Origin of the sequence: Emticicia sp. BO119 (genome assembly GCF_013912375.1) — a bacterium.
Lineage (GTDB): Bacteria > Bacteroidota > Bacteroidia > Cytophagales > Spirosomataceae > Emticicia.
This window is the reverse complement of record NZ_JACETV010000014.1, coordinates 1-57,671: the sequence shown is the minus strand read 5'-3', so window position 1 is coordinate 57,671 and position 57,671 is coordinate 1. Positions and strand designations below refer to the sequence as shown.

Below are 57,671 nucleotides of genomic sequence, written 5' to 3'. Positions count from 1 at the left end.
TATCAGAATAGGAATACTCCTGAACTTCGGATTCTCCTTTATTTCTTTCAATGCCTCTCTCCCGTCTTTTTTTGGCATATTCAAATCCAAAAGAATGATACTCGGCAACTTTTTTGCTTTCTGCAAAAAATCTAACAACTCTTGCCCATTATCTACAAAAGACAATGGCGCATTTATCCCGCTCTCTTCAAAAGCCGATTTTAACAAAAATTTGTCATCTTCATCGTCGTCAGCGATGAGGATTGAAAATACACTCATTCTTAAGATTTATTATTTTGTAGGGAAATATAATATAAATCTGGCACCTTCGCCCAACTGACTTTCAGCAAAAATAAAACCGTTATGATTACTCATAATCCTGCGGCAAATTGCTAACCCGACTCCGGTACCATCGTAATGACCTCGTCCGTGAAGCCGCTGGAAAATAACAAATATTTTTTCAGCATATTCTTCTTCAAAGCCGATACCGTTATCGCTAATCACTATTTTATGGTAATCAAGCTCGTTCCTGATTTTCTCAATATCTTTTATTTCGACACCTTTTACTAAACTATAGTTAATGTCTATAACAGGTGTTCTTTCTTCAGCCGTAAATTTTAACGCATTACTGATTAAATTCAGAAATAACTGGTTTAACTGAAAAGAAATGCCCCAAATATACGGCAATTTTTCAACATTTATCTGTGCTTTTTTTTCTTCAATTTTTACTGATAAGTCATTAATTACCCTTCCGGCAATTTCTTGTAGGTTCACTTCCTGAAAACCAATTTCTTTTCTGTTTACCAATCTCGAAAAATCAAGCAGGTCATTAATCAGCGTCTGCATTCGTTCGGCCGAATAAGTAATCTTCTCAAGTGTTTCTTTGCCATCTTCATTTAGCGAATCATTATGTTTTCTTGCTAACCTATCACTAAATGCCCTTATCTTCCTTAAAGGTTCCTGAAGGTCATGGGAAGAAACATAGGCAAATTGTTCCAGATCTGCATTCGACCGATTCAGCTCATCAATCTTATTTTCTAATTCATGCTGAAACTTTAGCCTTCTCTGAAGCTCAAGAAATATCAGTAAAAAGCTTACAATCAATAAAGCAAAAGAAAAAAACGACAATAATAACAAAACATTGGTTGTTTGTTTATCGGTTTTGCTTTTCAGGTCTCTTCTTTGGGCTAACAATTGTCTTTCAGTTGCCTGAAACCGATTCACAACTCCTCGTATTTCATCCATTTCTTTTTTACCCAACAGTAAAGATTCTTTATCTAAATCTTCATTCTGTTTAGCTTCTCTTATATTCAGCCTTAATAAACGAATCTTAGTCCGGATAGCAATTCTCAGAGTGTCTAATCTTTTTATCTGCAATGGATTATCTCTGGCCTGAAACCGCAATGTCCTGTACACATTATTTATCTGGTTTTCAGCCTTATAATAAGGTTCTAAAAAAACTCTTTCTCTGGTCAGCATAAAACCTCTTTGGCCTGTTTCAAAGTCTTTCAGAATAGAAATAAGCTCCTCGCTTTTTCTCATTATTTCGTGTGTATGCTCAACAGATATAGCATAGTTAGTGGAGTCTTTAATTTTCTGGTAGGAAGTCCAGCTTAATATGGCTAATAACACAACACATATGGCAAACGAAGAAAAAATAAACTGTAGACTTTTTTTCATAGTATAGTGCTATTGCGCTTAGAAAAGTGGTTAAATTAAAAAAAATGTGGATTTTTGTCCACACATTGTAGAGTTTTTTACATTATTTGTGAATGTAAAAATTTTAAAGTTAAAAAGTGAAAAAAAATGTTTCGTTTGTAAGGTATTGATAATCAAAATATTACAATTAGTTTTTTTGTTTTTTTCTGACTTATCCAGATGTGGGCTATAAATTGATATATATAGGCTTATATAAAACATTATGCCATGCTAAATCTCAGCCAGACCCAGAAACAAACTTTAAGAATTTCTCCGTCTCAGATACAGTTGCTTAATTTTTTGCAACTCTCAACTTTGGAGCTTGAAGAGCACATAAAAACAGAATTAGAAGAAAATCCATTGTTAGAAGAAGCACCTGCTAATGATGATATTGCAGAGGCAGACGATTTTGACCGAGACGAAAAAGACTTAATGCAAGGTAGTAATTCTGATTACCTTGATTGGGACGAGTATGATGATGATACTCCCAACTACAAAACACAACTCAATAATTATAGTTCTGACGATGATTTTTACTCAGCTCCTATTGTGCAGCAAATCTCATGGCGCGAAGATCTGAAAGAACAACTACATGTTTTAGCTTTAAACGAACGTCAGCTTTTATTAGGAGATTTCATTATTGACTCCTTAGACGAACATGGTTTTCTGAAATATGATGCAGAAGCTATTGCTGACGATGTTTCTTTTACTAACAATATTTTTGTTGATGTGCCGGATGTAGAAGAAATGATAAAAGTTATCCGCCAGTTAGACCCCATCGGTATAGGTGCATCAAATTTACAGGAGTGTCTCTTACTACAATTAGACTATAAACGCGAACAAGGCTACGATGTAGACCTGGCTTATGAGATTGTCTTGAATAATCTGGACGACCTTGCCGTACGCAACTACGAGAAAATTATGCGTTCGCGGGAAATCTGTACTGAGAAGCTTAAAGAAGCAATGAGCCTGATTACTTCTTTGAATGCTAAACCTGTTTCAGAAGAAAACACCAGCTCTATTCTGGTTAAGGATAATATCATACCAGACTATCTTGTGTTCTTTGAAGACAATAAAATTGAAGTTTCATTGAATAGTAATCAGATTCCGCCACTAAAAGTAAATAACTCTTTTCAGGATTTATTACAGGGTAATACAGATAAAGCCGCAACGCACTATATCCATACTAAAGTTTCGGCAGCTAACTGGTTGATAGATGCGATTCAGCAAAGAGAAACCACGATGCTCAAAACCATGCGAACGTTGGTAAAACTGCAGGAAGAGTTTTTTAAGACCGGAAATGTGCAAAAACTAAAACCCATGACTCTAAAAGACGTGGCAGAGATTATAAGTATGGATATTTCGACGGTTTCAAGAGTAACCAGCGGCAAATACGCCCAAACGCCTTTTGGAACAATTCATTTAAAAGACTTATTCTCGGGTGGTATTTTCACTGATTCAGGTACTGAAGTGTCTAATCGTGAAATCCAGCAGACATTGGCAACTTTAATCTCAAATGAAGATAAAAACACCCCGTTAAATGATTTTCAGTTAGCCGATTTACTGGCACAAAAGGGGTATCCTATTGCACGCCGGACAGTTGCAAAATACCGTGACCATCTGGGTATCCAATCGGCACAATTAAGACGTGTTTTATAACAGATATAACTATTTAAACCAACCATATATTACTTATGCAACGTATCCTTGTTATTGATGATGACACTGATATTTGTCTTTTGCTTCGCCGTTTTTTAAGTAAAAACGGCTATGAAGTGGCTATTGCCCAAAGTGGACAAACTGGCCTGAGTTTATTAGAAGAATTTTCTCCTGATTTGGTCATGACCGATTTTCGTTTAGGTGATTTAGATGGAGGGCAAATTTTAAGAAAAATCAAAGAACGTTTTCCCGAAGTTCCGGTACTTATCATTACTGGTTATTCTGATATCAAAATTGCCATTGATGTAATGAAACAAGGTGCTTTCGACTATATCACTAAGCCCTTATTTCCTGACGAAATCCTGCTTACAATTAAAAAAGCATTAGGAGGAGAGAGACCAGAAGGCAGTATGCAAACAACCGGAGAGAAAGAAACTTCCGTTACTAAATCGGTCAGTAAATCTCCGAGGACAAAATCAGACTCCAGTTATATTTTTGGCAGTGGTCCTGAATCTAAAAACCTTTATCGGCAAATTGACCTTGTGGCTCCGACCAACTATAGTGTGATTATCTATGGCGAAAGTGGCTCTGGTAAAGAATCAATCGCACAGGAAATACACAAAAGAAGCAAAAGAGCAAATGGCCCGTTTGTAGCTATGGACTGCGGGGCAATCTCAAAAGAATTAGCTGCCAGTGAAATGTTCGGACACGAAAAAGGGTCTTTTACCGGGGCCTTAAATCAAAAAATCGGACACTTTGAAATGGCTAATGGAGGCACACTCTTCTTAGATGAAGTAGCCAACCTACCGTATGATGTTCAGGTAGCCTTACTACGTGTAGTACAAGAAAGAAAACTACGGCGGATAGGTGGTAATAAAGAAATATCGGTTGATGTGCGAATCCTGGTTGCTTCTAACGAGCGTCTGATGGAATCTTGCCGGAAGGGTAAATTCAGAGAAGACTTATACCATCGTTTCAATGAGTTTAGCCTTGATGTTCCACCTTTAAGAGATCGCAAGACCGATATTATGGAGTTTGCCCAGTTTTTTCTCGAAACTACTAATGCTGAATTGGGAAAAGACGTAAAAGGTTTTGACGAAGACGTAAAAGCCGCTTTTCTTAGTTATCCCTGGTATGGTAATCTTCGCGAAATGCGTAACGTAGTGAAACGCTCAACATTACTTTCAGATGGAGACTATATAGAGTCTAAATCTTTGCCATTTGAAATAATCAACTATTCAAGATTATTGTTTTCGGAGCCTACACAGCCGATTATTACTGAAGATATAGCTCCGAAACAAGAGGAGCCGGTCAAGCCTAATTTAAAATCTGCGGCACTCGATGCTGAATATGAAATGATTTTACAAGTGTTAAAACAGGTGAATTATAATAAAAGTAAAGCAGCGCAGGTACTAAGTATTGACAGAAAAACGCTTTATAATAAAATGAAAAGCTATAACCTTTAATATTTGGTAATCAAGAGAATTCGTCCACGAGTAACATGGATTTTAAACCTGAGCTCGCTAATACTAAAACATAATGATTCAAATTCAAAAAGATAAAAAAAGTATTGTGATTTTAATGGCTGATGATGACCCGGATGACAGGAGCATGACCAAAGAAGCCTTAGAAGAAAATTTTTTATTAAACGAACTGCGCTTTGTAGAAGATGGTGCTCAACTGATGGACTATCTGAAACGAAGAGGAAAATATACTGACCCAGAAAGTTCACCACGGCCGGGAGTAATACTTCTCGATCTTAACATGCCCAAAAAAGATGGCCGTGAGTGTTTAAAAGAAATTAAATCTGATGACGAATTGAAAAGTATTCCCGTAATTGTTCTTACTACCTCAAAAGCCGAAGAAGACATTTTGCGTACCTACGATTTAGGGGTAAATAGTTTTGTTACCAAGCCAGTTACATTTGTTGAGTTGGTAGAAGTAATGAAGAACCTTGGCAATTACTGGTTTGATATTGTTCAGTTACCAAAATATAACTCATGAAAGATCTTGACACAATCAGGGTGTTAATCGTAGATGATGATGAAGATGACTTTTTCCTGACAAGCGATTACCTAAATGATATAAGAGGTAAAAAATTTGCCATTGACTGGGCAAAAAACTTTGATGAAGCTGTTGGGAAAGTAACATCCTGCGAATATGACATTTGTTTCTTTGATTTCTTATTAGGCGCTAAAACAGGTCTTGACCTATTAAAAAGAGCAATTCAGGATGGCTGCCAGAGCCCCATCATTCTGCTTACTGGTAAAGGCGACCATAAAATTGATATGGAAGCTATGAGATTGGGAGCTGTGGATTATCTGATAAAAAGCGAATTAGACTCAGAAAAACTCGAACGCTGTATCAGGTATTCACTTGAGCGGGCCGATACCCTTAAAACCCTTCGGGAAAGTGAGCAGCAGTACCGTACTATCTTCAATCATGTGCGGCAGGGTATTATTGTTACCCAACCCAAAGATGGCAGTTTTATATACTATAACCCTGCCACCTTAGAGATGCTTGGCTATGAAGCAGAAGAACTTAATAATATGAGTACTGCCAAAATCTTTGAAAAGCCTGAAATATGGCATTTATTCAACGAAAAACTTGAAGAAAAAGGTAATATAGATAAATTTGAAGCAATTTTCCTTACAAAAAAAGGCGAAAGAAAGATTTGCCTGATTGATGCCCAGAAACAGAAAAACAGTGAAGGTAAAGAGTCTTTTCTCAGTATTATTCATGATGTAACTGCTCAGCGTAAAGCCGAGCGTGAAGCCATGATGTTAGAGAAAATGGCTGCAACAGGTCGTCTGGTTCGCACTTTGGCGCATGAGGTGCGAAACCCCCTCACAAATATCCATTTGTCGGTAGAGCAATTGGAAGGTGAAATGGAAGATGAAGACTCTAAACTGTTCTTGGGAATTATTAAACGGAATGGACAACGTATCAGTGATCTGATAACTGAGTTGCTTAATAACTCCAAACCCTCCGAACTGGCCTTCAGTAAAATATCAATTCATCAGGTTTTAGATGAAACCCTCGAACAGGCAATTGATCGCATCAACCTGAAAAGCATAGCTTTAGAAAAACAATATGGAGAAGATGTACTATTAAATCTTGATAGCAATAAAATAAAAATTGCCTTGCTAAATATTATTATCAATGCCGTAGAAGCGATGGAAGAAGGGAAAGGACAATTGACAATAAAAAGCTACATAACTAATAACTATTATTTTATCTCCATTAAAGACAATGGTACAGGTATCAGCCCCGAGAATATGAGTCGGTTGTTTGAACCTTATTTTACAGCCAAAAATAATGGTATTGGTTTGGGTCTTGCCGCCACACTTAATATCATTCAATCGCATAAAGCTACTGTCGACGTTAATTCAGAAGTAGGAAAGGGTACAGAGTTTATTATTACTTTTTCTTTGAGCTAATAAAAGGCCATCATTTTTATGATAGCCTTTTGCTGTTATTATTGATTTTTAAACACGGTCATGTGCTAATGGCTGTCGTTTTCTGAATGTTCCTCTGAATAACTCTATAAATACGCTTATAGCTACCATAATAATACCTGCCCAGGCACTCAGCACAATATATTCATAATAGACGCTGTCGTTTTTACGTTCGACGATAATACCACTCAGGGCCCATATAACCGCCAGACCAATATAGAAATTATTGAAGCGTAATATAGCAACAATCCCTATCAACGAACCTACCAGCACCATCATCGATGTCCATGATTCTTCGCTCATTCCAAAACCTCGCCAACCATAGCTTACCAATAGAGCCGTAATATTGGCAATAGTAGCAATACAAATCCAGCCCAAATATAAACCAAAAGGTGCTTTAACAACAAAATTCTGAGCATTAGTAAGATGTGGCTCTAACAATCTGATTTGCGTATCAATATAAATCAATCTGCTAAGCAATAGAAGCATTAATATGACACTCACCACAATGAAGTCATAATGCCAGGCCACAATCCAGCAGATATTAATGATACAGGTAAGAATAAATGCAATATTGATTCTTCTGACAACCTCACCTACATATGGGTCTATCTTTGATTTAAACAGGGAGGTCATCTGATAAATACAGAAAACAAATAATAATAAATAGATAACGCTCCAAATAGCGAACGTAAGTGGTGCCGGAACGAATAAATTGGGATATTGTGCAGATACCTCACCTGTATTTTTACCATTAATTGGTAAAAAATTAGCCAGAAAATTCACAAATACCATTGCTAAAAAAAACAAAAAGTTAAGTATTTGCAGTGTTCTGATTTTGGTTGAATTGAATTTTGTCTCCATAATTTTAATGAATTTTCGGTTCTTTTACTTCTATTTCTTTCTTTACTAATAAAACGGCATTCCTGTTTGGTTGTATAGGTGTGCCGTAATGTCGGGTATAGACTTTGGTAAATTCCGCCCCCAGGAAGAGAATAGTTGATGAGTAATATACCCAAAGCAGAATAATAACTACAGAGCCGGCGGCCCCAAAGGTACTTGTAATCTTCGATTGCCCTAAATAATACCCTATCAGAAATTTACCTACCATAAACAGCACAGCCGTTACACCTGCTCCTAAAAAAGCATCTTTCCAGGCTATTCTACCATCGGGTAATACTTTAAATATGGTAGCAAATAATAGTGTAATAACAGAGAATACTATTGTCAGATTGAGAAACATAAATAAATATACGGTCATGTTTTCAAAAAGTAGCTGCAATCGCTGACTGAAAATATCCAGGAAGGTATTTACTAATAAGGAAACAATGAGAAGGAAACCTAAAGAGAGTATCAACGAAAATGATAATAATCTGTTAAACAGATATTTTAGTATTCCCGATTTAGGTTTAGCTTTTAAAGACCAGATAAAATTAATAGAGTCTTGAATCTCGGCAAAAACCCCTGTTGCCCCAAGCATAAGTGTAACCGTACCGATAATAGCCGCTAACCCTGATTTTTGTGAGAGTCTTGCATTTTTAATTAGTTCTTCTACCTGGGCGGCGGCATCTTTACCAATCAGCCAGTCAATTTGTCCATACAGTTGACCTTGTATGGCTTCCCGGCCATAAAAAATACCTGCTACCGAAATAATAACTACAAGCATGGGAGCCAAAGAAAAAATAGTATAATAAGATAAGGAGGCACTCAACTTGGTAGCATTGTCGGTGCTGAATTCGGAGAACACTTCTTCGGCAAAAGAATAATACTCTTTCAGTTTTGCTTTTAACAATTTCATAAGTGGCTGTGGCTTAAATTTAAAATATGTTTTAATAATACAGCGTATTTAGAGTAGATAGATATAACCATAAATAATACATACCATCTGCCAATACTATGGATAAAACCACAATTGGGGTAAAAAATCCACACTTATTTTCCCAAAATGCCACATTTTCCCCAGTTTTTTTAAAAAAATTGCCTTTATGTCCCCGGAAAATATATGGTACAAAGTTTTTAAATATTAAGGCATAAGAATCGTTTCATCAAATTATTGAAATCATGACACCCATCATCTTCATAATCGGAATAATTACCATGTTCAGTATGGCGGTGGTTTTGCTAAAATTTGTGAATAACAATACGCAGAACTGGGATGGCAGAACGAGAGGTTCTCAGAATCATGAATTCAATAATTTCATGAAACGAGTGAAGCTTACTTCTTCAAAAATGAAGCAGGCATAAGATACACACAACTTTATAGTCATGAAAGCCCATATTGGTTTACCCGAGAATGATATTAAAAAAATTGCTGATTTATTACAGGTTATTTTAGCAGACGAACATGTGATATTGACAAAAACCCGTAATTATCACTGGAATATCAAAGGTCCTCGTTTTATGGAATTACATAAATTTTATGAAGACCAGTATAAAGTTCTCAGAGATATAATAGACCAGATTGCAGAGAGAATCACACAACTTGGACATCAGTCTAATGGTACAATGAAAGATTTTCTGTCAACAACCCGATTAAAAGAAGGGCCTTACGAAGACAAACAAGATGCTCAGATAAGCCATTTGTTAGCAGACCACGAAGCGTTTATAACAAATTTGCGTAAAGACATTGAAGATATAGATGAAAAACTGGGAGATGCAGTTACCACTGACTTACTCACAGGTTTCATGGGGCAGCATGAAAAAATGGCATGGATGCTCCGCGCGTTTTTAGGGTAGTGTTTAGGTTAAAAAAGGTGGTACAAAAGGGGCAATTTTTGCCCCTTTTGTATTTGTAGACGGTCTGAAATTTCGGCCTATTTGCACAAAAAAACGGGTGCTTACCGCTTAAGGTAAGCACCCGTTTTTATAATTATATCTATGTAATAATTATAAATGTATCACTTCGCCATAAGCTGCTGCTGCTGCTTCCATGATAGCCTCTGACATGGTCGGATGCGGATGAACCGATTTGATGATTTCCATACCTGTTGTTTCCAGTTTACGGGCTACAACGGCTTCGCCAATCATTTCGGTTACGTTAGCTCCAATCATGTGGCAACCTAACCACTCACCGTATTTGGCATCAAAAATTACTTTTACGAAACCTTCCGGACTACCTGCCGCTTTTGCTTTACCTGATGCCGAGAACGGGAACTTACCCACTTTAATTTCGTATCCGGCTTCTTTTGCTGCTTTTTCTGTATAACCTACCGAAGCGATTTCGGGTGTACAGTAAGTACAACCAGGAATATTTTTATAATCCATCGGTTGCGGGTGATGCCCTGCTATTTTCTCAACACAGATGATACCCTCGGCTGATGCTTTGTGTGCTAAAGCAGGGCCTGGTGTTACGTCACCAATAGCATAATAACCCGGCACGTTAGTTTCTGACCATTGATTAACGGTAATTTTACCTCTATCGGTAGCAATGCCTGTTTCTTCCAGACCAATATTTTCGATATTCGCTACAATTCCGGCTGCTGAAAGCACCATATCTGTTTCGATTTTGATTTCTCCGTTTGGTGTTTTTACCGTCGAAACACAACCGTTCCCACTTGTATCTACTTTTTCAACACTTGAATTGGTATAGATTTCAATGCCAGCTTTTTTGTAAGATTTAGCCAGTTCTTTAGAAATATCTTCATCTTCCACCGGAACGATATTTGGCATAAATTCTACAATAGTTACTTTAGTACCCATACTGGCATATACATAAGCAAATTCGACACCGATAGCACCAGAGCCTACTACTAATAGCGAATCCGGTTTTTTCTCAAGGCTCATTGCTTTGCGGTATTCAATAATTTTTTTGCCATCAATCGGAATATTAGGTAATTGACGGGCTCTTGCACCAGTAGCAATGATAATGTATTTACCTTCTACCTCAGTCTTTTTACCTTCCGCATCGGTAACTTCTACTTTCTTACCCGGTTTAACTTTTCCGGTTCCGTAGATTACATCAATTTTATTTTTCTTCATCAGAAACTGAACCCCTTTGCTCATGCCTTCAGCTACCCCACGCGAGCGTTTAATAACAGCCTCAAAATTAGCACTCGACTCACCTACTTCAATTCCGTAATCTTTTGCGTGTTTAATATATTCAAACACCTGGGCAGACTTCAACAAAGCCTTTGTTGGAATACAACCCCAGTTCAGGCAGATACCCCCAAGGTTTTCTTTCTCAACAATGGCAGTTTTCATGCCTAATTGTGAAGCACGGATTGCGGTAACATAGCCGCCCGGCCCACTCCCAAGTACTATAACATCATACTGTGCCATAATATATAATTTTCTGGTTATTATAAATTTTGATGCAAAATTAGACAAAATAGCTTATTCACAAAACCCTTTTTGATTATCTTGACAAAGCTAAAAGGTCAAAGAAACTATACATCTTTGCTAATTGAAAAGCTATTTTGTTTATATCAGAACAAACAAAAATGCGTATTAAATCCCGCTCAATTGGAAATAAATTTCAATATATAACCTTTCTTATCTTCTCCTTCCGAAGAGATGTATAAATCGCCTGATGGCGTGAAACAAATCCCTTCCGGTTGAATGAATAGTTTTTCATTTAATACTATCAGGTCTTTCTTTATCCCTTTATTGGTCAGTATCAACAACTTTTTACCTTGTGAGGCAATAATATAAATATCACTACTTAATGGATGTACAGCAATACCAGAAGGACGGAAGCCTGTTCTATCATCCGGCAGAGTTATCATCTCTTTAGTAATAGTAAATCTGATAGCCAGTTGTTTATTTGTCAAATCATAACTATAGATAACCTTTACCTCATCTTTGGCTTTTATGTGTTCCTTAGTTGCTAATAATAAACAATTAGACGGGCTATCATAACCTAACCCTTCGTACTCTACTACATCATCATTCCTGCAATCAATTTCTCTTTCACCGTTGCCATTAATGTTAAAGGCTTTAATTTTGCCATTGCTTTTCATAGCAAACACTTCATTACCTACAAACTCTACTCCTTCATAATCGCCAGACTTACCAAAGTCTGTTTTTTTAATAATATCTTCTTTCCCGAGGTCATAAATAAAAATTTTCCCCTCTTCATCATTTACACATATCAATTGATTGTCTTTATAATAAGATAAGCCGGATATTTCTTTCAGGCTTTTAGCGAGTTTTATCTTTTGTGCAGGATTTGCAAGGTCATAAGTTCTGAAGCTTTCAGCAATAGGCTTTTTTTCTTCATCAGGATGCTTCTTGGATGGGCCACACGCATTTACTATTAGTAGTATCAGAGCAAGAGTAGTACAGGCAACGAAGAATATTTTTAGCATATATGTATTTTTAAATACGAGATGAATAAGTTTTTCAGAAAATCTTCTCAAATTTAACAATCATTTTCATTCAACACTTTTAATCTATGCAAGCTCTTACTTTACCTAAAGTTTTGCTATCGGGCATTTTATTAGTTTCCGGAATTTCCCTTACTTCCTGTCAATCGAACTCTTCCGAATCTGCCCAAAGAGATATTCTTAAAGAAGTGGTGGATACTACTGTATCGCCTAAGGATGATTTTTTTAAATATGCCGTCGGTAACTGGTTGAAAAAGAACCCTATCCCTGCTTCCGAAAGTAGCTGGGGTATCGGCAGTATGGTACAGGAAGAAACCTATGGGCGTTTAAGAACCATTAATGAAGAATCAGCCAAACAATCTGGTAATATTGGCTCAAATGAGCAGAAAATTGGCGATTTCTGGTTTACAGGCATGGATAGTCTGGGTATTGAAAAACAAGGACTCAGTCCTGTCAAATCAGATTTAGACCGTATTGTCACCATCAAAGATTTACAAGGTGTGCTAAACGAAGTGGCTTTGCAACAGACCTATGGTATGGGTACGCTGTTTGGCAATTATGTGTTTCAGGATGAGAAAAATAGTGAAGAGCAAGCTTTACATCTTTATCAGGGAGGTATAGGTCTGCCAGAAAGAGATTATTATTTTAATACAGATAGCCGTAATACCAATATCCGTAAAGAATACAAGGCGCATATACAACGTATGTTTAAGTTGTTAGGTAACGATGATGCCACAGCTACCAAAAACATGGAAAGGGTATATGCATTAGAAGAAACTTTAGCCAAAAATTCCCGCAAGATAGAGGCTTTGAGAGATCCCTATAAGAACTACAATAAAATGGATCTGGCAGCATTAGATAAGTTATCACCTTCAATGAAATTCACAGATTTATTTGTCAGGATGAAAATGCCACAGGTGAAAAGTGCCATTGTTGGCCAACCTGAATTTTATACAGCCGTTGATAAATTATTGAAAACTACGCCGATAGATACCTGGAAAGCATACCTGACATGGAATTTTATCAGTAATTATGCCAGTGAATTAAGTAGCCAGTTTGCCAAAGAAGACTTTCATTTTTACAGAACTATCTTGCGCGGGGTAAAAGAAATGAAGCCTCGCTGGAAACGTGTATTAGATGCTGAGGAACGCTTGTTGGGAGATGCTTTAGGGCAGCTCTTTATAAAGAATTACTATTCTGATAAAACCAAAAAGCGATACGAAGAACTGGTGAAGAATATATTCAGTACTTATAAAGAGCGCATTGAAAAATTAGACTGGATGTCGGACAGCACCAAGAAAAAGGCTTTATTGAAACTCTCGACGGTGATGCCTAAGGTGAGCTACCCTGATAAATGGAAAGATTTTTCGTCTTTAGACATCAAAAAAGATTCGTATGTACAAAACATCATCAGAGCCAATCAATGGTGGTATTTGTATGAGACTAATAAGATTGGTAAGCCTGTTGATAAAACAGAATGGGGTATGACTCCACAGACTTATAATGCCTACTATAATCCATCAAATAATGAAATCGTATTGCCTGCGGCTATTTTCTTTGTAGCGGGTTTTACAGATGAGCAATTAGATGATGCTATTATTTATGCCTATGCCGGGGGCTCAACCATCGGGCATGAGATTACACACGGCTTTGACGACCAGGGCAGACAGTTCGACGAAAAAGGTAATCTGACTGACTGGTGGACAAAGAAAGATGGGGAAGAATACAATAAAAGAGCAAAAGGAATCATTGAGCAGTTTGATAACTATGTAGTTTTAGATTCTATGTATGTAAGAGGTGAGGCTACCCAAGGAGAAAATATTGCTGATTTGGGCGGTGTGATTTTAGGCTTGGAGGCTTTCAAGAAAACCGAGCAATATAAATCAGGTAAGAAAATCAACGGTTTTACACCCCTTCAACGCTATTTCTTAGGATGGGCTTTGGCTTGGATGGGGCATACGCGCGACGAAGCCTTAGCTAATAGAATCATGACAGACGTACACGCCCCAAACTTTCTTCGTGTGAATGGCCCGATTGTGAATATGGATGAATTTTATGAAGCTTTTAATATAAAACCAGGCGATAAAATGTATCGTGCCCCTGAGAAAAGGGTGAGAATCTGGTAAAATAGCAAGTAAGAAAACTGAAAATGATAAAACAAATTACTATAAAAGATTTCCTGCTTTTTTCCGAAGCCTGGATTTTTATTGCTATATCAAGGTTAATACTTGTTTTTGTGCCTTTTTCAAAGATTTTGCCATTATTGGGCACTCGTGTTGCAATTCATGAAAACACATACAAAAATGAAAATCATTTTAAGCATATAAGTAGGGCCATTACAAGAGCCTGCCGGTATTCTTTCTGGCGCACAGCATGCTTTGAACAGGCACTATGTGCCAAATTAATGCTTAAATTGAGAAATAAAAAAAGTACGATTTATTTTGGTGTAAGAAAAGAAGCACCAGAAAAAGAATTATTGGCACATGCCTGGCTTATCTGTAATGAAGAGATAATTACAGGGGGCAAACATACTGAGTTATATACAGTGCTGAGTAGCTTTTATAGTTAGTGCTTTTTTCAAAAATTTTAATTCTGATGCAGAGAATGAAATCTTTCTCAAAAAGCGAAATTTAGTAGACCAAAATAAAGGCTTTTCAATGAAATAAATAGCTATGACTAATCTTGAAGATTCTATTAATGTGATGAATGAAGTAGTTCAATTGTGTTAAGAGAAACCATCAAAGTCAGCTTTGCCAATCTAATTTGTTTATTTTAAGAGAGTTATCTTAAAGTAAATGTATCCGTATAATAAGAAAACAGGTTTTTTATTGCATTAAATAAAGAAAAACCGTTACTTTATTTAAAGGAAACTGTAACTGAAAAAATAACCTCTTTTTATTATGGCAAAAGAACTTACCTCCGAAGAACTAATTCTTGATCAACAAGTTAAATTAGAGTGGAACAAACCAGAAGCAGAAGTTTTCTCTGTAAAAGACAAAACATTACTCGGTCTTGGGGTTGGAGGAGACTTAATTATAATTGCAACTGCTTCTTAATTTAACTCTTCGCAGTATTCTCTCAGATTTAATATAAGATTGGGTTCTGGTCTTTGTTGTTAGAGAATGTTTAAATCATTGTTCAACAAAGCCTTCTGAGGAAGTTAATAACGCAAGTAAATCAATACTTTATTAACTTCCTCAGAAGGCTTTGTTTGTTTCTATCATAGACTCTAAAAACGGCTTCTTAAGAAAGAAGCTGCTTGTATGTTTTTAAGTAATAACTGAATCTTTTCTGGTGATTCTATATTGTCAGTATTAAAATACAGGTTTAGATTATTTTCTATTTTATTAATATTAATAAGGCTGTCTACCAGGTTGCTGTTTTTAAAATAAGATAACTCCTCGAAAAACTCTTCTTTTGATTTTTGGGCTCTAAAAAAAATGTCTGAGCTTTGTAATCCCTTTTTTCTTGCATATAGTACCTCGTCTGGGGTCTTGTTTTTCATCATCATTTTTACAAGCATTCTACCATTGTAGTCATCATCGAAAAAAACATCATTGGGTATTGCCAGAAAAAAATTCATTACATCAATATCCACAGTTGGGTCTCTTAATTCTATACCATAATAACTCCCGAATGACTTGCCAAATAATCCCCTGAGATGATACATATTAATAAACTGCTTTTTTAATTCTAAGACATTTTTATAGTATTTCAGAAGGCCATTATTATTCTTTTTAATCTCTACATTAATAGAATACTTACTAAGGACTTCAGAATTAACATAACCGTTAGCTATATAATCAATCAATGGATTAAACTTTGGGCGGGCATTGAAATATTTTGTAACAAATTGTTTAGCTATCTGCCTTTTTAAATAAGAAACAGGTTGTTTGATGAATCTTTGAAGGTTGTGTGGCAACAAATAGTCAACAGCTGAAAACGAGGTTGAACCATTGCCACCTTCTCCTGTTAGTACTACTCCATAACCTTTTTGGGCACAGGTTCTATATATATCCAGCACCCAATAAGCATTCCATGCCGCATGTATAAATCCATCCAGAACGTCCATGATTTCTATCATACCTTTTCCGGGTGAAGTACTTTCAGAATTTAAATACTTTGGATTAATGTTACCCGATGCTCTTGCAGTAGCCTCGATAAACGGAGTTTCGTCAATTAGCACTTTACTCGCAAACGGAGTGTTTAAGAGCTCTTGTTTAAATAAAGGCACATGGCTGTGGGTAGTCAGAGTTTTGCCTTGTTGCTTTAATAAATCTGCGGCTATATAAGCAACCATACTGCTGTCTAAACCACCACTTAGCGTTGCTGACACTGGTTTATAACTTCGTAGCCGTACTTTTACGGCTTTATACATCAGTTCAGACATTTGGTCAGCATAGTCCTGCTTATTTTTATAACGAACTTCTTTGATGTTTTCAGGCGGCCAATATTTGTTAATATTTATCTCTCCATTCTTTTGTTTTATTGAATGCCCCCCTTTCAGGAAGAAAATATTTTTATAGAAAGTCTCATTTCCAAAAAACTTATCATCGATTTTCCATAAGGTCAGGGCTGAAACAAAGTACTCTTCATTTAATTCTTTTTTAAAATAAGGTAAGGCGAGTATTGATTTAACGGATGTGCTGAAAGCGAAATATTTATCAGTATTATAAAAGTACAACGCAGTATATCCCATTGTGTCACGGGTAATAAACAGCTCTTTTGTATTATAATTATAAACTACCAGATTCCACTCTCCCTTAAGTTTATGCTGCACTTCTTCTCCATATTTTAAATAAGCCTGGAGCATAAAATAAGTATCTGAAACAGCCTCATTTTCTTTCAGACCTAAATCTTCAGATAGTACTTCTCTGTTGTCAAGACGTCCTAATGCAGTAAAAAGTATATTTTGTTCGCTAAGATAAACGGGTTGAGAGTCAAATATATCTTCAGGTGTACCATAATTCAGTATTTTTCCGAATGATGCTTCCTGAATACTTATTTTGTCAAATCGTACTTGAGGAAAGTTTTTTAAAGGTGTGTACATTTTCTGTAATAACCCCTCATCATTCTGATTATCGTTGTGCTTTACAATGCCAAAGATTAAACTCATATGTTTTTAGCTTTAGAAGTGTTGTTAGGAGTAAGTTTCAGGCCAGTAAGTTTTCAGCATTCAGTTTTTCAAGACAAATAAGAGTCTCTTCTTTGCGCTGAGATTCTGTTAATTTATATTTTGAAAGTAAGTAATTAATCAAATCACTTTCCTTTATGGGTTCTTTTATTTTTTCCCATATAATACTACCTAAATTATTCAGGGTTATATAATTACCGCTTTCCAGATTCATCATTACCATTTCGTTACCTAATCCGGTAATCAGGATATTCTTGTCTTTTCGTTTAAAATGGTTGCTTTGGAAAAATCAGTCATGGCTTTTAAGTCTTATCAAAGATATTAAAATATTATAGAAGGCAAACAAACTGAGCAATTTAAAGTGTTGACGGCATTTTCCGATTAAATTTTTGCTTGATATTTAAAAATCTTTTTCTTTGCATTATTAATCACCTTTAATCTTTTAGCAATTTATGGAAAACCAGAACAACTCAGAAGCAATAATTGGTAATGAGCAAATCAAATTAGAGTGGAATACTCCTGAAGTGGAGATTTTCTCTGTAAAAGATACAACCCTTGCCGGTGGGCCTGGTGCTACTGATGCGGGTATTTTATCATAAACCCCGTATTAAAACTTTGAAAGTCGGGTTATATAGCCCGGCTTTTATTGTGTGTTTCTATACCATTAAAAATTCTTCTGCAAAAAACGGGCAGCCTGCATTGTTTTTATAACAAGATGTACACTATCGGTTGTTTGCATGCTGTCATTATCAAGATACATTCTCAGGTTATTCTCCAGTTTGTCCATATCTATATAATCCATAACCAGAGATGAGTTTTTAAGGCCGGATAGTTCATTTAATAGTTCTTCTTTTGAATTTCGTACTCTGAAAATGAGATCCGAGCTCTGAAGTCCCTTTTTCCTGGCAAATAATACTTCATCGGGCATTTTATTGCGCATCATTCTTTTTACAAGCATTCTGTTATTGAAATTGTCATCAAAAAAAACATCATTGGGTATTGTCAGGAAAAAGTTCATCACATCAATATCGGTGGTTGGGTCTCTTAATTCTATCCCATAATAATTTCCAAATGAGGCTCCTAAAACACTTCTTAAATGATAATAAGTCATAAAGTTCTTTTTTGATTCCAGCACATGATGATAATATGGTAGAAAACCCTCATTTTTGTTCCGGACATCTTTCATTATCTGGTATCTATCCAGTATTCGGGCATTGGTGTATCCGGCTTTAATGCTCTTTTCGAAAGTATTAAAAACAGAAACTGTACTGAAGTATTTCAAAACCAATGGTTTGGCTACCTGCCTCCTTAAATAGTTGATGGGGTTTCTGATGAACCTCCGGATACTATGGGCTTGTCTGTAATCGATGGCTGAGAAAGAAGTAGAGCCGTTGCCACCCTCTCCGGTTAGCAAAGTGCCATAACTCTGTTGTGCACAGGTTTTATAAATGTCTGTCAACCAATAGGCATTTCCGGCTCCGTGTATAAAGCCGTCGAGCACATCAAGGCTTTCAGAAGACCCCTGTACAGGTGAAATACGCTCAGAATATAAATATTGAGAATTAATATTACCCGATGCCCTTACCGTTGCTTCAATAAACGGGGTTTCATCAAGCACTCGTTTTTGCGCCATCGGGTCGTTTAAAAGTGCTTGTTTATACAAAGGCACATGGCTGTAAGTAGTAAGGGTTTTATTATGTTTTTTTAGCAAGTCAGCAGCTATATAACTTACCATACTGCTATCCAGCCCCCCACTAAGCATAGATGCTACAGGTTTATAACTCCGCAATCGCCTGTCTACAGCTTTATAGATAAGGTCAGACATTTCGTCTGCATAGTCCTGTTTATTTTTATAATAGGTCTCCCTTATATTTTCAGGCGGCCAGTATTGCTTAATGGTAAATTCTCTATTTTTAAATTTTAGCAGACATCCGCCTTGGAGATAAAAAACATTCTTATAGAATGTTTCATTACTGGCAAATTTCTCTCTTACTTTCCACAAATTCAGGGCAGAAACAAAGTATTCTTCGTTTAATTCTTTTTTAAAAACAGGCAAAGACAGAATAGATTTAAGAGATGTGCTGAAAGAAAAGTATTTATCGGTCTTATAAAAATACAAGACTGTATAACCCTGTGTATCGCGAGCCAGAAATAACTCTTTTGTATTGTAATTATAAACCGCCAGACTCCATTCTCCCTTAAGTTTATGCTGTACCTCTTCTCCATATTTTAAATAGGCCTGTAATATGAAATAACTGTCAGAGACAGTATCATGGGCATTCATGCCTAAAACCTTCGCCAATTCATCTCTATTGTCTATGCGCCCCTGTGCCGTAAAAAGCCTATTATGTTCGCTCAGATAAACAGGTTGAGAGTCAAACATATCTTCGGGTGTTCCATAATTCAGTATTTTTCCGAATGATGCCTCATGGGTACTTATTTTGTCATATCTTACCTGAGGAAAATCTTTTAGTGGTTTGTACATGGCCTGTAAAAGACTTTCATCAATCTTGTCATCGTCGTATTTAACAAGGCCAAATATCAAACTCATATTTATCGGTTCTAAGGTTATATACTAACAGGTCTCAGTCTATTAATCCTTCTGCTTTCAATTTTTCAAGAAAAATAAAAGTCTCTTCTTTGCACTGCGATTCTGTTACTTTATATTTTGAAAGTAAGTAATTAATCAAATCACTTACCTTTATGGGTTCTTTTATTTTTTCCCATATAATACTACCTAAATTATTCAGGGTTATATAATTACCGCTTTCCAGATTCATCATTACCATTTCGTTACCCAAATTCGTAACCACTATATTTTCATCTTTTCGTTGAATAATCTGTGCTAAGGAGTTGTTCATCATGCCAAAGTTGTTTTGTTCCTTCAAAGTTATTAAAATACTTTACAAAGTCTAATAGTAGCGTTTAACTTTATCTTATAGTTATTTATAAACAAAACGAGCGGTCAGACATATCGCCAGACCGCTCGTTTTGTTTATAACTCATTCTTAACAGTTTTTCCTGTCAATTTCACAGGCATCACCGGTTACTTCAACAGGTTTCATTTCTTCTGCTACTTTTGCCAAGGCATCCAGAAATACTTCTGTAGGTTGTGCTCCGCTTAAACCATATTTATTATTCAGAATAAAAAAAGGCACACCTGAAACACCTAAATTCTGAAAATGCCTGATTTCCTGTGTTACCCAGTAACTAATCTGGTCGTCGGCTAAAATATCCTCGGTTTTTTCACGAGTCCAGCCGAAATCTTCCATAAAGGCTACTATATTTTCTTTATTTGAAAAATCAACACCATCAGTAAAATAGGCTTTGAAGAATTTTTCTTCCAGATCATTTTGCATACCTTCTTCTCTTGCCACGTGTAATATTTTATGTAACGGAATGGTATTAATAACCTTTGGCATTTTCTCAAATTCAAACTGAATCCCTGCTTTTTTGCCTACTCCCTCTACTCTTTGGTGCATTTGCTGAATGCGCTCGGCACTCCCGAATTTATTAGCAAAATACTCTTCACGAGGTAAGCCTTCCTGCGGGATTGTAGGGTCTAATTGAAATGGATGCCAGGTAACCTGAAAGTCTTGATTTTCTATGCCTTCCAAAGCTTTCTCTAAATGTTTTTTACCAATATAGCACCAGGGGCAGGCTACATCAGAAACTATATCTATCTGAATAGGTTTATTTGTCATTACATTGTTTGTTTTAACAATTAAACTGTACATTTATAAGAATAGTTCAAATTGCATTTAGGTAAGAAATGTGTCCGTTTGATAACATTTTCATTCGTAATTCATTAAAAAAAATATTAAAAAATGATAGAATCTGATAAAACTAAAAAATTATAACTTAAATTGGTATGTTTTTGCTTTTCTAACCAAATCATTCTTACGACCCCCCATGAAAAAGTGCACGCTTTTAAGTTTGCTATGTGTTTTTGTTATCCACATTACTTTAGCAAAAGTCGGGATGCCATGCGATAATACACAAGTATTAAAAAATCAGAAGTTTTTGCCGCCTACTAAGCAATCAAAAAAGTCCGCCTCTCTTCTTAACCCACTCTCAGCGCAACAGGTTTTACAGCCTTCTTCAACACTGGCTTTAACAAGCACGATGGTCTCAAAAGACGAAATTGAGCCAAATAATGAGGTAGTAACGGCTATGCCATTAGGAGGGAATGATGTAAAAGTGAAAGGATTTATTAATCCGAATGGTGATAATGATTATTATTCTTTTACAGCCAATGCAGGGGAAAGAGTGTACGTAGCCACCCAGACTGCCTTTTCTGCGTCTGGAAGTACAGATAGCATTTTAGATGTATTATCAAGTGATGGGTTTACGGTATTAGAAACGGATGATAATGATGGTACTTTCGGCGCTAATTCATCAAGTATTGCAGGTACTCCTATTCTAGTTACTGGAACCTATTACATTAGGGTTAAACATCTTTCCAGTAGTATTAAGTTACTTCCCTATTTTCTATATTTCCGTTTACAAAGCGGCTCACCAACAGCTGAAATTGAGCCTAATAATGGGACTTCTGTCGCTAATGTATTTCCTAATTCCGGCTGGGTAAATGGTTCTTTAAGCTCCGACCAGGATTCTGATTATTATTCTATCTCGCTAAATGCTGGCGATACCATCTTTATTAGCCTTGATTTTAACCCCGAAAGAGACGGAACTACCTGGAATGGTCAGGTTGCTTTAGGAGAATTCAGTTTTTTTTATTTACCCGCTGGTGACCCCAACACGCAATCACCAAATTCAGAAGCGTTATTCCTTACAGTAAAAACAAGTGGTACTTACTATATTGTGGTTGCGCCAGATGGAAATACTTTTGGCACATACCAATTAAGTGCGAGTGTTTTACCTGCAAATACTGCCAATCTTTCAAGTTATAATAGTACCGATACTACAGACATTCCTTCTATTACAGGGTCAATTACATCAAATATCAATGTACCTGTCAACAAAAGAATTGAATCATTAAAAGTTTCAATTAATTTATTTCATAGTAAGATAGAGGATTTAGATGTACGTTTGACATCTCCTTCGGGAAATACAGTAATTTTATTTACAGATATTGTTGCCGCCTCTCCGATGGATATAAAGTTAGATGATGCTGCAGCTATTCCTATGGGTAGTTTTCCGATAGTGAGTAATATAGTTTATCAACCACCTAAAGAGTATCGCCTGGAATGGTTTAAAGGGCAGTTAGCACAGGGAAACTGGACTTTAACTATTGATATTGATTCGCCAGGGAGTAGTGGGACATTGAATAGCTGGGCGATTGAAATAGAAGAGCAGGCACCTGTTCTTGGTACACTTACCAGTATTTATACTAATGATTTTGAAACCAGCGATGGTGGGTTTATTCATTCGGGTGCGCAAGATGAATGGGAACGTGGGACTCCGGCTTTTGCGCCAATAACTACAGCTAATGGTGGAACGAAGTGCTGGAAAACTGACCTCGATAATACCTACAATTTTAATACTAATTGTGACCTTATTTCTCCTAACATTTATATTCCCGACTTAGGTGTTAATAATGCGTATTTAACATGGACACAAAAGTATCAGTTTGCAGGTACTGATGGAGCTAATACAAATGCTTATGCCTATGTTGAAATTCAGGAAATTGGAACAGCAAATAGAAAAAAAGTATGGGAGTGGCTGGGGCCAAAAATGATTGGTAGTGTTGGTAGTCCAAGTACATCTATCAACGAGTCGGCAGGATGGGGTTTATTTCGGGTTAAAATTAATGAATTTGCCAGTAAGACCATCAGGGTCATTTTTCACTTTGAGTCTGATGCTTCAAGTCCTTTACTTGCCGGATGGGCCGTTGATGATGTAAATATCTTTAAAACATTCTGTCCGAATAATTTAACGCTTACAGATACAGACAATTATTCGGGTGTTTATAGTAGAGCAGTAGCAAGCGGAAGCATCACAGCAAGTAATGAAATAACTACTAATACTGTGATTCAAAACCCCTCTAACCTTACCTACCAGGCTACAAACTCAATTATTTTATTACCAAACTTTAAAGCAGATGCCACTGGTGGTACTGTTTTTACAGCACAAATCGGAGGATGTAACTGATAATGATTATCTATAAAAAAATGCGAGGCTTACAAACCTCGCATTTTTGATTTATAGCTGTAAATAATCTCTTAGCTAATCATATCAAAGCCGCAATAAGGTACTAATACTTTTGGTATTCTGATACCTTCGGGGGTTTGGTTATTCTCTAAAATGGCCGCTAAGATACGAGGTAAGGCTAAGGCAGAGCCATTAAGGGTATGCAAAAGCTGGGTTTTTCCCTCTACTTTATAACGTAATTTCAAGCGATTGGCCTGATAGGCTTCAAAGTTAGAGACTGAGCTACACTCCAACCATCTTTTTTGTGCGGCCGAATACACTTCAAAATCAAAGGTAAGGGCAGATGTAAAACTCATATCTCCTCCGCATAAATGAAGAATACGATAAGGTAATTCGAGTTTGTTTAATAACCCTTTTACGTGTTCTACCATTTCGTTTAAAGCCTGATATGATTCTTCTGGTTTACGTATCTGAACTATCTCTACCTTGTCAAATTGATGCAGGCGGTTCAGTCCTCTTACGTGCGCACCCCAGCTACCCGCCTCACGACGGAAACATGGCGTATAACCAACGTTCTTTACAGGTAAGTCGCTATCTGCCAGAATTGAATCCCGATAAATATTGGTAATTGGCACTTCGGCTGTTGGAATCAGGTATAAATCATCAGCCGTTGCATGATACATTTGTCCCTCTTTATCAGGCAACTGCCCTGTGCCAAAACCAGAATCCTTATTAATCAGAATCGGCGGTTGTATTTCTCCATAACCTGCGGCTAAAGCTTCATCCAGAAAGAAATTAATCATGGCACGCTGGATACGTGCGCCTTTGCCTTTATAAACCGGGAAACCCGCTCCGGTAATCTTATTGCCCAAGTCAAAATCAATGATATTGTATTGTTTGATTAGCTCCCAATGTGGCAAGGCATTTTCTGGCAAGTTGGGTATCGCACCTGTCTCAAATATATTCACGTTCTCCTCCGGTGTACGGCCTTCCGGCACACTGGCATGAGGTAAATTAGGCATCGTTACCAGAACCTCATATAAGTCATTTTCAAGGGTCTTCAGGTTCTCTTCTAATACCTTTGACTGGGCTTTTAGTTCTGCTGTCTGGGCTTTAGCTGTCTCAGCTTCTGCCTTTTTGCCTTCTTTCATCAAGCCACCTATCTCTTTAGCCAAAGCATTTGATTTTGCCAGAGTACCGTCTAATTCTGCCTGGGTTTCACGACGTTTCTGGTCTATACCAATCAATGTTTCTACGGTCTCCTCAGCATTCTTGAAATACTTTCGCTTCAGGCCATCAATAGTAGCCTGTTTATTTTCTTTTATATAATTCAGTTGTAACATAGTAGTCTTATATAATAAGAGATTATTCAATAATCCCCTTTGTAATATCATTCAAAAGTAAATAAGCCTTCGTTGAGTGCCTCCAGGGCTGCGTTTTTATCTTTGGTATCAACCAATAGAGAAATATTATGCTCCGAAGCACCGTAGGCAATCATTCTGATCGGGATATTTTTCATGGCCTCCATTACTTTCAGGGCAATGCCTGCTTTATCAGCCTTGAAATCTCCTACAATACAGATGATACTCTGATTACGGTCATGCTCTTCCAACTCGGCAAACTGGCTCAATGCCGCAGTTATTTTATCCAGATTTTCGGCATTATCAATCGTCACAGCCACCGATACCTCGGAAGTAGTAATCATATCAACAGGCGTTTTATAATTCTCGAAAATCTCAAACACTTTCGTTAAGAACCCATAGGCATTGAGCATACGGGTGGAGTGAATATAAATAGCCGTAATGCCATCTTTGGCTGCTATTGCTTTAATTTCAGATTCATTAGTTTTGTGAGCAATCAGCGTTCCATAAGCATTAGGCTCCATTGTATTTTTCAAACGAACAGGTACACCTCTCATTTTTGCCGGGGTAATAGTGCTTGGATGTAAAATTTTAGCTCCGAAATAAGCCAGTTCAGCTGCTTCTTCAAAGGTTAGCTCACGTACTGGGAAAGTTCTTTTTACAATACGAGGGTCGTTATTATGCATACCATCAATATCGGTCCAGATCTGAATCTCTTCCGCACGAATAGCACCACCTATTAACGAAGCTGTGTAATCAGAACCACCACGTTTCAGGTTATCGATTTCTCCGCGGGGATTTCTACAGATAAATCCTTGGGTGATAAATAAATCCTTGTTTGGCAATTGCTCAAGCATAGCTGAGAGTTTTTCTTCTGTAAAACTCAAAACCGGCTCGTTGTCGGCATCAATAAGCATGAAGTCTAAAGCAGGTAAAAGGGCAGAGTTAATGCCTTCTTCTTGCAGATATGCCTCAAACATCTGAGTCGAAAGCAATTCACCTTCGGCCACTATTTCTTTATCCTGTTTAATAGTAAAAGGCTTGATGCTTACTAAAGAGCGGATAAAACTAAATTCTTTGTCAATAATCGTTTTTCCGGCATTATATCCTGCTTCGGTTTTATATAAATCCTTAATAAATGCCTGATAATGTGCATATAAAGCATTTATTTTCTCAGTGGCTTCGGCATCATTATTAGCTTTCAGAGACTCACCGATAGAGATAAGGGCGTTTGTTGTACCGGAGAGTGCCGATAAAACAACAATCTTACGTTGACCATCTTCTGTAATCAGATTACGAATAGAGTGCATACGCTCCGGTTTCCCTACGGAAGTACCGCCAAATTTCCAAACTTGCATTTTCTGTGGTTCTGGTTTTGTTTTACTATGAATAAAATATTTAATCTTTTCAATTCGCTAATATTTCTCTCCACTTACCCGATTCCGCTATTTCTTTGATACACTGATTCCTTTCTATGAGAAACCCTTTCAGATAATTTTCTAATACCACCTTATTTACTATTTTACCTAAGATTCCGAGAGGAGACTCGAACATAAAAATGTCTTTCATCGATGTGCCTTCGTCGGTTTGTATAAAATGATGTTTGTGCAACAAAGATTTAAAACTCCCTTTTTGCATTTCGTCAATAAAATATAAAGGCCGGTGAGCTTCTGTAATTTTGGTGGTTAACTCTTGCCAAATGCCAAAATGCTTTGCTCGCCACGTAACACTTTCTCCCAGTTTCATCACGCCTTTCCTGACACCATCTACAACATGCTCCTTTGTTTTAGCTGTTGACAGTTGGTGCAAATCTACACTCAACGATAAATCATAACAGAGTTCGGCGGGGGCATGTATGAGTGTTTCAAGAGTTATTGTAGGCATATCCTTACTATAATCCTAACATTTTGATAGCCGTAATGGCAGCCTCATCGCCTTTATTGCCATGAATACCACCTGCACGGTCAAGGGCTTGTTGTTGATTGTTAGGTGTAAGAACCCCAAAAATAACAGGCTTATTATATTTCAAGGCTACTTCTGTCAACCCTCCTGCTACAGCGTGATTGATATAATCGTTATGCTTCGTTTCTCCCTGAATCACACAACCAATAGCAATTACTGCATCAATATCTGCTTTTTGCGCAAATATCTGTGAGCCGAAACTTAATTCGAAACTACCCGGTACGTTGGCACGGATGATGTTCTCTTCCTTAGCCCCGTTATTTAATAAAGTCAGATAAGCACCTTCAAAAAGTGCTTCGGTAATTTCACTATTCCATTCTGCTACTATAATGGCAAACTTTTTCTGGCTTACATCCGGTAAACCTGTAGTACTGAATACACTAAGATTTTTGTGAGCTGATGACATTATTTATTCGAGTAAAAAAATAGACTATATGGAATATTTAATTATTAAAAAAGGGACAAACCAGATTCGGCTTATCCCTTTGATTATGACTGTATAACCAAATTTTACTCGCCGACAGTGCCTTCGAGTTTGGATTTATATTTCTTCGCATTCGTTACCTCGCCAGAATCAGGGAATTTCTCCAGAATCTGATTATAGGCATCTAATGCTGATTTATTATCTTTCGCAGTTTCGTAAGCTGTTGCTAACTTCATTAAGTACAATGGTGTAAAGAATTTGTTAGGTTTGTATTCAGCAGCTTTTTTGTAGTAGCCGATAGCCTCTTCTGTATTCTTTTTTTCCATGTAAGCATCACCAATCAAGGCATAAGCACGTCCTTGAACAAGCAAATCACTTGAACTGAAACTTTTTAAATGCTCTATAGCTTCATCATATTTACCTTGTTTTACCAAAGCAACACCTGCCATAAAGTTTGCCAGGTTACCTGCATCAGTAGAACCATAGTTAGAAGCTACACTTAGTAAACCTTCGTTACCACCAGTGCCATTAAGTGCCTGTTTCAAAGAGTCTGCTTCAAAAGCATAAACAGCATTAAACATTGCCACCTGCGCTTCTTCGTCTTGTGATTTCGACCAATAATTATATCCGACAACGCCTAAGATAATTGCCAAAATCCCTCCACCCACATAGGTAAGCAACATTTGATTCTTTTTCAAAAAACTTTCTGCTTTCCCAAACTCTTGTTTTAAAGCATCTGCACTTTCAAGAATCTCAATTCCTGTTTTTTCTTTTTTCGCCATTGTTTAAACCACTTGGTTGATTGCCTGAGTATCAGAGACTTATCACACAATCAAGATATTTTATGAATACTTTTAAATGTTCGCAAATTTTCGGACTGCAAAGTTATGAAATTGATTCCGAACTTGTTGTATTCTTTCATAAAAATTATGCTGATTGTTATGATTTTTATTCAGGTTTCGTCTTTTTTCAGACCATTTAAAGGATTTTACCCTAAAAAAATATTTGGGAAAAGAAAGAGTTGGTAAGTTATGCAGAGCAAAGTGTTTAAAAACAGCATACAATAGCCCAAAAAAAGAAGTCGGAAATGGATCATTCCCGACTCTCTATATAATTCATTTTTCTAAGCTGCTATGAAAAAATCCTGCACCTCGTGTGGTTGTACTTTAATGACATTCGCTAATACTAAAACAACTAAAGTACGAGAAGCAATTTTTCGGGGAATATTGGCAATGTTAGCATAAGTATCAACGGTAATTCGCTCATTATCTGCCAGATACTTCATCAGGGCTCTTTCCTTGTCTCCATAATGAAATCTGATATTATTTGCCTTACGTTCGCCTTTCAGAATCTCACGCATTTCGCGGCTGGCTTGTACAGAACGGTCTTCAACCCGCACATAAGCCCGTCGGTTTTCAATTATTCCGTCAAGGTCTACATAGTGAGGCTTGAATGGACTCTTGGGGATATTAAATATCAATATCTCCCGGTCGCCCTCAACTACTATATGCCTGACTTCATAGTCAATGGTCGGATAAATATGTCGTTCAATGGCTCTGCGCAGAATAAATTCATCTTCATCAGCAAATTTGAGACCTTTGATACTTTTATCATCACCGACACCGATAATGAGCTGCCCTCCGTCAGAATTAGCGAAAGCAACAATTTCGCGGATAATCTTCTCTGGATGGTTAGTCTTGAGTTTAAACTCAACATGCTTGTTTTCTCCGCGCTTTACAAGCTCCTTGAGCTCCCGCAAATCATTTCTTGATTGTTGGGTAAATTGATAATCCAATATCATTTCCCGAATGATTTTGGTTTCTTAAAGATACACAAAACAATTCTACTTTACAAGAGCTGTTTTTTACGTAAACGAATATTATTTGTAAAAGTTTATTATAGAATTATAAACATTCAAAAAATATTTATTGACGTATCTGGATTCCATGCCTAATTAGCAATTAAAGGTATTACTTGGTAATTATCGCCTTAATCCCCCTTTAGGGGCTAGGGGTGGTTTTTACACATGAAAGGCATTCATAAGTAAAGCAGCTATCACCCCTCCAATGATTGGGCCCACAATCGGAATCCAGGCATAGCCCCAGTCATTAGCACCTTTGCCTGAAATGGGTAATATTGCATGAGCAATACGAGGGCCAAAATCACGGGCCGGATTAATGGCATAACCTGTAGGACCACCCAATGATAAACCAATTGACCATACTAAAAAGCCAACCAATAAAGGCCCATAGCCTGATTCAGGTGTACTATAGAATGAAGAAGAAGCTAATATTAATACAATAGTGCCGATTACTTCTGATAGAATATTACCTGTTGTATGACGCACCGCCGGTGCGGTAGCAAATATCCCTAATTTTGCACCTTTGTCTTCGGTAATACTCCAATGTGGCAGATATACCACCCAAACCAGAACTGCCCCTATGAAAGCACCAATCAATTGGGCAGCAATAAAAGGAGCGACATTAGACCAATCGCCGGTTTTTACGGCCATTGCTACGGTTACTGCAGGGTTAAGGTGTGCGGCGGCACTCCCAAATTTTTGTGCTACAAAAATACCAGACATAACGGCAAATGCCCAGCCTGCTGTAATAGCAATCCATCCGGCATTCTCACCTTTTGAGTTTTTCAATAATACATTTGCTACTACACCATCGCCTAAAAGGATAAGAACAGCCGTACCGATGAGTTCGCCTATAAAATTAGAAGTTTCCATTAATGGGTTTTGTTGGTTTAGGTTGAAAAGAGTAGCAATTTAATTTTTTTTTTCATAGAAAATCTAATCCATTGGTATTAAAGCATTAAATTTGTAGGCGCTTAAACAAATGCCCAAATGCGGATAAAATAAAAGCCGCAAACCATCAGTATCTTTAAGCAGACTATTAGGCTTTAAGATATATTTATTTGTCGTTATCCACCTCATAAAAAATGCACTTACTATTGATGTAGCTATCTTACTCATTAAAACCTCTGCCATAAGAGTATTGGCTACACTTTAAACTATAATTTTATGATTTTAAATACCCTTTCTGCTATTTCTCCTGTTGATGGTCGTTACCGTAAACAAGTGGAAGACTTAGCGAAATATTTTTCAGAATTTGGCTTGATATATTACCGTGTTCGGGTAGAAATTGAATACTTTATTGCCTTGGTTGAGCTGCCGGTACCTCAACTCTCCGATTTCCAGAAATCACTTTATAAAGATTTAAGAGCCATTTACCAGAATTTTTCGGAAGAAGACGCGCTGAAAATCAAAGAAATCGAGAAAACAACCAACCACGATGTAAAAGCAGTTGAATACTTTATTAAAGAAGCTTTTGAAAAATTAGGTATCGGTCAATATGCCGAATTTATCCATTTTGGTCTTACCTCACAGGATATTAATAATACGGCTATCCCTCTTTCATTGAAAGAAGCGGTTGAGGCTAATGTATTACCGGCTTTCACGCAAATTTTAGAAAAGCTTTATGCTTTGGCTGAACAATGGAAAGATATTTCTCTATTAGCACATACCCACGGGCAACCCGCTTCACCCACCCGTTTAGGCAAAGAAATATTGGTTTTTTGTGAGCGTATCGAAAAACAAATCGAGCTTTTAAAGACAATCCCATATTCTGCCAAGTTTGGTGGTGCTACGGGTAACTTTAATGCCCATCATGTAGCCTATCCACAGATTGACTGGGTGAGTTTTGGGAATAAATTTGTAAATGAACAATTAGGTTTATATCGTAGCCAGAAAACTACACAGATTGAACACTACGATATGTTAGCCGCTTTGAGCGATAATATCAAACGTATAAATACTATCCTGATAGATTTCTCGCGTGATGTCTGGACGTACGTATCCATGAGTTATTTCAAGCAGAAAATCAAAGCAGGCGAAATCGGTTCTTCGGCCATGCCACATAAAGTAAATCCGATTGATTTTGAGAATGCCGAAGGAAATCTGGGTGTTGCCAATGCCTTGTTTGAGCATTTTTCAGCCAAATTGCCCATTTCACGGTTACAAAGAGATTTAACAGATTCTACCGTTTTAAGAAATTTGGGTGTGCCTGTAGCCCACACGGTAATTGCATTGAAGTCGCTACTGAAAGGTTTAGATAAACTGGAGTTGAACAAAGAAGCAATTGACCATCATTTGGAAGACAACTGGGCAGTAGTAGCAGAAGGCATACAAACTATTTTGAGAAGAGAGGGTTTCCCTAAACCTTATGAGGCACTTAAATCACTGACTCGTACCAACGAGAAAATTACAGAAAAGAAAATAAAGGAGTTTATTGATACACTTGACATAGGCGAAAAAGTAAAATATGAGCTTCGTCGTATCACTCCGTTTAACTATACAGGCATTTAATAAAATACCAGGTATATAGTATTCTAAGACTCAACCTCATCTTTCTTCCCTTTACCTGTAGCAGCATGAGCAATCGTGTTGCTACATTTTTTTATTATGAATGTTTCCTTGCAAATCAGCTAATCTATCATCATTTTTGTAGTTTGTACTACCGCCAAAGTCTAAGCCATGATACAGATAAGAAAAGTTTCTCCCAAACATCCTACTGGCAGGGCTTCATATTTTGTAAACATGAAAGTATCTACTCAACAACCATTTGAAATTGTCTATTCATTGTTTGAACATGAATATTTAGGCTTTTTATTTGAGTCTTTTATTGTTCAACTCAATGGAAAGGGCGAACTCACCCTACTCAATCAGAACGTTTCCTCAAAAAATATCCGGGAGTTCTCTGAACGTTTAGACACTGTAGACTTTGAATTGGTAAAGCTCATTGATGCCATTCAGCAGGATGCAGTACTGAAAAAATTTAATCAACGTAAAATAAGCCCGCTGGATTTCTTTCTGAAAGTGTTTGATGCCGATAAAGGTGATAAACTGTTGCAGGAAACAATTCATAGCTATATGGAAAAACATCGCTCCCAGATTTTAGATAAACTGCTCAACAAGCAGGTCTTTATTATGGGAACTGACGGCGAACCTACCTGGAAGTCGGTAAAGATGATACAGGAAGGCGCAAGGGTGTTTTTTAATTTTATTCGCAACGAAGAAAATACACACTATTTCCCGACAATAAAATGTGAGGGCGAACGCGTACAATTCCAATTCAAAAACGCCAGTGTTTTGTGTGAAGAACCTGCCTGGCTCTTAATTGATAGCAAACTATATCATTTCGAGAAAAACGTAGATGGAAAGAAGCTACGCCCATTCCTGAATAAGAATCACATCATTATTCCACGTAATATTGAGGAAACTTATTATCAGAAATTCATTGCACCGCTCATTGCTCAGTTTGATGTATTTGCGCAGGGTTTTGAAATACGCTTCGAGAAACACTCTTCAAAACCTGTCTTGACTATAGCAGAGGTAGTCAATAGCAATCAAAAAATGATGGCTACATTGTTTGACCAGGACGAAGAAGAAAAAGAAGAGAAAGAAAGCAAAATAGTATTTGATCTGGCTTTTCAGTATGGCAACTACACTTTCCGCTTCGACAGTTTTTCGGCTGAAGCCTATGTGAATGTAGAAAAGAATGGCAATGACTGGATTTTCCATAAAGTAAAACGAGATCTGGTTTATGAACGTTATCAGATAAACCTGCTCAAGGAATGGGGTTTAGACCTGCGTCAGGGTCGGTTATCATTCCCGAAAGCACAGGCTTTTTCATGGCTGCAAAGCCATGCTAACCTGTTAGAAGATAATAATTTTGAAGTTAGACAAGACGAAAATAGCCTGAATCAGAAACAATATTTTCTGGGGTATTCAGCCATCGAAATAAATATTGAAGAAAAAAACGATTGGTTTGATATTCAGGCAAAAGTAAGGTTCGGAGAGTATGAAATACCATTTCTGAAACTCCGCAACCTGATTATGAGCAATAAGCATGAATTTACACTGCCTAATGGGCAAATTGCAGTGATTCCTGAAGAATGGTTTACCCGATATTCAGAGCTTTTCAGTTTTGTAGAAAAAACCATCGATGAAGATATTATCCTTAAAAAGCATCACCTCGTTCTGGTACAGGACTTGACTAACGAAGGGCTGGCTCATTCGGTCATTACACGAAAATTAGAGAAATTACGCGATTTTGAGAAAATTAACCAGTATCCCACACCACAAGGCTTGTTAGCTACACTACGCCCGTATCAGAAAGCGGGCTATGACTGGTTACGGTTCTTGTCAGAATATAAATTAGGAGGCTGCCTTGCCGATGATATGGGTTTAGGGAAAACTATTCAGACGCTGGCTTTCTTACAATCTCAAAAGGAATTAGGACTTGCTAAACACCCAAGCCTTTTAATTATGCCTACTTCACTGGTTTATAACTGGCTAAAGGAGATTGAAAAATTTGCACCTGACCTGAAAACCTTTGTCTATACAGGTACGTATCGGGAGAAAAACACCGAGCAATTTGATAACTATGATTTGATACTGACCTCCTATGGCATTGTCAGAATTGATATAGATTTCATAAAAGATTATCGTTTTCACTATGTAATACTGGACGAATCTCAATCTATCAAAAACCCGACTTCATTTATTTCAAAAGCAGTAATGCAGTTGAATAGTGCCAATCGTTTAATCCTGACAGGTACACCTTTAGAAAACAGCACAATGGATTTGTGGACACAAATGACCTTCATTAATCCGGGGCTTTTGGGTACACAGAGTTTCTTCAAAAACGAATATCAGATACCTATCGAAAAACATCAGGACGAAAAGCAGATGAAGCATCTGTATAGCCTGATAAAACCATTTATGCTTCGCAGACATAAATCGCAGGTAGCTACTGAATTGCCACCTAAAGTAGAAAGTGTGCATTACTGTGATATGACAGAGGAGCAGGAAAAGACTTATGAAGAGGCGAAATCGTACTACCGTAATATTATTTTAGAGCAGATAGAACAAGATGGTTTGGCTAAGTCACAGATGGTAGTTTTACAGGGCTTAACTAAACTCCGGCAATTGGCAAATAATCCTATCATGATTGATGAAGGGTATGAAGGGAACTCTGGTAAAGACGAAGAAGTTTTTCAGAGATTAGAAACCATAATTGAAGAAGATCATAAGGTTCTGGTTTTCAGTCAGTTTGTAAAACACCTCGGTATTTTCAGACATTATCTCGATGAAAATAACATTCCATATTGCTATTTAGATGGGTCAACAACCAATCGACAAGAACAGGTTGACCGTTTTCAGGAAGATAAAACCATTAAGATATTCCTGATTTCATTGAAAGCCGGAGGCTTAGGGCTTAACCTGACAGCCGCAGAATATGTTTTCTTATTGGACCCCTGGTGGAACCCTGCCATTGAAGCGCAAGCAGTAGATAGAGCGCATAGAATAGGCCAGCAGAATACAGTTTTCACCTATAAATTTATCACACGTAACTCAGTAGAAGAAAAAATTCTGGCTTTGCAACAAAACAAAAGGAAACTATTCGATAACCTGATTACTACCGAGGAGACGTTTGTGAAATCGTTATCGAAAGAGGATATTATTAAATTGTTGGAGTAGATTGGGTAATAGTACAACAAAATAAATTCATGTTAAAATTGCACTTCATATGAAAATCGTTTACCTCGACGCCTACACCGTTAATGCCCTCGGAGATTTAGATTTATCCATATTACATACTTTAGGAGATGTAACCCTTTACGACCGCACAACTAAAGACCAGATTGTTGAACGTGCCAAAGAGGCAGAGGTCATACTAACTAATAAATGCCAGTTAAATCGTGAGATAATCACTCAACTACCTGATCTGAAATATATTGGGGTTACGGCTACTGGCTATAATATTATTGATGCAGCAGCGGCCAAAGAGCATGGCGTAATCGTAACCAATGTGAAAGGGTATAGCTCAGCTTCAGTAGCGCAGTTGACTTTTTCTTTACTATTAAGTTTTACAAACCGGGTAGCTCAACATGCTGAAAATATTGAAAAGACATGGCCGTCCTCTGCTGACTGGTGTTTTTATCATTCTCCTTTGGTTGAATTAGAAGGTAAAACTTTAGGTATCATTGGTTTTGGTGATATTGGCAAAAAAGTAGCTAATATCGGCTTAGGCTTTGGTATGAAGATTCTTGCCAATAAAAGAGACCTGACTACTGGTGGTATGGAAGGGGTAGAACTGTGCGAAATAGACAAAGTATTGAAAGAAAGTGATTTTGTAAGTCTGCATTGCCCGTTAACGGCAGATAACCAGGGCTTTATCAATAAAGAATCTTTAGGCTTGATGAAGTCATCAGCTATATTGATCAATACTTCTCGCGGTGGATTAATTAACGAAGCCAATCTGGCAGATGCCCTTAATGCAGGAAGAATTGCAGGGGCTGGCCTGGATGTGCTTTCTACTGAACCCCCGGCACAAGATAATCCGCTCTTAATGGCTCAAAATTGTATCATTACACCACATATCGCCTGGGCAGGTGTAGAAGCACGAAAACTATTGCTGAAAGGCACGGTAGAAAATATCAGAGCGTATCAGAAAGGTTCTCCTGTTAATGTTGTTTTTTAAGATTTCTGGCCGAACTGCAACTTTTTTAGCCGTACTCATGTATTACAGAGTACTATCCGTATTACTGATTTTTTATGAAAAAACTTTACGCTACCATAGGAGCTATCCTATGTGTATTGAGTAGCCTATCAGCACAAGACAACAAAACCTCAAACGAAGAAAAGTACAGTATCCACATTAAAAAATCTGCCGCCCCAATCAAATTAGATGGTCTTTTAGATGAAGAAATCTGGAAGACTGCCGACGTCGCCAAAGATTTTTTTCTTAACCGTCCTTATGATTCTTCCTTTGCCCAATTACAAACAGAGGTTCGGTTAGCCTTTGATGATAATTTTTTATATGTGGGTGCAATCTGTTACCAACCCCGAAGCACTTATACAATTGCCTCTTTGAAGAGAGACTTTGAGCCTGGTACGAGTGATGTATTTGTAGTAAACTTAGATACATTCAAAGACCGCCTGAATGCCTTTCAGTTTGTAACCAATCCTTATGGCGTGCAGCGGGAAGGTCTGATTTATAATGGTGGTGAAATTTCTAACTATTGGGATAACAAATGGTATTTGCACGTAAAAAATTACGAAGAGTATTGGGTAGTTGAAATGGCAATTCCATTTAAAACGATTCGTTACAAAGTAATAGATGAACAGAATACCTGGCGGATAAACTTTACGAGAAATGTATTGAAACGAAACGAACAATCAAGCTGGAGTCCTGTTCCCCGAAATTTTGCACCAAGCAATCTGGCATTTACTGGTCTGATGATATGGGACGAAAAACCGCCAAAACCGGGAGCTAATGTGTCGGTTATTCCTTATATTTCATTAGCCACACAAAAAGATTTTCCAAGAAATGAGGAAGATTTAAGCCCTTCAGCAACAAGTAATGCTTATCCTAAAGGTATTGGTTTAGATGCCAAGGTAGCAGTTACACCCTCACTGAATTTAGACTTGACAGTCAATCCTGATTTCTCTCAGGTAGAAGTAGATAAACAGGTAACCAACCTAAGTCGCTTTGAATTGTTTTTCCCTGAAAGACGACAATTTTTTTTAGAGAATAACGACCTTTTCGGAACTTTCGGTTTCCCCGATACCCGCCCTTTTTTCTCTCGTCGTATTGGCATTACACGTAACCCCAATACAGGTTTGAATCAGCAAGTACCTATTTTGGCAGGAGCACGACTAAGTGGAAAACTAAACGATAAGTGGCGTATTGGGTTAATGAATATGCAAACCAGAAAAGTAAATTTTGGGAATGATACTTACCTGCCTGCCGCTAATTATTCTGTTGCGACAATTCAAAGAAAAATCTTTAATCGTTCTACTATTGGTGGGATATTTACTGATAAAGAAAACCTGTTTAGTGATTTGACCGAACAGCAGATACTGAACTATCGCAGATTCAACAGGGTAGGAGGATTAGAATTTAACTATTATTCAAAAGATAGTCGTTTTGAGATTGAAACCTATTATCATCAGTCGTTTTCGCCCGATGGCAAAAAAGATGCAGCAAGTGCTGCCCATTTTATGGGGTATCATCATCCTCATGTTGATTTAAACTTCGGCGTGCAGCGTATTGGAGAAAACTATCGGGCTGATATAGGATTTGTGCCTCGTACAGGAATATGGCAATTGTACCGCCCTGCTACCTTCATATTAAACCCGAAATCTAAATCTATTGCGAAGTATATTAATGCCTATGGGATTGGAACAGAAGGGAGCGACGTATTTGACCTAAAAGGAAAACGATTAGATAGTGAGTCGAATATTTTTGTTTTTGCCAATAATTCGGCAGGAGATGAGGCCTACATAGCTTATAGCTGGAGTTTCACTCATTTATTTGCCAGCTTCGATCCTACGAATGCCAGTGATAATCCCGATCCTGATACTTACAGGAATGTAGTAGAATTACCGATAGGAGATTATCGTTCCAGATTCTTTAATATGGGCTATACAAGTAGCCGAAGATACAGTCTGACAGGCACATTTGATTATAGTACCGGAAAGTATTTTAACGGGAAAGCAACTATATGGGAAAGCAGTATAGCTTATCGTTTTCAGCCTTATGGCATATTCACGTTTGATTGTAATTATACAAAAATAAACCTTCCGGCTCCTTATAATAGTGTGCAGTATTGGCTATTAGGGCCGAGGGCAGAGCTGGCAGTATCAAAAAGCCTGTTTTTCAGTACATTCTTTCAGTACAATACACAAACCAATAATATCAATATCAACTCGCGCCTGCAATGGCGATTCCGCCCTGTAAGTGATATTTTCCTGGTTTATACAGATAATTATTTTGCCGAAAACATTTCCAGATATTACGTAAATGCCTGGGCCCCAAAAAACAGGGCACTGATTTTAAAGATGACCTACTGGCTGAATATTTAGAAATAAATCTTATCGGGATCCGCTTTAAAAGCCTTGTAGACATGGGGGTAAACCCGATTTTATCTGTCTTTGTTAAAATTCCTGATATATGCAACCTTTGCCTATATAAATGCATCATTAACAAAAATGAACAGATACTATGAAACGTAACGCCTTTGCCATTCTTATTATGTTTTGCATGCTTTTCGTTACCGAAACCAACGCTCAACGTCGTGGATATAGGTATCGATACGTTCCACCCCGTCCTTATATTCGGGTTGTTCCTCGTGTAATTGTTCCTCGAATCGTCGTTCCTCCTCCAGCCATTGGTTTTTCCTGGGGTTACAGATCAAGAGTATATATTGCGCCACCACCGATCATCATTGGGGGCGGAAGAGGCTGGCGTCATTATCACCGTCGTGGATACGATTGTAATGGTCGTTGCCATCGTTGGAGTGATGATACATATTATCGGGACAGAGACCGCAGATACTACGATGACAGAAGAGACCGGAATTATTATGATGAGAGAGACCGAAGATATTATGATGAAAATAGAAACCGTCGTTATAATGACAATGACCGATACTATAATAATCGCTTAGAGAACAATCAGCAGTCTTCACCAAAGACGTATAATACTGATGAAGATTCTTATGAAGAAATAATAGAGACTATTTGATTTGAATAAATGAGAGTGTACCGAAAGGGTAGGAAAGTATTTTCCTGCCCTTTTTCAATACCCACACCCCGAAAAAGTTTATTAAAATGAAATTTTTTCTTTTATTTGTACAATTCCATTTCCTATTATTTATACCTAAACAATAACTTTTGTAGAATGAATCAATTTGGTTTAAACCCTATCGATCTTGGTATTATTATATTTTATCTGATTGGCATAATCTGGTATGGTATCCGAAGCGGGAAAAAAGGCAGTTCAGACGAATACTTTTTAGGTGGTCGTGATATGACCTGGTTTACAATTGGGTTATCTATGTTTGCCGCTAATATCTCTTCTAATTCATTAGTCGCTATTACTGGTGGTGCAACCAAAGGAGGCATAGCCTTCTATAACTATGAGTGGATGGCCACTGTTGTATTGGCCTTCTTTTGTGTATTTATTCTGCCATTTTATCTTAAAACCGGCATTTATACTATGCCTGAATTCTTAGAAAAACGCTTTGATAGCAGATCAAGATACTATTTCTCATTTATTACTTTAGTAGGAAATATTTTTATCGATACCGCAGGTACTTTGTTTGCAGGAGCTTTAATTGTTAAACTGATTTATCCTGAAGTTCCTACTGTATTAGTTATTGCTGCTTTAGCTCTGTTCGCTGCGTCATATACGGTCTTAGGTGGTTTGTCAGCTGTAATGAAAACTGAAGTACTGAATACCATTATCTTATTAATATCAGCAGTAATTGTAGCCACTATTACCTATATCAAAGCAGGAGGATACAATGAAATTGTTAATACAGCTAACGCCAAAAGCCCAACTTTTATGCACTTGATTCTGCCCTCCGACCACCCCGATATGCCCTGGCAGGGCCTGGTATTTGGTGTGCCTTTATTAGGTTTTTATTTCTGGTGTAATAATCAGTTTATTGTACAAAGGGCGTTAAGTGCCAAAAATGTAGATGAGGCCCGCAAAGGAGCTTTATTTGCCGGGGTGCTAAAAATTCCTATTCTGTTTTTATTGGTATTTCCGGGTATTGCCACTTTAAAACTATTTCCCGGATTAACCAATTCCGATCAGGCATTTCCTACACTTGTATTCAATTTGCTGCCACACGGATTGATAGGCTTGGTTGTAGCAGGTTTTTTAGCAGCTATGGCAAGTGCCATTTCTGCTACACTCAATTCTGCTTCCACACTTGTAACAATGGATTTTGTGAAGAAAATCAATCCGAACATGGGAGAGAAGGCCCTGGTAAGAGCCGGGCAGGTGGCTACTTTAGTATTTGTGCTGATAGCCGTTTTATGGTCTCCGCAAATTGCCCGGTTTGATTCCTTGATGAATTATATGCAAAGCATATTAGGCTTAATAAGCCCACCGGTAGTAGCTGTCTTTTTGTTAGGCTTATTCTGGAAACGGGCTAATGGTATGGGGGCATTTGTCGCTTTAATGGTAGGCTTTGGTTTAGCCATCTGGACGGTTGTTTCACCTGAAACAAGTTTCCTCGGTTCATTTCACTTTTTAGTAGCACCACCTGTTTTGTTGCTCATTTGTGGATTAATTACTATAGTAGTTAGCCTTCTTACACATGCACCTGATTATGAGAAAATTAAAGGCATGATTTACACGCAAAAAATTTATGATGCCGACACAGCCAGTCTAAAAGGGTTATCATGGTATCAAAATTACCGTGTATTGGCTCTTATTTCTTTGATTATTACAGCTATTGTAGTCTGGATTTACAGATAGTCTGTCATTTTATTATTTTTGAGCTGTTAGGATTCTGGTCTTAACAGCTTTTTATTTGAATCTACTTTTACCATCTTAACGTAAATTTTAAAAGTAATAAAATATTTTTTAATTTTGTTTAACTTTTTTTGAACAAAATTAAACAAATAAAGTTTATACATTTATAGCAGAAAAAAAGTGTCTTTTAAGAGTATATGAACAGAGCTATAGTGATAGGAGCAGGTTTTGCAGGGCTCTCGGCAGCCACCAAACTGGCAGACGCCGGGTATGATGTAACAATCCTTGAGAAAAACTCAATGGCTGGCGGACGGGCCAGAATTTTTGAAGAGAAAGGGTTTACGTTCGACATGGGGCCAAGTTGGTACTGGATGCCCGATGTGTTTGAAAGATATTTTGCTGAGTTTGGTAAAAAAGTAAGTGATTATTATGAGCTCGTAAGACTAAACCCCTCTTATAAAGTTGTTTTTAGTCAGAAAGAGGATGTTGATTTGCCAGCTGATTTAGAAGAATTAAAAGTATTGTTTGAAAGTATTGAAAAAGGAAGTAGTAAACGATTAGACGATTTTTTGGAGGATTCAAAATATAAGTATGAAGTTGGTATAGGTGAGTTTGTCTGGAAACCCGGATTATCAATTACGGAGTTTTTTGATTACAGGCTCGTATCAAAGGCTTTTAGTTTAGATTTATTTGCCTCTTTTGGCCGATATATCAGAAAGTTTTTCTCAAACAGAAGATTATTGCAGTTGATGGAGTTCCCGATTCTGTTTTTAGGGGCTACGCCCAAAAACACACCGGCATTATATAGCTTAATGAATTATGCGGAAATAGCTTTAGGAACCTGGTATCCGATGGGAGGTATGCACCAGATAGTAAAGGCAATGGTGAGGTTAGCTGAAGAAAAAGGCGTACATATCCGATTGAATGAAGCAGTAAAATATATTATAGTTGAAAATAAAATAGCTAAAAAAGTCATAACGGACGACCAAGAATATGAAGCTGATATAATAATAGGTGGGGCAGACTATCACCATATTGATCACCAGTTATTGGATCAGAAACATAGAAATTATAGCGAAACTTATTGGGAAAGTCGCACAATGGCCCCTTCATCATTATTATTTTATGTAGGAGTTGATTGCAAAGTAAATAGATTGATACATCATAATTTGTTTTTTGATGAGGACTTCGATACTCATGCTGACGAAATCTATACGCATCCAAAATGGCCTTCAAAACCACTATTTTACGTGTCGGCTCCCTCTAAAACAGATGCAAGTGTTGCACCAGGGGGAGCCGAAAATCTTTTTATTCTGATACCGATTGCCCCGGATTTAGCTGACGGAGAAGAAATACGTGAAAAATACTACAATATGGTAATGGAACGGCTGGAAAAGTATGTGGGGCATAGTATCAGAAAACACGTGGTGTATAAAAGAAGTTTTGCAGTTAGTGATTTTAAGGATGATTATCATTCGTATCGTGGAAATGCCTATGGCTTGGCCAATACTCTTATGCAGACGGCATTTCTTAAGCCGGGTCTGAAAAATAAAAAAGTTAAAAATCTGTATTACACGGGTCAGCTGACTGTCCCCGGGCCGGGGGTACCCCCCTCGCTTATTTCAGGCCTGGTAGTGGCCAATCAGGTAATAAAAGAATTCGGAAAAATACAGAAAGAAATAACGATTGCTTAAAAATTGCCCCACCATTAAAATGAAAAAAAATGTTCGATCTGTTTGAAAAGACTACCTTTGGTTGTAGTAAGTTGATAACAAAGAGCTATAGTACCTCTTTTACTTTAGGAATACAGACGCTCGATCGCAAATTCCATGACCCAATTTATGGGATTTATGGTTTTGTCAGGTATGCCGACGAAATTGTGGATACTTTTCACGATTTTGATAAAAAGACACTACTCCATAAATATGGTGAAGAAACCTACCGGGCTATCAGCGATGGGATTAGCCTGAATCCTGTTTTACATTCGTTTCAGAAAGTGGTGAAGCAATACAAAATTGAGAGCGAACTAATTAAGGCATTTCTTGAAAGTATGGAAATGGATCTGGAAAATAAAGTCTATGATCGAAACGCCTATGATAAATATATTTATGGCTCGGCTGAGGTGGTTGGGCTTATGTGCTTAAGGGTTTTTTGTGAGGGAGATGGAGCCTTATTTGACCAATTAAAAACGTATGCGCAAAGCCTTGGGGCAGCATTTCAGAAAGTAAACTTTCTACGGGATATTCAAAGCGATTTTTCAGAAAGAGGCAGAGTATATTTTCCTAATGTTGATTTTAATAATTTTTGTGTGAATGGAAAAAAACAGATAGAAGAAGATATTCAGAAAGATTTTGATAATGCCTATATCGGAATTCTTAGATTGCCAGGTGGTGCAAGGAAAGGGGTATATTTAGCATACTGTTATTATCTGAAACTTTTTGAACGAATAAAAAGAATTTCGGCTGCCCGGATACAGCAAGAACGTATTCGTGTGCCGGATACAATCAAGCTTGCTTTACTCGCCAAAACATGGTTGCAGAGCGGCTTAAACACCATCTGATTTTTAACTTAAATACGGGCTTGCTGGTTGAAAAATCAGCAAGCTTTTTGTTGTCTTCTACTTGGAAAAAAGGAGATTTTTTGCTATTTTTGCTGACTTATCCTCTGCCAAACCGATTGGCATGGTTTTAGATGGTAAGAGTCTGATAAACAAGCATTTAATAGAAAATCTCATATACACATGAAGTTTGTCGTTTCGTCATCCGCCCTGCTTAAACATCTTTCTACAATCAATGGTGTGATTGCCAGTAACCCTATCGTTCCAATCCTCGAGAACTTTTTGTTCCAATTAAATAAAGGCAACTTAACTGTAACAGCTTCTGATATGCAGACAGTTATGATTACTGAATTTGAGGTTGATTCTCGTGATAGCGGTTCTTTTGCCGTGCCTGCCCGTTTATTATTAGATACACTTCGTAGCTTGCCGGAACAACCTGTACAAATCAATGTTGATGAAGAAACTTTCGGAACAGAATTAGTAACAGCAAATGGACGTTATAAGCTGGCAGGTGAAAACCCGATGGATTTTCCACGCGTACCGCAGGTGAATCGTAATTTCAGTATTGAAATGGATTCTGATACTTTAGCGTCAGCTATTGCCAATACTATCTTTGCTACAAGCACTGACGATCTCCGCCCTGCTATGACAGGAGTATTCGTTCAGGCTTCAGACAAAGCCACTACTTTTGTAGCAACTGACGGGCACCGTTTGATTCGCTACCGCCGCGAAGATGTAAAATCACCGAATAATACGTCGATGATTTTACCACGCAAAGCCCTGAACTTATTGAAATCTTCTTTACCTGGCGAGGTAATGCCTGTTAAAGCAGAATTCAGTAACTCAAATGCCTTTTTCAGTTTTGGTAATATCAAAATGATTTGCCGTCTGATTGACGAGCGTTTCCCTGATTATGAAAACGTTATTCCCCAAAATAACCCCAATAAGCTGAAAATAGAGCGTACTGAATTATTAAGTAGCTTGAAACGTATTTCAATTTACTCAAATAAAACTACACACCAGATTCGCCTGAAAATTTCAGCGAATGAATTAGTGATTTCAGCCGAAGATTTAGATTATTCAAACGAAGCTACTGAAAAACTGGCTTGCGAATATGATGGCGATGAAATTGAAATAGGCTTTAACGCAAAGTTTTTAATAGAAATGTTAAATAACCTGAGCGTGAAGAATATCTCTCTCGAAATGTCTCAGCCAAACCGGGCAGGTTTAATCATTCCGGTAGAAAAAACAGATAATGAAGATACCCTGATGCTCGTTATGCCGGTGATGTTAAATACGTATGCATAAGAGAATTTTTGATAGTATAAAGCCCTATAAATCAGTTTGGTTTATAGGGCTTTTTGTTTAATTTGCTCATTACTAAAATCTCTTGAAGTGAATATAAAAACATTCTTTTCTCGCATAGGTCTTGATTGGTTTCTGGGAGCCATAATTATAATGGTTGTATTAGCTTTTTACTTCCCGTCATATGGATTGATGCAGCAACCTTTCTCTTTAGAACAGATAGCTAATTATGGGGTTTCAGGTATTTTCTTTTTCTATGGCCTCAAACTAAGTACGGATAAGCTAAAACAAGGGCTCTCTAACTGGCAAATGCACATGGTAGTTCAACTGACAACATTTATATTATTTCCACTCATTGCGTTAATAATAAAACCCTTGTTTACCGCAAGTAACCAGAATCTTTGGTTGGGTATATTTTATCTGGCAGCTTTACCTTCTACTGTTTCTTCTTCTGTTGTAATGGTTTCTATCGCCAACGGAAATATTCCTGCAGCTATTTTTAATGCCAGTATTTCAAGCCTGATAGGCTTATTTATGACACTACTATGGGTAGGGTTGTTTATTGTTGCAGATACAGGCAATTTTGATGCCTGGAGTATTATCGGTAAGCTTTGTTTACAAGTACTCTTGCCATTGATTATAGGAATGATGCTTAATAAGCAGTTAGGGTGGTTTGCTGATAAATATAAAGCAACCTTAAAAAACTTCGACCAGTCAATTATCCTTATAATTATCTATACCTCTTTTTGTAAATCCTTTGCTTTCAATCTTTTTAAGGATTTACCATTTGTATCGCTTATTATGTTAATGGCTGGTTTGCTGGGTTTGTTTTTTGCCGTGATATTTATTACCGGCTCTATAAGCCGTCTTTTAGGATTCAATAAAGCAGACACCATAACCGTGATGTTTTGTGGCTCTAAAAAATCTCTGGTTCATGGCACGGTCATGTCGAAAGTGCTATTTACCCAAAGCAGTATTATAGGTATTATCTTATTGCCGCTCATGATATACCATGCCTTGCAGTTAATTGCTGCCAGTATAATGGCAGAGAAATTTGCAAAAGAATCAGTTAAGTAACGACTTAATGATTTAGCCTTATCTGAGTATTAGACCCAATCTAACCTTAAAAATCTTCTTTGCCTGGGATTTCCAGTCAGGTATCTACCTGATTTCTTATCTTCGCTAACTGAAATACTTATTCAGTTTTTCAATCCTATTGTTTTCTGTAGAAATCTGACTGCAACTCACAATCAATCTTTTTGCTATTCAGGTAGGTTTTCCTGCTACTCACTGACGTTTTTTTTATTAATCTCCTGTCAGACTTCAATTTTGAGTTATTAATCACCCAAAACAAACGTAGCGGCGTACCGCTGAATACCATGAAAAAAATACTGACTTTGCTTATCACACTTCATCTGTCGTGCCATGTTTTTGCCCAATCGGGCATTATGCTACCTGATGGTTTTGTCGTCCCTAACTTAACAGAAGCTCCGGTCTGTACTGTTGACGACAAAGGCAAGATGTATTTCAATACTTCTTCTAAACTGATTCTGGTGTGCGATGGGGCTCAATGGAAACCATCAGCCTCACAGTGGTCTCTAGGGCAATCTCCACAGACAATCAGCTACAACGGAAAAGTAGGAATTAATACCGAAACGCCACAATATGAATTAGATGTAAATGGTAATGCAAGAATTTCAAGTTTTCTGTTTGCAGTAGGTGGTATAGGAATAGGAGCAACTACACTCCCATCGGGATTAATGGTAACAGATGGGGACATAGCCATTACAAGTACAGTCGATACCAAAACATGGAAATTTGATTACTCAGATGCAAATGATCATTTAGCACTTAAAGAAGATGGCGCTACCAGAATGATATTTGCCAATGGTGGTAATGTAGGTATTGGATCGACCCCTCCAACAGCTAAACTTTCAGTAGATGGAAATGGCAGTTTCTCTGGAAATCTAACCGTTAATGGAGGTAAAGGTATTGTCAGAACTACTACCGCCGCTGCTTATAAAGTTCATGTAGCACAATTTAACCTTGGGGCTTCATTTTCAGTTCTTGCCGGAAACTGTGCCACTAATTCTCCTGCATTAAACATTACTTCTGCCGGCTTTACATCTGCTCCCACTGCACAGCTGGGTAATGTAGTTTCAGGAACGGGCAATTTTGGTAAATTGATTATCAATATTGACTCGGCAAATGCTAATGCCGTTGTGGTTCGTTTCTGTAATAATACAACAAGCAATATTACACTTAGCAATATGGTCTTTAATGTTTTATGCATAGGACTGTAAATGTTTTTTAATTCACCTATTACGTATAAAATCTATAGTTCATGAAATCAAAACTATTAATTTTCTGCATATTAATTTTTTCGCAAGAATTAGCAGCACAGTCTACAGTTGTTCAGCCTGAAGTTTTCAGATTGTCCAAAAATTTAGATACTGCTTGTCCTCAATGGGAGGCAGGTAAAGTTTATTATCATACTCCCACAAATACAGTTAAATACTGCGGAGATGATTTGCTTGAGAAGAGTATAACAACTTATTGGGAGGGCAATGCGGATATATATTATATGGGAAAAGTTGGAATCAGCAAAAACTCTCCTTTAGATGAGCTTGACGTTTTAAGTAGAGCAAGATTCAATACTTTATTAGTAGAAGGGAGAATAGGAATAAATACAAGTACACCCACTGAAAAATTAGAAATAGTAAACCGGAGGATTGACATTATAAGTTCAACTGACGAAGTCACCTGGACTCTTTTTAACTTTGATGCAGCAGATAGATTTGAATTTCGGGGTCAGGGAGTAACAAAAATGCTGATAAAATATGGTGGCAATATATGTATAGGCGCTACTACTAATACAGAAAAACTGAGAGTAGAAGGAGATGTAAGCTATGCAGAAAATTTGACAATAGAAGGAAAAGGAATTTTAACAAACTCAAATGCAAACCAATTGCAGATGTATACATTTGCCTCTTCCACATCAAATAGAGATTTTTATATAGGGTCTAATACTTGTAGTACGATAAGTTTCAGTTTCCCGAGTAATCAATTTACAGTGGCTCCGGCGGTGTTTCTTGGACAATCCCTTGCACCAACTCAGTCTGGTTTAAATCTTATTAAAAGTATTGTGAATGTTACTGCTGCTGGTGGCCAAATTCAGTTTTGTAATTTAACAGCTGGAGAAATTTCATTTGGCAATCAATCCTTTTCTTTAATCGCTATTGGCCAATAATACTCATCTTTATAATTATAACTCCCTGAAAATGAATCCATTTTAAGGGAGTTTTTTTAACTCAACAAAGGCACTTTTACTATAAATTCAGTCTCTGTTTCAATGGTTTCTAAAGGTGCCGTGCTGAGGTATTTATAAAGTGTTTTCAGGCTATCAAGCCCTTGTTTATTAGATGTTTCTACAAATTTCTTCTTCTGTATATTATTCTTTACTATCAATTGTTCGCCCTGAATAAAAACGTCAATCACCAGTGGTTTATCCTCCTCAATGGTATTATGTTTAATGGCGTTCTCAAAAAGATTCTGAAGCGTCACAGGTACAATACCATTGAGCATATACTTATCCTCAATAACAATATTTACCTGTAACCCCTCCTCAAAACGCGATTTCTGAAGATTAACATAGTTTTTTACAAAAGCTAATTCCTGACCTAAACTAACCGTTTCAGTATCTTTATTCTGTAAAATATATCGATAGATAGACGATAACTTTTGTAGGAAATCAGAAGCCACATCAGGCTCTGATAAAATAAAGCCATTCAACGACGTAAGGCTATTGAACAGAAAATGCGGGTTCAGGTGATTAATCAGGTTTTGGTACTGAATTTCGGTCTTATCTTTTTCTAAACGGGTTGATTGAATCTGTAAATGATGAATCTTCTTTCGGTGATTAGTCCGGTAGCGGAAAAACGAAATGATCATAAGAATACCGGCAAAAACACATAATACTTTAAACCAAAGGGTTCGGTAGAAAAGCGTATCTATATGAATCCTGAGTGTCTGAATAGGTAGATAATTCTGATTGATGTCTTTAGCTCTAATTTTAAACAAATAATCTCCACCATCCAAATGCCCGTAGACGGCCATCTTTTTGCCTTCTTTATCCAAAACCCAGCTTTTATCATAACCTTCCAGCTGATAAGACATTTCATAATTACCATTATTAGGAGGGGTGAGTATACCAAAATAAATATAAAATGAATTCTGGTTAGCATTAAAGTTGACTTGCGAATTATTTTTATAAATAACGATAGAAGTATCTGCGGTTGAGACGCGGTTGAAGAATAATTGATCTTTGAAAGAAGGTAGCTTAAAGCGCTTAAAATTAAGTAAAACGGCCATTTGCTTATAGGTGGAAACTATTTTTTTATTTTTAAGCACAGTTAGTCTGTTTCCCCACTCCGAAAATAAATCGTTGGTTTGAAAATTAAACGTAAATTTCTCCCCTGTTTTTTCATTGTAATAGAGAATATTATCAAGTGATGTCACACACAGATTATCATGGTCATCAATAGATACGCCGTCAATTAAATCCATATCGAGCGCTGTCTGGAAATCATACGTTTTCGGGTCAAATTTGATTAAGTCGTAGCTGCCAAGCCAGAATTTGCCATTTTTATCTTCTACAAAGCCCGTATATCCAATCTTTGTGAAATCAATATCCTGCTTGGTTTTTACCACCTCAAAAGCTTGCTTTTCTTTCGAAAATTTTGCTAAACCACCTGAATGAATAGCAATCCAGAACTCGTCACTCTTGCTATATAAGGAGAAATTAGGAGCAACATATTTATCAGTATTTTTCAGTTCGGCACCTCTACTGAATATAATGGGATACTCTTTCCAGGTTTTTGTTTTCAGATGATAATTAAGCGTTTTATAAATCTTTTTCCCCATCAGAAAAACCCACAAGGAATCACCCATAAGATTTGTATGAGAAATAGAGTAGCTTACACCGTACAAAATCAATGCGGGCATTTTTACTTTTTCAAATTGCTTTGTCTTTTTTTCAAATTGAAAAATTTCATAAGGCTTTACAACAAGTAGCTTTTGCTGATAATCATGTAGCGCAATGGGTATATCATAGTTTAGGTATTTTTTGTTCTCCGGTATTTGAATTGTGGTTGATTGATTTGTTTCAGGTTCATAATTAATCAGACGATTATCACTGGTTTCTATCCACCACGAACTATCTCTGGAGTCTTCAACAAGACACATTAAGCCATTCTTTTCATCATTTTTAAAAAAAGCATTCGAAAAATCAAAAATATCAAAGGCTTTTTTGTTCGGATAAAGCGCCGATAGCCCATTTATTGTTGAAACACCATTTAAAGTAGCAAGCCAGATAGTACCATTTTTTTCCTGCAAAATATCAAATAGACGATTAGCTGTAATAGAGTTATTATTTCCTTTCTCGTATTTAATCTCAGTGGTCTGATTTTTCCCAAAGTCAATATAGGCTATTCGATTATTAAATGAGCCTAGCCAAAGGTTCTGATTTGCATCAAAAAAAATATTTTCAATTTCAAACAAAAACGACCAGTCGCTACTGAGCTTGAAACTCTTTGCTATTTTCTTATTTTGTGTATCATACCAGACAATTTCCTGCGTATCGTTGTTGACAAATACGATTTTGTTTTGATTAATAGTTATTGCCGAAGGAGTCTTAATTTCAAAAATCGGAATATTGGTAGGGTTAAAACCACGGTTGAATATTTTCTGGCTCGAAAAATCTAAATAATTTAAGCTATAATCATTATTACAGATAATCCATAACCCTTTTTTATCAGGAGCCTCAATCAATCCGTTCTGGATAATCCTGCTAGAGCTTATCGTTTTGTTATTGCCTTCGATGTGTCTGAAATTTTGCAACTTACTGGTACGTGAATCAAACTTAAACAAACCCCGGTCACGTATTGTAAACCATATATCTCCCCTCGAATCGCAGACAATATTAAAGCACGCATAATCAGGTTTGTTCAACTCTTTAATGGTAATAAACTGGTTTTTTTGCTTATCAAAATAACAGATACCTTCACCCGTGCCTACCCATATTCTCCCTTGATTATCTTCACATAAAGCCAACACTCCGTTGCTTACTAGTGATTTATCATCATTTCTTTTATGTTTTAGTGTAATGGTCAGTTCTGAATCGTACCTCTTAAGCCCGCTTGCAGTGCCAAGCCATAGATAACCGCTTCGATCTTTGAGCATACAATAAATCCTGTTTTCAAGACTATTATCTGATATTTTAACCTGATTGAAAGTAAATGGTAAACGTTGAGCAAAGCTAAATTGCAAAGAGAGGAATAAACTAAATATATAAATATAGATGCGTCTTCTATTGATACTGAATTTTTCATTATTCATGCTGAATGGCATATCCATGAGTCTCTATACGTGTTTTATTTCTCTAACCATTTCTTGAAAAGAGGTGCTTTCTGGCGGCTGATGTCTATCTCAGTAGATTGATGAGGATCTTTCAGTTTCACCATTAATTTCAGGTTTTCTAACCCCCAGACCTTCTGAATAATATCTATATTAACAATGTATTGCCGGTTGACTCTATAGAAAAGGTCAGGGTCAAGCGTAGTCTCAATTTCTTCCATTGTATTATCTAAGCTAAATTTTTCATTAGTTTTTGTAACAATATGAACTACCATTTCATAATAGAAATAGGCAATGTCTTTGGTTTTTACCAATATCCAGGCATTACGATGGTTGCATAGAAAATGCTCTTTATAAGCAGGTTTTGGTACATTGCCTGTCTGGAGCATTTCCATCAATTTATTCATATCAATGGGTGTTTTGGTTTGCTTCTGATTGATGCTTTTTGCCTTTTCAATGGCATTTTGCAAATCAACAGGTTCTACGGGTTTTAATAAATAGTCAATTCCGTTGACCTTAAAAGCACGAATGGCAAATTCATTATAAGAAGTAATGAAAATAATAGGGCAACTAAGTTTAAATCTCTCAAAAATCTCAAAACTTACACCGTCAGCCAACTGAATATCTGCAAAAACTACATCAGGTTCAGCATTTGCGACAAACCAATTAATAGCAGTCTTGACACTTGGCAGTATGTCAAGGATTTTTACTTCAGGATTTGTCTTGGCAATTTTTATACACAATTCTCTGGCAACAATCTTTTCATCTTCAATAATGATGGCATTCATTTCGGTAGATAGGTTTTTCAAACAAATTATCAAAAAACTAAGTGAACTGCAAAACTTTGGGGAATGAATAGCCAAAACCTAAAGGTGAATGGTATAAAAATGAAGAGTGAGTTGTTTTTGATTTAGTGCAGTGATTTATACTAATATGGTTTATCTTATCTCTTTTAAGATATGATAGAAGATAAAATAAAGCAGGAATACTATTTAACAAACAAAAAACGCCTGCCATTCCAAAAAATGACAGGCATTCACATATATAATATTCCCGAATCTGTGCCTTAGCTCCCCTTCAGGGGCGGGGCGGACGCCGCGCGGGGCGTTGTTACGCCACAGTAGAAGCAATACTTGAACTTAAGAATTCACGATTCAAACGCGCAATGTTTTCCAGAGAAATCTCTTTAGGGCACTCAATGGCACAAGCACCAGTATTAGTACAATTACCAAATCCTTCGGCATCCATTTGCGCTACCATTTTGATGGCTCTTTCTTCACGCTCCGGCTGTCCTTGGGGTAATAAAGCTAATTGAGAAACTTTAGCCGATACAAAAAGCATCGCCGAAGCATTTTTACAAGCTGCTACACAAGCACCGCAACCAATACAAGCTGCTGCTGCAAAAGCCTTATCTGCTTCTTCTTTCGGAATTGGTAAAGAGTTACCATCTTGTGCATTACCTGTATTTACTGAAATGTAACCACCAGAGGCGATGATACGGTCGAAAGCTGTTCTGTCTACTACTAAGTCTTTAATAACAGGGAATGCCGTTGCTCTCCAGGGCTCAACCACAATGGTATCGCCATCTTTGAAACTACGCATATGTAACTGACAGGTAGTAACTGCTTCCAAAGGTCCATGCGGGCGACCATTGATATACATAGAGCACATGCCACAGATACCTTCACGACAATCATGGTCAAAGGCGATAGGTTCTTTTCCTTCAGATACAAGACGTTCGTTCAGTACGTCAAACATTTCAAGAAAAGACATATCTTCTGAGATACCAGCTACCTGATAGGTTTCAAGGTTACCATTCACTTTTGCATTTTTTTGTCTCCACACTTTCAGTGTGAGGTTCATATTACCTTCTGACATAATTTTAAATATTTTATAATCACCCCTGCCGGGGCAAGGGGGTTATTTATAACTACGTTGCGCAATTTTGATATTTTCGTACACCAATGGCTCTTTATTCAAAACCCATTGGCTATCGCCTTCATATTCCCATGCGGCTACATACATATAATTTTCATCATCACGAAGTGCCTCCCCTTCTTCAGTTTGGTATTCTTCGCGGAAGTGTCCACCACAAGATTCGTTTCTGTTAAGGGCATCCATACACATCAGTTCCCCTAATTCAATAAAGTCAGCTACGCGGCCAGCTTTATCTAACTCAGGATTAAACTCATCAGCGTCTCCCATCACACGTAAATCAGACCAGAATTCTTTTTTCAGAGCACGAATCTCTTCGATAGCCTCTTTCAATCCTTGTTCATTACGTGCCATACCACATTTTTCCCACATGATTTTGCCGAGACGTTTGTGGAAAGATTCAGGAGATTGTTTACCCTTGATAGTTAAGAATGTATTGATGCGCTCTTTTACTTTATTCTCTGCTTCAACAAAAGCAGGGTGATCAGTAGGGATCGCTTTCGTACGGATTTCACCTGATAGATAAGAACCAATAGTATAAGGAATTACAAAGTATCCATCTGCCAGACCCTGCATCAGAGCCGATGCACCCAGGCGGTTAGCACCGTGGTCAGAGAAGTTAGCTTCGCCCAAAGCATATAATCCCGGTACAGTTGTCATCAGATTATAATCAACCCAAAGACCTCCCATGGTATAGTGAACTGCCGGATAAATACGCATCGGCACTTCATACGGATCTTCGCCTGTAATCTGTTTGTACATATCGAACAGGTTACCGTATTTTTCTTTTACTACGGCTTTCCCCATCGTAATAATCTCTTCATGCGAAGGGTTGTGCATACCATTTTTATTAGCCTCTATTTTACCGTAGCGGTCAATTGCCGAAGCATAATCCAAATAAACTGCCATTTTAGAAGTACCTACGCCATAGCCTGCATCACAACGCTCTTTAGCTGCACGAGAGGCAATGTCACGAGGGACAAGGTTACCGAAGGCAGGATAACGACGCTCTAAATAATAATCTCTTTCTGCTTCCGGTATATCATTAGCGGCTCGCTTGTCGTCTTTTTGTTTAGGAACCCAGATACGACCATCGTTCCGCAGCGACTCTGACATCAATGTCAGTTTAGATTGATGATCGCCAGAAACCGGAATACAAGTCGGGTGAATTTGAGTGAAACACGGGTTACCGAAGAATGCCCCTTGTTTATGTGCTTTCCAGGCCGCTGTTACGTTACTACCCATTGCATTGGTTGAGAGATAGAATACGTTCCCATAACCACCTGTACATAATAATACGGCATGGCCGAAATGACGTTCTATTTCTCCGGTAATGAGGTTACGGGCAATGATACCACGTGCTTTGCCATCAATCACAACTACCTCTAACATTTCATGGCGGCTATACATCGTAACTGTACCGATACCTACCTGACGCTCCAAACCTGAATAGGCACCTAATAATAATTGCTGACCCGTTTGTCCGGCGGCATAAAAAGTACGCTGTACTTGTGTACCACCAAACGAACGGTTTGATAATAGTCCGCCGTATTCACGGGCAAAAGGAACTCCTTGCGCCACACATTGGTCAATGATATTACCTGACACCTCTGCTAAACGATGTACGTTAGCCTCTCTTGCACGATAATCACCACCTTTGATTGTATCATAAAACAGACGGTAAACAGAGTCACCATCATTCTGATAGTTCTTTGCTGCATTAATACCCCCCTGAGCTGCAATAGAGTGCGCACGGCGTGGTGAATCCTGAAAACAAAAAGCTTTTACCTTATAACCAAGTTCCGCTAATGTAGCCGCTGCTGATGCGCCGGCTAATCCGGTACCTACTACAATGATTTCTATACTGCGTTTATTGGCAGGATTCACCAAAGGTACAGTTGAACGATATTTTGTCCATTTCTCCGATAAAGTACTTTCGGGAATTTTGGCATCTAATTTTTTGGACATATCTATATATCTGTTAGTCTGAAAATCAATTACCCATTAAATGTTTTACATAAAAGAAAATCGGCATGGCCGCAAAACCGATAGGAATCAGAATCGCAAAAATCCAGGTACTGATACCCCTGACCAGAGGCGTGTACTTAGGGTGATTCCAACCCAAAGTCTGAAAGGCACTCTGGAAACCGTGATATAAGTGAAACCCTACGGCAAGCATACCTATGATGTAAAGCAAAACTAACAAAGGATTTTGAAATGCTACAGAAACCTCTTTATAAAGGTCTTTCACAATTACCAGGTGTGTGCCTGATTCTAAGTCGCTTATTTCAACCTTTTTTACGTCTTGCTTATATGAGGAAGGCATTTCGGCAAACATTCTTTCACCTGTTACCACATTTTCTCTGTATTGTACATAAGGAAGCGGTTCATTATGGTATTTATACCAGAAATCGCCCATATGAACAACAATATACACCAAAAGAACAGTTCCTAAAATTGCCATATTACGGCTTGACCAAGACGAAGAATTTCTGACAACAGCATATCTTACCGAACGAGCCTTGCGGTTTTGGTATTCGAGGTATAAACCCCAGAACGCATGAAACAGTATGAAAAAATAGTTGCCATAAGAAATAACTTTAATAAGCGGAAACGTAGTCATAAAGACTGCATAGGTATTAAAAGCATACCCGCCGTCTTTATAAAAAAGTTGTAAATTACCCGAAAGGTGTACTACAAGAAAAGTACAAAGAAAAAGTCCAGTCAATGACATCAGAACTTTTTTTCCTATGGAGCTTGATAGTGTTTTTGTAAGCCAAGACATACTTTATTCCAGTTTGAAAACTAAAAAATTGACTATTTTAGTTATAGAGAAAAATACTTAGAAAAGTACAATTACTTTTGCGCGTCAAAAGTAAGCCACAAACTATTTAGAATCAATAAAAATAATGCCCTTTTTTATTAAATAATTATATAGTGAAAATACAGAAGCGTTTATTTTACCAAATGTTTCAAAATACTAATCAAAACATATACAACGAATCAATTTTTTTTTCGTTTATATTTACGGACAATCCTAATCGAGAGCTTATGAAAGCGTTGAAGTTTACTTTATTTTGTTTTATTATTATAGTTTTAGCTGCTACAAAGACCCATGCCACCCACTTACGTGCAGGTGAAATAACTGCTAAAAGAATTTCTGCCACAACCCTTACATATCGTGTTACCTTAACTACCTATACCGATCAGATCAATGGTGTACAAGCCAATGAAGGTGCCAATTTTGTGAAATTTTACTTTGGTGTAACCGGTGTACCCTTATACGATGTAAAACGCAAGAAGAAGTTTCTGATTAACTCAGGAACCATGTGTAACGTATATGATACTACTTTTACTTTTCCGGCACAGGGTACCTATACCATTACTTGTGGTATCTCAAACAGAAATGCCAATACTGTCAACCTGCAGGGGCCTACCGATCAGATTAGTTTTTTTGTTGAAACCACCATATTAGTAAATGGTTCATTAGGGCTGAACAATACACCAGTTCTGTTGAATATTCCTGTCGATACTGCCGGAGTTGGCAAACGGTTTATTCATAATCCGGGGGCATTTGATGCTGACGGTGATAGTCTGGCTTATCGGCTGACGGCCCCTAAAAGAGATTTTGGAGATGGAACTGGGGTAGGAGGCTTCGCCGCTGGTTATAGAGATCCCTCCGCTTTAGGGGACTCACGCTTAACAGAAGATGGTCTGAATCCTTCATTTTTCAGGATAGATGCGATCACCGGTGATTTGATCTGGGATGCCCCTGGCCGACTGGCAGTGAATCAGTATCAGGTCAATGTAGCCTTTATTGTAGAGGAATGGCGGAAAGGGGTGAATGGCACCTACACCAAAATAGGGGAGATCACCCGTGACATGCAGATTATCGTAGTAGAAACGCCTAATAAGCGACCCTTACTGACCACCCCCTCGCCAATCTGCGTAGAAGCAGGCCAGAAAATTGAGTTTACTGTCACCGCCCGTGACCCGGATAATCATAAAATCAGAATATCGACGAATAGTGGTGTGTACAACCGTGATGCAGAAGGGCCGATAGAATTTGTTTCTCCCCAGGCAGCAAGTTTCACCCCCTTAAACACAACCCAGAACAGTCCTGCATCAGGCACCTTTACTTGGGAGACCAACTGCAAGCACGTCAGAGAACAGCCGTATGATGTTTTGTTTAAAGTAGAAGACTTTCCTGGTCGGACAGCCGTTCAGCTGACAGACATTAAAACAGTCAGGATCAGGGTGATTCCACCTCGTCCGAGAGGCTTAAGTGCCACCAATTCAGAGCGGGGCGTTGAATTACGCTGGCAACAATACCCAGACTGTAACATTCCTGAAGAAGACGCCGAAATAGTAATTTATCGGAAAGAAGGGTGTTCAAACTTCATTCCTGGCAATTGTCAGATAGGCTTGCCGGCTTCACTGGGTTTTGTAGAAGTAGCCAGAGTATCTGCCAGAGACACGTTTTATTTAGATACCAAAGCACAGAGTGGAGTCATATACAGTTACAGCATAGTGGCGAACCTGTCTACCTCAGACTTTGTGATGATGCCGAGTGTACCCTCGAATGAAGCGTGTATCGGGAGTGAGATTCCACAGAAAGCTCCTGTGATTACCAATGTAAGTGTAGATGTGACCAGTGCGACAGGGGGTCAGATTACAGTGAAATGGTCGCGGCCACTGAACTTTGATGCCACTGAAACCAAAGGTCCCTATGCATACAGGTTATACAGGGCGACCGGTATCAGTGGGGGTATATTCCAGTTAGTAGCCACCCTTCCGAGCAAAGTGACAGACAAGGCAGCGGATACGATCTTTGTAGATAAGGGGCTGAACACCGAACAGAATGGCTATACCTACAAAGTGGCCTTTATTTATGAGACAGACAAGCCCCTGTCGGAGAGTCAGGTAGCGAGTAGTGTACGGTTGTCGGCGGTATCAGATGCCCAGAAAGTACGGTTGAACTGGCAGGCGAATGTACCCTGGAGT

General features: G+C 37.6%; 46 protein-coding genes and 1 pseudogene (1 of these 47 running past the window's edge). 24 read left to right on the top strand and 23 right to left on the bottom strand.

Going from position 1 to position 57,671, the window contains the following annotated elements; translation table 11 throughout:
• Together H1R81_RS26600 and H1R81_RS26595 are read right to left on the bottom strand one after the other, a co-directional pair.
• On the bottom strand, nucleotides 1–258 hold the 5' portion of the coding sequence (locus tag H1R81_RS26600; protein WP_181843802.1) for a response regulator. It extends 159 nt beyond the left edge of the window; 258 of the gene's 417 nt are visible here — the first part of the coding sequence; its start codon is at nucleotides 256–258; its stop codon lies off the left edge, out of view.
• Nucleotides 259–270: 12 nt separating this feature from the next.
• Nucleotides 271–1,659, bottom strand: a complete 1,389-nt coding sequence (locus H1R81_RS26595; protein WP_181843801.1) for a CHASE3 domain-containing protein — start codon at nucleotides 1,657–1,659, stop codon at nucleotides 271–273.
• A 246-nt stretch (nucleotides 1,660–1,905) separates the two neighbouring features.
• Here H1R81_RS26595 and rpoN point away from each other — a divergent pair, with 246 nt between their 5' ends.
• The 4 genes from rpoN (at nucleotide 1,906) to H1R81_RS26575 (ending at nucleotide 6,776) form a co-directional block, all read left to right on the top strand.
• The gene (rpoN, locus tag H1R81_RS26590) at nucleotides 1,906–3,336 is read left to right on the top strand and encodes an RNA polymerase factor sigma-54 (RefSeq protein ID WP_181843800.1); all 1,431 of its coding nucleotides are present in this window, start codon (nucleotides 1,906–1,908) and stop codon (nucleotides 3,334–3,336) included.
• A 35-nt stretch (nucleotides 3,337–3,371) separates the two neighbouring features.
• A complete protein-coding gene (locus H1R81_RS26585; protein WP_181843799.1) occupies nucleotides 3,372–4,802 on the top strand; it encodes a sigma-54 dependent transcriptional regulator in 1,431 nt (476 codons plus the stop codon).
• Between the two features lie 73 nt (nucleotides 4,803–4,875).
• On the top strand, nucleotides 4,876–5,340 hold the full coding sequence (locus H1R81_RS26580; RefSeq protein WP_181843798.1) for a response regulator: 465 nt from the start codon (nucleotides 4,876–4,878) through the stop codon (nucleotides 5,338–5,340).
• Complete coding sequence (locus H1R81_RS26575) at nucleotides 5,337–6,776, top strand: ATP-binding protein (RefSeq protein WP_181843797.1); 1,440 nt, start codon at nucleotides 5,337–5,339, stop codon at nucleotides 6,774–6,776. The genes H1R81_RS26580 and H1R81_RS26575 overlap by 4 nt, the downstream gene beginning before the upstream one ends.
• 48 nt (nucleotides 6,777–6,824) lie before the next feature.
• On the opposite strand, the gene H1R81_RS26570 is transcribed toward H1R81_RS26575, so the two are convergent.
• Both H1R81_RS26570 and H1R81_RS26565 read right to left on the bottom strand, forming a co-directional pair.
• Nucleotides 6,825–7,658, bottom strand: coding sequence for a tryptophan-rich sensory protein (locus tag H1R81_RS26570; RefSeq protein WP_181843796.1), 834 nt, complete (start codon nucleotides 7,656–7,658; stop codon nucleotides 6,825–6,827).
• Nucleotides 7,659–7,662: 4 nt separating this feature from the next.
• Nucleotides 7,663–8,592 (bottom strand): YihY/virulence factor BrkB family protein, encoded by a 930-nt coding sequence (locus H1R81_RS26565; RefSeq protein ID WP_181843795.1) that lies wholly within the window; start codon nucleotides 8,590–8,592, stop codon nucleotides 7,663–7,665.
• A 263-nt stretch (nucleotides 8,593–8,855) separates the two neighbouring features.
• On the opposite strand from H1R81_RS26565, the gene H1R81_RS26560 reads away from it, so the two are divergent.
• Nucleotides 8,856–9,038 carry a hypothetical protein gene (locus H1R81_RS26560; RefSeq protein ID WP_181843794.1) on the top strand — a complete coding sequence of 61 codons (183 nt, stop codon included), beginning with the start codon at nucleotides 8,856–8,858 and terminating at the stop codon, nucleotides 9,036–9,038.
• 21 nt (nucleotides 9,039–9,059) lie between these two features.
• Nucleotides 9,060–9,530: a Dps family protein gene (locus tag H1R81_RS26555; protein ID WP_181843793.1), complete on the top strand. Its 471-nt coding sequence runs from the start codon at nucleotides 9,060–9,062 to the stop codon at nucleotides 9,528–9,530.
• Nucleotides 9,531–9,680: 150 nt separating this feature from the next.
• Here the strand turns inward: H1R81_RS26555 and lpdA are convergent, their stop codons facing one another.
• Together lpdA and H1R81_RS26545 are read right to left on the bottom strand one after the other, a co-directional pair.
• Nucleotides 9,681–11,072 (bottom strand): dihydrolipoyl dehydrogenase, encoded by a 1,392-nt coding sequence (gene lpdA / locus H1R81_RS26550; protein WP_181843792.1) that lies wholly within the window; start codon nucleotides 11,070–11,072, stop codon nucleotides 9,681–9,683.
• A 179-nt stretch (nucleotides 11,073–11,251) separates the two neighbouring features.
• Nucleotides 11,252–12,100, bottom strand: a complete 849-nt coding sequence (locus H1R81_RS26545; protein WP_181843791.1) for an SdiA-regulated domain-containing protein — start codon at nucleotides 12,098–12,100, stop codon at nucleotides 11,252–11,254.
• Nucleotides 12,101–12,186: 86 nt separating this feature from the next.
• On the opposite strand from H1R81_RS26545, the gene H1R81_RS26540 reads away from it, so the two are divergent.
• The 3 genes from H1R81_RS26540 (at nucleotide 12,187) to H1R81_RS26530 (ending at nucleotide 15,174) form a co-directional block, all read left to right on the top strand.
• Nucleotides 12,187–14,244: a M13 family metallopeptidase gene (locus tag H1R81_RS26540; RefSeq protein ID WP_181843790.1), complete on the top strand. Its 2,058-nt coding sequence runs from the start codon at nucleotides 12,187–12,189 to the stop codon at nucleotides 14,242–14,244.
• Between the two features lie 23 nt (nucleotides 14,245–14,267).
• Nucleotides 14,268–14,687, top strand: coding sequence for a lasso peptide biosynthesis B2 protein (locus tag H1R81_RS26535; protein ID WP_181843789.1), 420 nt, complete (start codon nucleotides 14,268–14,270; stop codon nucleotides 14,685–14,687).
• A 331-nt stretch (nucleotides 14,688–15,018) separates the two neighbouring features.
• The gene (locus tag H1R81_RS26530; RefSeq protein ID WP_181843788.1) at nucleotides 15,019–15,174 is read left to right on the top strand and encodes a hypothetical protein; all 156 of its coding nucleotides are present in this window, start codon (nucleotides 15,019–15,021) and stop codon (nucleotides 15,172–15,174) included.
• 173 nt (nucleotides 15,175–15,347) lie between these two features.
• On the opposite strand, the gene H1R81_RS26525 is transcribed toward H1R81_RS26530, so the two are convergent.
• Nucleotides 15,348–17,234 carry an asparagine synthetase B family protein gene (locus H1R81_RS26525; RefSeq protein ID WP_181843787.1) on the bottom strand — a complete coding sequence of 629 codons (1,887 nt, stop codon included), beginning with the start codon at nucleotides 17,232–17,234 and terminating at the stop codon, nucleotides 15,348–15,350.
• A gap of 37 nt (nucleotides 17,235–17,271) precedes the next feature.
• Nucleotides 17,272–17,469 carry a PqqD family peptide modification chaperone gene (locus H1R81_RS26520; RefSeq protein ID WP_181843786.1) on the bottom strand — a complete coding sequence of 66 codons (198 nt, stop codon included), beginning with the start codon at nucleotides 17,467–17,469 and terminating at the stop codon, nucleotides 17,272–17,274.
• 235 nt (nucleotides 17,470–17,704) lie between these two features.
• On the opposite strand from H1R81_RS26520, the gene H1R81_RS26515 reads away from it, so the two are divergent.
• Nucleotides 17,705–17,851 (top strand): hypothetical protein, encoded by a 147-nt coding sequence (locus H1R81_RS26515; RefSeq protein WP_181843785.1) that lies wholly within the window; start codon nucleotides 17,705–17,707, stop codon nucleotides 17,849–17,851.
• Between the two features lie 65 nt (nucleotides 17,852–17,916).
• Here H1R81_RS26515 and H1R81_RS26510 read toward each other — a convergent pair whose 3' ends face one another.
• The 3 genes from H1R81_RS26510 to H1R81_RS26500 all read right to left on the bottom strand — a co-directional run bounded on the left by H1R81_RS26510 (nucleotide 17,917) and on the right by H1R81_RS26500 (nucleotide 20,956).
• Nucleotides 17,917–19,803 carry an asparagine synthetase B gene (locus H1R81_RS26510; RefSeq protein WP_181843784.1) on the bottom strand — a complete coding sequence of 629 codons (1,887 nt, stop codon included), beginning with the start codon at nucleotides 19,801–19,803 and terminating at the stop codon, nucleotides 17,917–17,919.
• A 34-nt stretch (nucleotides 19,804–19,837) separates the two neighbouring features.
• A complete protein-coding gene (locus H1R81_RS26505; RefSeq protein ID WP_181843783.1) occupies nucleotides 19,838–20,116 on the bottom strand; it encodes a lasso peptide biosynthesis PqqD family chaperone in 279 nt (92 codons plus the stop codon).
• Nucleotides 20,117–20,260: 144 nt separating this feature from the next.
• Complete coding sequence (locus tag H1R81_RS26500) at nucleotides 20,261–20,956, bottom strand: DsbA family protein (RefSeq protein WP_181843782.1); 696 nt, start codon at nucleotides 20,954–20,956, stop codon at nucleotides 20,261–20,263.
• Nucleotides 20,957–21,164: 208 nt separating this feature from the next.
• Here H1R81_RS26500 and H1R81_RS26495 point away from each other — a divergent pair, with 208 nt between their 5' ends.
• Nucleotides 21,165–23,366 carry a 3-coathanger stack domain-containing protein gene (locus H1R81_RS26495; protein WP_181843781.1) on the top strand — a complete coding sequence of 734 codons (2,202 nt, stop codon included), beginning with the start codon at nucleotides 21,165–21,167 and terminating at the stop codon, nucleotides 23,364–23,366.
• A 71-nt stretch (nucleotides 23,367–23,437) separates the two neighbouring features.
• Here H1R81_RS26495 and serS read toward each other — a convergent pair whose 3' ends face one another.
• The 7 genes from serS to H1R81_RS26460 all read right to left on the bottom strand — a co-directional run bounded on the left by serS (nucleotide 23,438) and on the right by H1R81_RS26460 (nucleotide 29,847).
• Nucleotides 23,438–24,709, bottom strand: a complete 1,272-nt coding sequence (gene serS, locus H1R81_RS26490; protein ID WP_181843780.1) for a serine--tRNA ligase — start codon at nucleotides 24,707–24,709, stop codon at nucleotides 23,438–23,440.
• Between the two features lie 47 nt (nucleotides 24,710–24,756).
• On the bottom strand, nucleotides 24,757–26,085 hold the full coding sequence (locus tag H1R81_RS26485; RefSeq protein ID WP_181843779.1) for an aspartate kinase: 1,329 nt from the start codon (nucleotides 26,083–26,085) through the stop codon (nucleotides 24,757–24,759).
• Nucleotides 26,086–26,134: 49 nt separating this feature from the next.
• Nucleotides 26,135–26,611 (bottom strand): SRPBCC family protein, encoded by a 477-nt coding sequence (locus tag H1R81_RS26480; RefSeq protein WP_181843778.1) that lies wholly within the window; start codon nucleotides 26,609–26,611, stop codon nucleotides 26,135–26,137.
• Between the two features lie 7 nt (nucleotides 26,612–26,618).
• The gene (ribH, locus tag H1R81_RS26475; protein WP_181843777.1) at nucleotides 26,619–27,095 is read right to left on the bottom strand and encodes a 6,7-dimethyl-8-ribityllumazine synthase; all 477 of its coding nucleotides are present in this window, start codon (nucleotides 27,093–27,095) and stop codon (nucleotides 26,619–26,621) included.
• Nucleotides 27,096–27,199: 104 nt separating this feature from the next.
• Nucleotides 27,200–27,895 carry a tetratricopeptide repeat protein gene (locus H1R81_RS26470; RefSeq protein WP_181843776.1) on the bottom strand — a complete coding sequence of 232 codons (696 nt, stop codon included), beginning with the start codon at nucleotides 27,893–27,895 and terminating at the stop codon, nucleotides 27,200–27,202.
• Nucleotides 27,896–28,236: 341 nt separating this feature from the next.
• Entirely contained in the window at nucleotides 28,237–28,914 is a 678-nt protein-coding gene (locus tag H1R81_RS26465) for a helix-turn-helix domain-containing protein (RefSeq protein WP_181843775.1), read from the bottom strand.
• A gap of 219 nt (nucleotides 28,915–29,133) precedes the next feature.
• The gene (locus H1R81_RS26460) at nucleotides 29,134–29,847 is read right to left on the bottom strand and encodes an MIP/aquaporin family protein (protein ID WP_181843774.1); all 714 of its coding nucleotides are present in this window, start codon (nucleotides 29,845–29,847) and stop codon (nucleotides 29,134–29,136) included.
• Between the two features lie 294 nt (nucleotides 29,848–30,141).
• On the opposite strand from H1R81_RS26460, the gene purB reads away from it, so the two are divergent.
• From purB to H1R81_RS26400, 12 genes are all read left to right on the top strand, one after another.
• The gene (purB, locus tag H1R81_RS26455) at nucleotides 30,142–31,485 is read left to right on the top strand and encodes an adenylosuccinate lyase (protein ID WP_181843773.1); all 1,344 of its coding nucleotides are present in this window, start codon (nucleotides 30,142–30,144) and stop codon (nucleotides 31,483–31,485) included.
• Between the two features lie 231 nt (nucleotides 31,486–31,716).
• A complete protein-coding gene (locus tag H1R81_RS26450; protein ID WP_181843820.1) occupies nucleotides 31,717–34,662 on the top strand; it encodes a DEAD/DEAH box helicase in 2,946 nt (981 codons plus the stop codon).
• Between the two features lie 49 nt (nucleotides 34,663–34,711).
• Nucleotides 34,712–35,665 carry a D-2-hydroxyacid dehydrogenase gene (locus tag H1R81_RS26445; protein ID WP_181843772.1) on the top strand — a complete coding sequence of 318 codons (954 nt, stop codon included), beginning with the start codon at nucleotides 34,712–34,714 and terminating at the stop codon, nucleotides 35,663–35,665.
• A gap of 74 nt (nucleotides 35,666–35,739) precedes the next feature.
• Nucleotides 35,740–38,052, top strand: a complete 2,313-nt coding sequence (locus H1R81_RS26440) for a carbohydrate binding family 9 domain-containing protein (RefSeq protein WP_181843771.1) — start codon at nucleotides 35,740–35,742, stop codon at nucleotides 38,050–38,052.
• 139 nt (nucleotides 38,053–38,191) lie between these two features.
• Complete coding sequence (locus H1R81_RS26435) at nucleotides 38,192–38,713, top strand: hypothetical protein (RefSeq protein WP_181843770.1); 522 nt, start codon at nucleotides 38,192–38,194, stop codon at nucleotides 38,711–38,713.
• A gap of 156 nt (nucleotides 38,714–38,869) precedes the next feature.
• Nucleotides 38,870–40,459 carry a sodium:solute symporter gene (locus H1R81_RS26430; RefSeq protein ID WP_181843769.1) on the top strand — a complete coding sequence of 530 codons (1,590 nt, stop codon included), beginning with the start codon at nucleotides 38,870–38,872 and terminating at the stop codon, nucleotides 40,457–40,459.
• Nucleotides 40,460–40,653: 194 nt separating this feature from the next.
• Complete coding sequence (locus H1R81_RS26425) at nucleotides 40,654–42,150, top strand: NAD(P)/FAD-dependent oxidoreductase (RefSeq protein ID WP_181843768.1); 1,497 nt, start codon at nucleotides 40,654–40,656, stop codon at nucleotides 42,148–42,150.
• Between the two features lie 29 nt (nucleotides 42,151–42,179).
• Nucleotides 42,180–43,016: a phytoene/squalene synthase family protein gene (locus H1R81_RS26420; protein ID WP_181843767.1), complete on the top strand. Its 837-nt coding sequence runs from the start codon at nucleotides 42,180–42,182 to the stop codon at nucleotides 43,014–43,016.
• 180 nt (nucleotides 43,017–43,196) lie between these two features.
• Entirely contained in the window at nucleotides 43,197–44,321 is a 1,125-nt protein-coding gene (gene dnaN / locus H1R81_RS26415; protein WP_181843766.1) for a DNA polymerase III subunit beta, read from the top strand.
• A gap of 87 nt (nucleotides 44,322–44,408) precedes the next feature.
• A complete protein-coding gene (locus H1R81_RS26410; RefSeq protein ID WP_310588119.1) occupies nucleotides 44,409–45,395 on the top strand; it encodes a bile acid:sodium symporter family protein in 987 nt (328 codons plus the stop codon).
• Nucleotides 45,396–45,697: 302 nt separating this feature from the next.
• Nucleotides 45,698–46,621, top strand: coding sequence for a hypothetical protein (locus tag H1R81_RS26405; RefSeq protein ID WP_181843765.1), 924 nt, complete (start codon nucleotides 45,698–45,700; stop codon nucleotides 46,619–46,621).
• 41 nt (nucleotides 46,622–46,662) lie between these two features.
• Entirely contained in the window at nucleotides 46,663–47,568 is a 906-nt protein-coding gene (locus tag H1R81_RS26400; protein ID WP_181843764.1) for a hypothetical protein, read from the top strand.
• A gap of 56 nt (nucleotides 47,569–47,624) precedes the next feature.
• Here the strand turns inward: H1R81_RS26400 and H1R81_RS26395 are convergent, their stop codons facing one another.
• The 5 genes from H1R81_RS26395 to H1R81_RS26375 form a co-directional block, all read right to left on the bottom strand.
• A complete protein-coding gene (locus H1R81_RS26395) occupies nucleotides 47,625–50,732 on the bottom strand; it encodes a histidine kinase (protein ID WP_181843763.1) in 3,108 nt (1,035 codons plus the stop codon).
• Between the two features lie 17 nt (nucleotides 50,733–50,749).
• A complete protein-coding gene (locus tag H1R81_RS26390) occupies nucleotides 50,750–51,520 on the bottom strand; it encodes a LytTR family DNA-binding domain-containing protein (RefSeq protein ID WP_181843762.1) in 771 nt (256 codons plus the stop codon).
• Between the two features lie 322 nt (nucleotides 51,521–51,842).
• Nucleotides 51,843–52,595, bottom strand: coding sequence for a succinate dehydrogenase/fumarate reductase iron-sulfur subunit (locus H1R81_RS26385; RefSeq protein WP_220275326.1), 753 nt, complete (start codon nucleotides 52,593–52,595; stop codon nucleotides 51,843–51,845).
• Between the two features lie 57 nt (nucleotides 52,596–52,652).
• Nucleotides 52,653–54,635: a fumarate reductase/succinate dehydrogenase flavoprotein subunit gene (locus H1R81_RS26380; RefSeq protein WP_181843760.1), complete on the bottom strand. Its 1,983-nt coding sequence runs from the start codon at nucleotides 54,633–54,635 to the stop codon at nucleotides 52,653–52,655.
• A gap of 25 nt (nucleotides 54,636–54,660) precedes the next feature.
• Nucleotides 54,661–55,452, bottom strand: coding sequence for a succinate dehydrogenase cytochrome b subunit (locus H1R81_RS26375; protein ID WP_181843759.1), 792 nt, complete (start codon nucleotides 55,450–55,452; stop codon nucleotides 54,661–54,663).
• A 266-nt stretch (nucleotides 55,453–55,718) separates the two neighbouring features.
• Between H1R81_RS26375 and H1R81_RS26370 the strand changes: the two are divergent.
• Nucleotides 55,719–57,671: pseudogene (locus H1R81_RS26370) on the top strand (gliding motility-associated C-terminal domain-containing protein); the annotation flags it as partial.

What these genes read in the sequence shown, in the direction of transcription:
- H1R81_RS26595 (WP_181843801.1), bottom strand. Translation starts at nt 1,659, where the DNA reads ATGAAAAAAAGTCTACAGTTTATTTTTTCTTCGTTTGCCATATGTGTT.
- rpoN (WP_181843800.1), top strand. Translation starts at nt 1,906, where the DNA reads ATGCTAAATCTCAGCCAGACCCAGAAACAAACTTTAAGAATTTCTCCG.
- H1R81_RS26585 (WP_181843799.1), top strand. Translation starts at nt 3,372, where the DNA reads ATGCAACGTATCCTTGTTATTGATGATGACACTGATATTTGTCTTTTG.
- H1R81_RS26580 (WP_181843798.1), top strand. Translation starts at nt 4,876, where the DNA reads ATGATTCAAATTCAAAAAGATAAAAAAAGTATTGTGATTTTAATGGCT.
- H1R81_RS26575 (WP_181843797.1), top strand. Translation starts at nt 5,337, where the DNA reads ATGAAAGATCTTGACACAATCAGGGTGTTAATCGTAGATGATGATGAA.
- H1R81_RS26570 (WP_181843796.1), bottom strand. Translation starts at nt 7,658, where the DNA reads ATGGAGACAAAATTCAATTCAACCAAAATCAGAACACTGCAAATACTT.
- H1R81_RS26565 (WP_181843795.1), bottom strand. Translation starts at nt 8,592, where the DNA reads ATGAAATTGTTAAAAGCAAAACTGAAAGAGTATTATTCTTTTGCCGAA.
- H1R81_RS26560 (WP_181843794.1), top strand. Translation starts at nt 8,856, where the DNA reads ATGACACCCATCATCTTCATAATCGGAATAATTACCATGTTCAGTATG.
- H1R81_RS26555 (WP_181843793.1), top strand. Translation starts at nt 9,060, where the DNA reads ATGAAAGCCCATATTGGTTTACCCGAGAATGATATTAAAAAAATTGCT.
- lpdA (WP_181843792.1), bottom strand. Translation starts at nt 11,072, where the DNA reads ATGGCACAGTATGATGTTATAGTACTTGGGAGTGGGCCGGGCGGCTAT.
- H1R81_RS26545 (WP_181843791.1), bottom strand. Translation starts at nt 12,100, where the DNA reads ATGCTAAAAATATTCTTCGTTGCCTGTACTACTCTTGCTCTGATACTA.
- H1R81_RS26540 (WP_181843790.1), top strand. Translation starts at nt 12,187, where the DNA reads ATGCAAGCTCTTACTTTACCTAAAGTTTTGCTATCGGGCATTTTATTA.
- H1R81_RS26535 (WP_181843789.1), top strand. Translation starts at nt 14,268, where the DNA reads ATGATAAAACAAATTACTATAAAAGATTTCCTGCTTTTTTCCGAAGCC.
- H1R81_RS26530 (WP_181843788.1), top strand. Translation starts at nt 15,019, where the DNA reads ATGGCAAAAGAACTTACCTCCGAAGAACTAATTCTTGATCAACAAGTT.
- H1R81_RS26525 (WP_181843787.1), bottom strand. Translation starts at nt 17,234, where the DNA reads ATGAGTTTAATCTTTGGCATTGTAAAGCACAACGATAATCAGAATGAT.
- H1R81_RS26520 (WP_181843786.1), bottom strand. Translation starts at nt 17,469, where the DNA reads ATGATGAATCTGGAAAGCGGTAATTATATAACCCTGAATAATTTAGGT.
- H1R81_RS26515 (WP_181843785.1), top strand. Translation starts at nt 17,705, where the DNA reads ATGGAAAACCAGAACAACTCAGAAGCAATAATTGGTAATGAGCAAATC.
- H1R81_RS26510 (WP_181843784.1), bottom strand. Translation starts at nt 19,803, where the DNA reads ATGAGTTTGATATTTGGCCTTGTTAAATACGACGATGACAAGATTGAT.
- H1R81_RS26505 (WP_181843783.1), bottom strand. Translation starts at nt 20,116, where the DNA reads ATGATGAACAACTCCTTAGCACAGATTATTCAACGAAAAGATGAAAAT.
- H1R81_RS26500 (WP_181843782.1), bottom strand. Translation starts at nt 20,956, where the DNA reads ATGACAAATAAACCTATTCAGATAGATATAGTTTCTGATGTAGCCTGC.
- H1R81_RS26495 (WP_181843781.1), top strand. Translation starts at nt 21,165, where the DNA reads ATGAAAAAGTGCACGCTTTTAAGTTTGCTATGTGTTTTTGTTATCCAC.
- serS (WP_181843780.1), bottom strand. Translation starts at nt 24,709, where the DNA reads ATGTTACAACTGAATTATATAAAAGAAAATAAACAGGCTACTATTGAT.
- H1R81_RS26485 (WP_181843779.1), bottom strand. Translation starts at nt 26,085, where the DNA reads ATGCAAGTTTGGAAATTTGGCGGTACTTCCGTAGGGAAACCGGAGCGT.
- H1R81_RS26480 (WP_181843778.1), bottom strand. Translation starts at nt 26,611, where the DNA reads ATGCCTACAATAACTCTTGAAACACTCATACATGCCCCCGCCGAACTC.
- ribH (WP_181843777.1), bottom strand. Translation starts at nt 27,095, where the DNA reads ATGTCATCAGCTCACAAAAATCTTAGTGTATTCAGTACTACAGGTTTA.
- H1R81_RS26470 (WP_181843776.1), bottom strand. Translation starts at nt 27,895, where the DNA reads ATGGCGAAAAAAGAAAAAACAGGAATTGAGATTCTTGAAAGTGCAGAT.
- H1R81_RS26465 (WP_181843775.1), bottom strand. Translation starts at nt 28,914, where the DNA reads ATGATATTGGATTATCAATTTACCCAACAATCAAGAAATGATTTGCGG.
- H1R81_RS26460 (WP_181843774.1), bottom strand. Translation starts at nt 29,847, where the DNA reads ATGGAAACTTCTAATTTTATAGGCGAACTCATCGGTACGGCTGTTCTT.
- purB (WP_181843773.1), top strand. Translation starts at nt 30,142, where the DNA reads ATGATTTTAAATACCCTTTCTGCTATTTCTCCTGTTGATGGTCGTTAC.
- H1R81_RS26450 (WP_181843820.1), top strand. Translation starts at nt 31,717, where the DNA reads ATGAAAGTATCTACTCAACAACCATTTGAAATTGTCTATTCATTGTTT.
- H1R81_RS26445 (WP_181843772.1), top strand. Translation starts at nt 34,712, where the DNA reads ATGAAAATCGTTTACCTCGACGCCTACACCGTTAATGCCCTCGGAGAT.
- H1R81_RS26440 (WP_181843771.1), top strand. Translation starts at nt 35,740, where the DNA reads ATGAAAAAACTTTACGCTACCATAGGAGCTATCCTATGTGTATTGAGT.
- H1R81_RS26435 (WP_181843770.1), top strand. Translation starts at nt 38,192, where the DNA reads ATGAAACGTAACGCCTTTGCCATTCTTATTATGTTTTGCATGCTTTTC.
- H1R81_RS26430 (WP_181843769.1), top strand. Translation starts at nt 38,870, where the DNA reads ATGAATCAATTTGGTTTAAACCCTATCGATCTTGGTATTATTATATTT.
- H1R81_RS26425 (WP_181843768.1), top strand. Translation starts at nt 40,654, where the DNA reads ATGAACAGAGCTATAGTGATAGGAGCAGGTTTTGCAGGGCTCTCGGCA.
- H1R81_RS26420 (WP_181843767.1), top strand. Translation starts at nt 42,180, where the DNA reads ATGTTCGATCTGTTTGAAAAGACTACCTTTGGTTGTAGTAAGTTGATA.
- dnaN (WP_181843766.1), top strand. Translation starts at nt 43,197, where the DNA reads ATGAAGTTTGTCGTTTCGTCATCCGCCCTGCTTAAACATCTTTCTACA.
- H1R81_RS26405 (WP_181843765.1), top strand. Translation starts at nt 45,698, where the DNA reads ATGAAAAAAATACTGACTTTGCTTATCACACTTCATCTGTCGTGCCAT.
- H1R81_RS26400 (WP_181843764.1), top strand. Translation starts at nt 46,663, where the DNA reads ATGAAATCAAAACTATTAATTTTCTGCATATTAATTTTTTCGCAAGAA.
- H1R81_RS26395 (WP_181843763.1), bottom strand. Translation starts at nt 50,732, where the DNA reads ATGGATATGCCATTCAGCATGAATAATGAAAAATTCAGTATCAATAGA.
- H1R81_RS26390 (WP_181843762.1), bottom strand. Translation starts at nt 51,520, where the DNA reads ATGAATGCCATCATTATTGAAGATGAAAAGATTGTTGCCAGAGAATTG.
- H1R81_RS26385 (WP_220275326.1), bottom strand. Translation starts at nt 52,595, where the DNA reads ATGAACCTCACACTGAAAGTGTGGAGACAAAAAAATGCAAAAGTGAAT.
- H1R81_RS26380 (WP_181843760.1), bottom strand. Translation starts at nt 54,635, where the DNA reads ATGTCCAAAAAATTAGATGCCAAAATTCCCGAAAGTACTTTATCGGAG.
- H1R81_RS26375 (WP_181843759.1), bottom strand. Translation starts at nt 55,452, where the DNA reads ATGTCTTGGCTTACAAAAACACTATCAAGCTCCATAGGAAAAAAAGTT.